Origin of the sequence: Aerococcus agrisoli (assembly GCF_003797145.1) — a bacterium.
Classification (GTDB): domain Bacteria; phylum Bacillota; class Bacilli; order Lactobacillales; family Aerococcaceae; genus Aerococcus; species Aerococcus agrisoli.
The window spans coordinates 1-50,079 of sequence record NZ_RKMG01000014.1 but is presented as its reverse complement, the minus strand read 5'-3'; the positions used below and the strand labels follow the sequence as shown (position 1 = coordinate 50,079).

General features: G+C 39.9%; 43 protein-coding genes. 36 read left to right on the top strand and 7 right to left on the bottom strand.

Features of this window, described 5'->3' with window-relative positions:
• Positions 1-25: 25 nt before the first annotated feature.
• The 12 genes from EF384_RS05495 (at position 26) to EF384_RS05440 (ending at position 18,490) form a co-directional block, all read left to right on the top strand.
• Positions 26-1,333, top strand: coding sequence for a DUF4153 domain-containing protein (locus tag EF384_RS05495; protein WP_123780057.1), 1,308 nt, complete (start codon positions 26-28; stop codon positions 1,331-1,333).
• Between the two features lie 903 nt (positions 1,334-2,236).
• Positions 2,237-4,339, top strand: coding sequence for a transglycosylase domain-containing protein (locus EF384_RS05490; RefSeq protein WP_123780055.1), 2,103 nt, complete (start codon positions 2,237-2,239; stop codon positions 4,337-4,339).
• A 106-nt stretch (positions 4,340-4,445) separates the two neighbouring features.
• The gene (locus EF384_RS05485; RefSeq protein WP_233570047.1) at positions 4,446-4,817 is read left to right on the top strand and encodes a YlbF family regulator; all 372 of its coding nucleotides are present in this window, start codon (positions 4,446-4,448) and stop codon (positions 4,815-4,817) included.
• Positions 4,818-5,438: 621 nt separating this feature from the next.
• The gene (locus EF384_RS05480) at positions 5,439-6,716 is read left to right on the top strand and encodes a metallophosphoesterase family protein (protein WP_123780051.1); all 1,278 of its coding nucleotides are present in this window, start codon (positions 5,439-5,441) and stop codon (positions 6,714-6,716) included.
• 2 nt (positions 6,717-6,718) lie between these two features.
• Positions 6,719-9,460 carry an ATP-binding protein gene (locus EF384_RS05475; RefSeq protein WP_123780049.1) on the top strand — a complete coding sequence of 914 codons (2,742 nt, stop codon included), beginning with the start codon at positions 6,719-6,721 and terminating at the stop codon, positions 9,458-9,460.
• A gap of 12 nt (positions 9,461-9,472) precedes the next feature.
• Positions 9,473-10,462: a 3'-5' exoribonuclease YhaM family protein gene (locus EF384_RS05470; protein WP_123780047.1), complete on the top strand. Its 990-nt coding sequence runs from the start codon at positions 9,473-9,475 to the stop codon at positions 10,460-10,462.
• A 672-nt stretch (positions 10,463-11,134) separates the two neighbouring features.
• Complete coding sequence (locus EF384_RS05465) at positions 11,135-12,169, top strand: ABC transporter ATP-binding protein (RefSeq protein WP_439647010.1); 1,035 nt, start codon at positions 11,135-11,137, stop codon at positions 12,167-12,169.
• Entirely contained in the window at positions 12,166-13,056 is an 891-nt protein-coding gene (locus EF384_RS05460) for a carbohydrate ABC transporter permease (RefSeq protein ID WP_123780043.1), read from the top strand. The genes EF384_RS05465 and EF384_RS05460 overlap by 4 nt, the downstream gene beginning before the upstream one ends.
• Before the next feature lie 9 nt (positions 13,057-13,065).
• A complete protein-coding gene (locus tag EF384_RS05455; protein WP_233570046.1) occupies positions 13,066-13,914 on the top strand; it encodes a carbohydrate ABC transporter permease in 849 nt (282 codons plus the stop codon).
• Positions 13,915-14,125: 211 nt separating this feature from the next.
• Positions 14,126-15,481 (top strand): ABC transporter substrate-binding protein, encoded by a 1,356-nt coding sequence (locus EF384_RS05450; RefSeq protein WP_123780041.1) that lies wholly within the window; start codon positions 14,126-14,128, stop codon positions 15,479-15,481.
• A 116-nt stretch (positions 15,482-15,597) separates the two neighbouring features.
• On the top strand, positions 15,598-16,896 hold the full coding sequence (locus tag EF384_RS05445; RefSeq protein WP_158607414.1) for an MBL fold metallo-hydrolase: 1,299 nt from the start codon (positions 15,598-15,600) through the stop codon (positions 16,894-16,896).
• Positions 16,874-18,490: a bifunctional metallophosphatase/5'-nucleotidase gene (locus EF384_RS05440; RefSeq protein ID WP_123780037.1), complete on the top strand. Its 1,617-nt coding sequence runs from the start codon at positions 16,874-16,876 to the stop codon at positions 18,488-18,490. Before EF384_RS05445 ends, EF384_RS05440 begins: the two co-directional genes overlap by 23 nt.
• 856 nt (positions 18,491-19,346) lie before the next feature.
• Here the strand turns inward: EF384_RS05440 and EF384_RS05435 are convergent.
• The 3 genes from EF384_RS05435 to EF384_RS05425 form a co-directional block, all read right to left on the bottom strand.
• On the bottom strand, positions 19,347-20,477 hold the full coding sequence (locus EF384_RS05435) for a peptidylprolyl isomerase (protein ID WP_123780035.1): 1,131 nt from the start codon (positions 20,475-20,477) through the stop codon (positions 19,347-19,349).
• Between the two features lie 117 nt (positions 20,478-20,594).
• Positions 20,595-20,957 carry a YtxH domain-containing protein gene (locus EF384_RS05430; RefSeq protein ID WP_123780033.1) on the bottom strand — a complete coding sequence of 121 codons (363 nt, stop codon included), beginning with the start codon at positions 20,955-20,957 and terminating at the stop codon, positions 20,595-20,597.
• Between the two features lie 2 nt (positions 20,958-20,959).
• Positions 20,960-21,394 (bottom strand): HIT family protein, encoded by a 435-nt coding sequence (locus EF384_RS05425; protein ID WP_123780031.1) that lies wholly within the window; start codon positions 21,392-21,394, stop codon positions 20,960-20,962.
• A 208-nt stretch (positions 21,395-21,602) separates the two neighbouring features.
• Here EF384_RS05425 and EF384_RS05420 point away from each other — a divergent pair, with 208 nt between their 5' ends.
• From EF384_RS05420 to trmB, 4 genes are all read left to right on the top strand, one after another.
• Positions 21,603-22,346: an ABC transporter ATP-binding protein gene (locus EF384_RS05420; protein WP_123780029.1), complete on the top strand. Its 744-nt coding sequence runs from the start codon at positions 21,603-21,605 to the stop codon at positions 22,344-22,346.
• Positions 22,333-23,580 (top strand): ABC transporter permease, encoded by a 1,248-nt coding sequence (locus EF384_RS05415; RefSeq protein ID WP_123780027.1) that lies wholly within the window; start codon positions 22,333-22,335, stop codon positions 23,578-23,580. The genes EF384_RS05420 and EF384_RS05415 overlap by 14 nt, the downstream gene beginning before the upstream one ends.
• Positions 23,581-23,716: 136 nt before the next feature.
• Complete coding sequence (locus EF384_RS05410) at positions 23,717-24,529, top strand: phosphotransferase family protein (RefSeq protein WP_123780025.1); 813 nt, start codon at positions 23,717-23,719, stop codon at positions 24,527-24,529.
• Between the two features lie 65 nt (positions 24,530-24,594).
• Positions 24,595-25,236 (top strand): tRNA (guanosine(46)-N7)-methyltransferase TrmB, encoded by a 642-nt coding sequence (gene trmB / locus EF384_RS05405; protein ID WP_123780023.1) that lies wholly within the window; start codon positions 24,595-24,597, stop codon positions 25,234-25,236.
• A 49-nt stretch (positions 25,237-25,285) separates the two neighbouring features.
• Here trmB and EF384_RS05400 read toward each other — a convergent pair whose 3' ends face one another.
• Positions 25,286-25,630 carry a hypothetical protein gene (locus tag EF384_RS05400; protein ID WP_123780021.1) on the bottom strand — a complete coding sequence of 115 codons (345 nt, stop codon included), beginning with the start codon at positions 25,628-25,630 and terminating at the stop codon, positions 25,286-25,288.
• Positions 25,631-26,734: 1,104 nt separating this feature from the next.
• Here EF384_RS05400 and ytpR point away from each other — a divergent pair.
• The 5 genes from ytpR to EF384_RS05375 all read left to right on the top strand — a co-directional run bounded on the left by ytpR (position 26,735) and on the right by EF384_RS05375 (position 31,676).
• On the top strand, positions 26,735-27,370 hold the full coding sequence (gene ytpR, locus EF384_RS05395) for a YtpR family tRNA-binding protein (RefSeq protein WP_123780019.1): 636 nt from the start codon (positions 26,735-26,737) through the stop codon (positions 27,368-27,370).
• A gap of 61 nt (positions 27,371-27,431) precedes the next feature.
• Complete coding sequence (locus EF384_RS05390; RefSeq protein WP_233570044.1) at positions 27,432-28,262, top strand: hypothetical protein; 831 nt, start codon at positions 27,432-27,434, stop codon at positions 28,260-28,262.
• A gap of 1 nt (position 28,263) precedes the next feature.
• Positions 28,264-29,607: a UDP-N-acetylmuramate--L-alanine ligase gene (murC, locus tag EF384_RS05385; RefSeq protein WP_123780017.1), complete on the top strand. Its 1,344-nt coding sequence runs from the start codon at positions 28,264-28,266 to the stop codon at positions 29,605-29,607.
• Between the two features lie 103 nt (positions 29,608-29,710).
• On the top strand, positions 29,711-30,679 hold the full coding sequence (locus tag EF384_RS05380; protein WP_123780015.1) for a magnesium transporter CorA family protein: 969 nt from the start codon (positions 29,711-29,713) through the stop codon (positions 30,677-30,679).
• A 91-nt stretch (positions 30,680-30,770) separates the two neighbouring features.
• Positions 30,771-31,676 carry a UTP--glucose-1-phosphate uridylyltransferase gene (locus EF384_RS05375; protein ID WP_123780013.1) on the top strand — a complete coding sequence of 302 codons (906 nt, stop codon included), beginning with the start codon at positions 30,771-30,773 and terminating at the stop codon, positions 31,674-31,676.
• A gap of 214 nt (positions 31,677-31,890) precedes the next feature.
• Here the strand turns inward: EF384_RS05375 and EF384_RS05370 are convergent, their stop codons facing one another.
• On the bottom strand, positions 31,891-33,207 hold the full coding sequence (locus EF384_RS05370; RefSeq protein ID WP_123780011.1) for an alkaline phosphatase: 1,317 nt from the start codon (positions 33,205-33,207) through the stop codon (positions 31,891-31,893).
• Positions 33,208-33,322: 115 nt separating this feature from the next.
• Here EF384_RS05370 and EF384_RS05365 point away from each other — a divergent pair, with 115 nt between their 5' ends.
• Positions 33,323-34,330: a nucleoid-associated protein gene (locus EF384_RS05365; RefSeq protein WP_123780009.1), complete on the top strand. Its 1,008-nt coding sequence runs from the start codon at positions 33,323-33,325 to the stop codon at positions 34,328-34,330.
• A 24-nt stretch (positions 34,331-34,354) separates the two neighbouring features.
• Positions 34,355-34,537: a hypothetical protein gene (locus tag EF384_RS05360; protein ID WP_123780007.1), complete on the top strand. Its 183-nt coding sequence runs from the start codon at positions 34,355-34,357 to the stop codon at positions 34,535-34,537.
• Positions 34,538-35,196: 659 nt separating this feature from the next.
• Here the strand turns inward: EF384_RS05360 and EF384_RS05355 are convergent.
• On the bottom strand, positions 35,197-36,249 hold the full coding sequence (locus EF384_RS05355) for an LLM class flavin-dependent oxidoreductase (protein WP_123780005.1): 1,053 nt from the start codon (positions 36,247-36,249) through the stop codon (positions 35,197-35,199).
• 167 nt (positions 36,250-36,416) lie between these two features.
• Here EF384_RS05355 and EF384_RS05350 point away from each other — a divergent pair, with 167 nt between their 5' ends.
• The 6 genes from EF384_RS05350 to EF384_RS05325 all read left to right on the top strand — a co-directional run bounded on the left by EF384_RS05350 (position 36,417) and on the right by EF384_RS05325 (position 43,188).
• The gene (locus EF384_RS05350; protein ID WP_123780003.1) at positions 36,417-38,219 is read left to right on the top strand and encodes a M3 family oligoendopeptidase; all 1,803 of its coding nucleotides are present in this window, start codon (positions 36,417-36,419) and stop codon (positions 38,217-38,219) included.
• A 245-nt stretch (positions 38,220-38,464) separates the two neighbouring features.
• Positions 38,465-39,085 carry a DUF4230 domain-containing protein gene (locus tag EF384_RS05345; protein WP_158607413.1) on the top strand — a complete coding sequence of 207 codons (621 nt, stop codon included), beginning with the start codon at positions 38,465-38,467 and terminating at the stop codon, positions 39,083-39,085.
• Positions 39,086-39,249: 164 nt separating this feature from the next.
• The gene (locus EF384_RS05340) at positions 39,250-41,067 is read left to right on the top strand and encodes a GmrSD restriction endonuclease domain-containing protein (protein ID WP_123779999.1); all 1,818 of its coding nucleotides are present in this window, start codon (positions 39,250-39,252) and stop codon (positions 41,065-41,067) included.
• A 159-nt stretch (positions 41,068-41,226) separates the two neighbouring features.
• Complete coding sequence (locus tag EF384_RS05335) at positions 41,227-41,571, top strand: iron chaperone (RefSeq protein ID WP_123779997.1); 345 nt, start codon at positions 41,227-41,229, stop codon at positions 41,569-41,571.
• Between the two features lie 27 nt (positions 41,572-41,598).
• On the top strand, positions 41,599-42,879 hold the full coding sequence (locus EF384_RS05330; RefSeq protein WP_123779995.1) for an MFS transporter: 1,281 nt from the start codon (positions 41,599-41,601) through the stop codon (positions 42,877-42,879).
• Positions 42,880-42,966: 87 nt separating this feature from the next.
• A complete protein-coding gene (locus EF384_RS05325) occupies positions 42,967-43,188 on the top strand; it encodes a YdbC family protein (protein ID WP_123779993.1) in 222 nt (73 codons plus the stop codon).
• A gap of 400 nt (positions 43,189-43,588) precedes the next feature.
• Here EF384_RS05325 and EF384_RS05320 read toward each other — a convergent pair whose 3' ends face one another.
• The gene (locus EF384_RS05320) at positions 43,589-44,545 is read right to left on the bottom strand and encodes a glutathione S-transferase family protein (protein WP_123779991.1); all 957 of its coding nucleotides are present in this window, start codon (positions 44,543-44,545) and stop codon (positions 43,589-43,591) included.
• 198 nt (positions 44,546-44,743) lie between these two features.
• Between EF384_RS05320 and EF384_RS05315 the strand changes: the two genes are divergently transcribed.
• The 7 genes from EF384_RS05315 to EF384_RS05285 all read left to right on the top strand — a co-directional run.
• Positions 44,744-46,018: a bifunctional folylpolyglutamate synthase/dihydrofolate synthase gene (locus EF384_RS05315; protein WP_123779989.1), complete on the top strand. Its 1,275-nt coding sequence runs from the start codon at positions 44,744-44,746 to the stop codon at positions 46,016-46,018.
• Positions 46,019-46,083: 65 nt separating this feature from the next.
• Positions 46,084-46,638 (top strand): GTP cyclohydrolase I FolE, encoded by a 555-nt coding sequence (folE, locus tag EF384_RS05310; protein WP_123779987.1) that lies wholly within the window; start codon positions 46,084-46,086, stop codon positions 46,636-46,638.
• Between the two features lie 43 nt (positions 46,639-46,681).
• Positions 46,682-47,515, top strand: a complete 834-nt coding sequence (folP, locus tag EF384_RS05305) for a dihydropteroate synthase (RefSeq protein ID WP_123779985.1) — start codon at positions 46,682-46,684, stop codon at positions 47,513-47,515.
• Between the two features lie 27 nt (positions 47,516-47,542).
• Positions 47,543-47,953, top strand: coding sequence for a dihydroneopterin aldolase (folB, locus tag EF384_RS05300; RefSeq protein WP_123779983.1), 411 nt, complete (start codon positions 47,543-47,545; stop codon positions 47,951-47,953).
• Positions 47,953-48,459 (top strand): 2-amino-4-hydroxy-6-hydroxymethyldihydropteridine diphosphokinase, encoded by a 507-nt coding sequence (folK, locus tag EF384_RS05295; protein ID WP_123779981.1) that lies wholly within the window; start codon positions 47,953-47,955, stop codon positions 48,457-48,459. Before folB ends, folK begins: the two co-directional genes overlap by 1 nt.
• A gap of 39 nt (positions 48,460-48,498) precedes the next feature.
• Positions 48,499-49,038 (top strand): dihydrofolate reductase family protein, encoded by a 540-nt coding sequence (locus EF384_RS05290; RefSeq protein ID WP_123780059.1) that lies wholly within the window; start codon positions 48,499-48,501, stop codon positions 49,036-49,038.
• A gap of 170 nt (positions 49,039-49,208) precedes the next feature.
• The coding region (locus tag EF384_RS05285) for a hypothetical protein (RefSeq protein ID WP_148076700.1) at positions 49,209-50,079 on the top strand (871 nt) is incomplete at its 3' end.

Sequence of the window (50,079 nt, the reverse complement as noted above, 5' to 3'; positions counted from 1 at the left end):
ATAGAGGTATGAATTATTCAGGTTATTGTTTGTAGGGATCCTGGCAATTGGTTTGATGATTGTGTTGACTGCCTGGTCAACTTTAATTAGTGAAGTGCCAAGTGGTTACTACATTGATGTGTTGGCTGTGTGTGGATTCGTCATTTTACCAGTACATTTGTTGTCGCAACAATCTTATTTCACAACCCCATTTTTATTGGGTGAGGGCAAAATGACGCCGGATACCAATAAAATATTGGATATCATTTTAACCAAAATTTTTATGCCTATCATTTTGATTTACACTGCTGTTATTCTCATTTATCTAGGCATGCAGATTCATGATTGGACGGACATACGAATTGAGTATGTCATGCTTTCCTACTTAGCCATTGGATGGATCGTCTTGTTCTTATTACAAGACATCGATCGACCTATCGTTAAACATTTTACTTGGGGTTACACGGTTGCAGTTTTAATCGCATCCTTGTTCCAGCTCTATCGCTCCATCACCTATAGTGCAATCTATGGTGTGACGATAGGACGTTACCTCATCATTGTATTTTGTTTGATTTCAGTGTTAGCTGCCGTCTTATATCGTAGAAATATCAAATGGGTTCCAGCTTTACTTGCATTGGGCTTATTCGTTTCTGCAATGCCACCAGTCGATGCGATTACAACATCTGAAGCAAGTCAAAAATTTATCTTTAGTAAAATCATCCGTGAAAATCCAACCTTACTCTATAATGATGAATTACATTTAACCGAGGCAAATGTGGCAGATTTGTCACAAACCGAGGTGAGACAATTACGTTCATCACTAGAGTTTATGTTGCAACAAAACATGGTTGATGAAATCGATGCAATTCCATCTGATTTCAACGAGTATGAAGATTTAGCCTTATTGTACGATGCGCAAAATAATGGTAATGGTAGTTCATACTACTTAACTGCAAGTTTATCTGAAGGCATGAATCCGTCTGTTGAACTGAATATCGATGGTGGGGCCGAAATGGTCTTCCTTTATGCAGATGCGACAGGTGCAACCAATACCTTTGAAGCATTGGGTGAAAATTTCACCACGCAGATCATCGACGGTACGAAATTACGTATCCAAGAAATCACTACTGGTGAAGATATGGTCTTCGATTTACAACCAATCACAGAAATTGGTACCATGCAAAACATCAACCTGACCGATGAAGAAGCAGTCTTCCTACAAGATTCGAGCGAAGATTCTTATCGCGGTATGTTGGTTGTCCAAAACTTAACCATTTGGCAAAATGAAAATTCTAGTGTTTTAGAGGGTTCTGGTAACTTTATCTTACTCATCAAAGAACAAGAAACCGACTAATCGATAACTACTAATCATCCCCAGTAGAAGCGCACGATTGCGTGAAAGCTGGGGATTTTTTTTGTGGATTTTCAGAGGTGGGCTAGGCTAAATACGATTTACGTGTATGTTACTGCGCCTGGGTATGCACCTACACTAGGTTCCTTTGTAATTTCAGTCGAATCATCAGCTACATATTTATTATAAGGTGGGCAAAAATACAACATTTCATTTATAAAAATGGATATAAGCGGATATTGATTACTTCAAGGGGCTGTGTGAACATTTATGAGAAAAAATGGTTCACAAAACTGTCTGTGTGATTCGACTTCAAAAAAGGAAATCACACAGCCCTCTGTGTGACGCGAATTTTCTCATTTTGAACACTTCAGGGCCCTGAAATGTTCAAATAGCGGTTATTTTAATTTTGATAAATACAATCTCCCGCAAGCCGGATAAAATCCTAAACAATCAGTGTGAAAACCGCAAAATCACTTCTGAAAATCAAAATGAAAAGAGGGCCATGCAGCCCTCTTTTGCCCGCATGAAGTCCTAACAGCCTATGAAGTTGAGTTCGCGTGGGCAGACAGGTCTCCACTTCGGAAATATTTGCAGCAAGTTGCACTTGCTACTGCATATTTCCTCCAGTGTTACCAGTCAGAACCCCCGCGCTCACATCCTATTTTTTTAATTATTGGTTAATTTGTGGGGTGTTTGCTTGTGTTTTATTTTTGTCCGTGCAAGAATGAAGGTCGAGGATTCGGCGGTGATGGCATTTTTTGCTGTCACCATTTTCAATACAGCAATATATGGATGGATAAGTTTGAAAGATACTACTTAAGGCCGAATGAACTCTCCTTGTTTCTGTTAAAATAAAAGTAAAATTAGGGAAATACTGAAAACAAAAAGAATAGGAAGAATACTATGCGAAATAATTTTGAATCGAATGATCATGATATCTATTCGACGGATTCAAAGGATAGCTTGTGGCAAAAATTTCGCAAGCTGTGGAAGAAACTTAGGTTAACAAGATGGATTATTTTCTTTGTCTTGGCCTTTGGGTTTGTCTTTGAATCATATTTATTAATTGGTGCGAAAACAACAGATATTAGTGACTTGCCTGCGAAACTACAAGTGACGACTGAGTTTTACGACCAAGACGGCACTTATGCCGGGGAAATTTCCAATGACTCGGGAACGTATGTTAGTCTTGATGAAATTTCGACCAATATCCAAGATGCAGTAATATCAACGGAAGATAAACGTTTTTACAGCCATAATGGTTTTGATATTATTGGGATTGGGCGTGCAGCTGTGGGCTATATCACGAGTGGTGGTATTGTCGGTGGTGGTTCTACCATTACCCAACAGTTGGTGAAGAATGCCTTTCTAGATAATGATCAATCCATTATTCGGAAGTTGAAAGAACTTTTCTTGGCTTTTGAAATTGAGAAAAATTATACCAAACAAGAAATTCTTGAAATGTATTTAAATAATGCGTATTTCGGTAATGGTGCATACGGGGTAGAAGACGCAAGTCAAAAATACTTTGGTATGTCAGCATCTGAAGTACCAGTTGAAGATGCGGCAGTGATTGCCGGTGCCTTAAAAGGACCTACAATCTATAATCCAGTTGATGATTATGATGCCACGCTTGAACGTCGTGACACCATTTTACAATTGATGGCGGATAACGAATTCTTAACGCAAGAAGAAGCAGATGCTGCAATTGCCACAGAGATGGTACAAATGAATAATGAAATTGCCAATGATGCGTATGCGTATCCATACTACTTCGATGCGGTCATCAATGAGGCCATCAACAAGTTTGGTTTAACTGAAGAAGATATTATGAATGGGAATTACAAAATTTATACGAATCTAAACCAAACCTATCAGACTGAAATGCAAACAGCCTATGCGGATACAACAGTCTTCCCAACTTCGCCGTCTGGTGAGCCTGCACAATCAGCTTCAGTCATGATGGATCCCACAACGGGTGGTGTATATGCAACAGTTGGTGGAACGGGTGAATATACCTTCAGGGGCTATAACCGAGGAACACAAATCTCTCGTAACCCAGCTTCAACCATCAAGCCGTTATTGGTGTACGCTTTAGCGTTGGAAAATGGCTATACTGCCCAATCCGTCATTCCGGATGAAGTGATGACCTACGGAGATGGCTATGCACCTGAAAACTGGAACTTTGAATCCGTTGGGGAAATTCTATTATGGGATGCCGTAGCCAAATCGAAAAACACCTCTGCCGTGTGGATGATGAATGAAATGGGTGTGGACGCTTCGCTTGAGCAATTGGCGAAATTTGGTATTCCGTATGTTGAAGCGGACAAGAACTTAACTACTGCATTGGGGTCAATAGAAAATGGAGTATCTCCGCTTCAAATGGCTTCAGCCTATACAGCCTTTGCCAATGAAGGGGTTCGTTCAGAAGGGTACTTCATTACCCGCATTGAAGACCAACAAGGCAACGTGGTTGTAGAAGAACAAGAACCAACCCAAAACCAAGCCGTTAGTGCGGAAGTGGCCGAAGAAATGACCTCTATCCTCCTATCTGTTTATGATGAAGGTGGTACGGGTGCAACAATCGAGCCAGAAGGTTACGAAGTTGCTGGTAAAACTGGTTCTAATGAAAGTCAAGACTCGACCCTTGGTAATAGCGACGAGTGGGATATTGCTTACACACCAGACTTTGTACTTGCTACTTGGTATGGATTTGATGAGACTACTGAAGATAGTTACTTGTGGTATGGCTCTACATCAACGTCTAAAACAGCCTTCTCTGCTATTTTGACACCACTACTACAAGCAAGCCCTGGTACAGCCTTTACCATTGAATCTGCCTATGCAGAATACAATCAATTACAAGCAGAAGAAGATGCAGCTTCAGAATCATCATCGAGCGATGAATCAACTGGTGAAAATAACGATAGCACTGGTAATGTACTAGATTCTGTTATCCAAGGCGCGCAAGATTTCTTCCAAGGACTATTTGGTTCTGGTGAATAAGAGGTTGGACTTGTTAAAGAGGTCATGACTTTCAATCAAATTGAAAAAATGATATATTGAATCATATAAGAAGCTATAACCACATTGGTTATACAAAATTTGAGGAGTGAACATTTTGGCAAATATTTACGATACTATCAATCAATTGGAACGCGACATCCGTGACCAAGATACATACAAAGATCTAGTTGCAGCAATCGAAGCATTGAAAAACGATGAAGAAGCTTACGGTATTTACAATGAATTCCGTGCTTTACAAACAAGTTTCCAATTAAAAGCACAAATGGGTCAAGAAATTACTGAAGAAGATGAAAAAAATGCCAACGAATTACAAGAAAAATTGGCAGGCAACGCAGTAATCTCTGATTTAATGAATAAAGAACGTTTATTGAACACTGTTGTGGAAGATATCAACCAAGCAGTAACACGTCCAATCAACGAAATTTATCAATCATTGATGAACAAAGAACAAAACTAAAATAGCTATATATTAGCAAGGAAGATGTTGGGACAAAATCCCGAAAATAAAGACGTCAACAATTCGTTATAAGATTTGTTGGCGTCTTTTGCTTTGAAAATGTATGTTTAATCTTTGTTGGAATTTATGACTAGGATTAGTTAAAGGACTGAAAGTGCAGTTCCTATGCCGTGAAAAAGGATGAAATCAAGACCTTGGCTCGATTTCAAATTGAAAGACCTTGGCTTTCAATGGTCTCACGGCTATAAGGAACGCACACTGAAGGACGAAAATCGAAGATTTTATATTTTTGTCTCATCCTTTCTCCACCGGTTGAGGGCTGAACGCTTTTTCTCACATCCTATGAAGTCGAGTTCGCTCGGGCAGACAGGTCTCCACTTCAGAGATATTTGCCGCAAGCTAAGCTTGCTACTGCATATCTCTTCCAGTGTGCCTGTCTAAACGCCCGCGTTCACATCCTATTTTTCATTTGTGTGTCAAATGATTAATTATGCTTTAAAATCCTATTAAATAGCGTCAATTTTCACAACTTTCTAATGTGTATGTTAAAATAATAATAAGGCAATTTAACAAATTTACATCAATAAAATGCCAAAATTACACGAGAACGGAGTAATCAATATGGTGAGATTTATTCATACTGCAGACTTGCACTTAGACCAAACCTTCAAAAATTTACCAATCAAAGACGATTACTTACAACATGCTTTAGCAGAAGCAACATTAAATTCTTTTGACAATTTAATTCAAACAGCTATTAATGAACAGGTCGATTTTTTCCTTATCGTAGGGGATATCTACCATGGGGCACGCGCCACTTTGCGCGCTCAATTTGCCTTTGCGAACGGTATGCAACGCCTAGCAGACGCGGAAATTCCTGTTTATATGTTATACGGGAACCATGATTTCGACGCCGATGCCAATCACCGTTTGAAATTACCAAATAATGTTCATATTTTTGGCCACGAAGTAGAGACCAAATATCTTTCAACTCATCGTGGTGAAAAAGTAGCCATTTCAGGTTTTTCATACGACCAACAATGGATTGCGGATGACCGCTCAGCAGAATATCCTACCAGAGATCCACTTGTGGACATCCATATCGGTATGATTCATGGTGACAACTCTTCTAGTAATGGGCAAAAGCACTATGCACCATTCAACCCAAGTGACCTTGTAAGTCACGGCTTTGACTACTGGGCACTAGGCCATATCCATAAAGGACAAGTATTATACGAAAATCCGACAATGGTTTATCCAGGGAACATCCAAGGTGCTAGCTTTAAAGAAGACGGAGCCAAAGGTGCCTTAATTGTGAATCTTGAAAAAGGTGGCTATACCAATCTAGAATTCATCGAAACAGCGGAATGGCAATTCCAACAATCTACGCGTGAACTAGGGCTTGTAGATAGTTTAGAAAGCTTACGCAATACCATTGAAGTCGCACTACATGACCATATTATGTATGCCAAAGATGAGGCTGTGAACGTGATTTCTCGAATGACCTTCACCACGAATGGCGATGAAGAATCCCTATACTGGTGGCACACTTATGCAGACGAATTGTTAGAACAATTACAATGGTCGTTGCGTAATCAAAATGCTTCACGCGCGCAAAAAGTGTATCTAGTTGCCCTAGATATTCAAGTGAATAATCAAGCCGTTTGGTCGCCGTCACCTGTTTTTAACGACAGCATGAAACGTGCTTTTGAAGACATTACGAGTGACGATGAACAGTTCCAAACTTTAGTGGCTGATTTGGAGAAAAATGGTCAATGGCAACGTTTAGTTGGTGCCAATATTGATGTGGACCAATTTAAAGCGGATATTCTTGCCAAGGCTAAAGAACAAATCATCCTCGAACAAGCAAGCTATAGCCAGGAACAAAGGAGATTTTAAATATGCAGATTCAACGATTTGAAATATTTGGCTATGGGAAATGGGTGGATCAATCTTTTCAATTAACGCCAAATTTAAATGTATTTAACGGTCTTAACGGGTCTGGGAAAACAACCCTCATGTCATTTTTATTAAGTATTATGTTTGGTTTTCCCAATGTACGCCGTAAAAACACACGTAACTACGATACCAACGAAAATGCCCGTTATGGTGGGCGTTTGTATCTAACCAACACACGCTATGGCGATGTGATGATTGAACGTACCAAAACCAATGGTAAACAAAATCTGTCTTACACCATCAATGGTGAAGAAAAACAAACAACCAATGATGTTTCATTTTTATGGAACGATTTGACGAAAACAGATTACCTAGCTTACTTTGGTTTTTCTGAAGATGATTTAATGGACTTCATCTGGGATGATGAAGAAGATTTCTCAAAAAGCTTAATGAGTATTGGGATGTCTGGTCGTCAAGTCTTGACGGAAATCACACCGGCCATTGCCAAACAAGCAGATGATCTGTACAAACCAAATGGGAAGAACCCAGCTTTGAATCGCAAACTGCAAGATATTGAGGATGCGGAAGCAAAATTAATTAAAGCCCAAGATAAAGAAGCAGCTTATTTCGAATTACGTCAGGCTTATGAAAAAGAATCAAGCCGTCTGGACCGCTTACGTAGCAACTTAAAAGATGCGACCAATGGTGAAATCCAACTAGAATTGGCCAACCAACAATCGACATCGATGAACGAATACCTACGTTTGCACGATGAATTAGCAGCCTTTGATTTTGTGGACTTTGAACCTGATTTGGCCAACAAATGGTTACAAGCTGACCACCAAATCGACCACTTGAGCCAACAATTGGCTGAGTTATCTGAAGGTTTGCCAGAAAATCCGGAAGAGTCTGTGAATTCTTCAAACTTAGGAATGGAATGGATTCAAAATCATCCGAATGTAAGTGAGCAAATGGTTGTAGAGGCACGTGCCTTTAGAGACCGCTTGCGTCAAAATGAAGATTTGAGCCAAGACCTGATTGAACGTCGCTATGAAAAACAACGTTTGATGGAATTATTGGGGGCTTCAGCGGTTGACGAGTTACCAGAAGAACTAACCGATGACGAGCGTAACCATTGGCAACAACGCTACAAAGCCTTAGAAAATAAACGTATTTTTTACAATCACGGCCAAAGCGATATGTCGCAATTGGACCAACGTGAAGCGGATTTAACAAAGGAATTTGACGAGCTAGCGGCGGAACGGGAAAAATTAGTCGCAACGGGTAAACAGGGTGAAAACCTGGTCCGTAACTTCGGGATTGTCTTGACGGTTCTGGGCTTATTGATGCTGATTGCTTACTTTATTACGTCAACGACCTTCCTATTTGGCGCCGGCGTGGTGGCCACCATCATTGGTATCGTGATCCTGCTAATTGGTTTGATGATGCAGGGCGCAGCGACCAAACGCTATGAAAACCGTCTAGAGGCCTACGACTTAGACCTTGATGATATCGAGTCAGAGCTAAATGAAGTCCAACGCGATAAAGTCGTGCATGAAGAGCAATTGGAAAAATTAAACCTAGAGTTTAATGAAATGGCTGATGAGTTAGACACTTTACTGGTTGAAAAGGGCGGAGCTCCAAACATTTCAACAGAAGTTTGGCTTGAAGATGCTTATGTCGATGAAATTTTCAATTTGGATAATAAAATCCAACAATTGGAAATGGCGCTTGGCGTTTCGAGCTTTGGGAAGGCTCATGAAGATCAATGGGCTGACTATGTAGCGCAATTAAATGAAGGTGACTTGAGTGAGGAAGATTACTTCCAACAATTTGAAGATGATTATTTAACCATTCGTCGTCAACAAGCCAACCAAGATTACGCGACATACGAAGAACAAAGCCGTGCTAACCGTCGTGACCAAGTGAAGTCTGAATTGTCAGTGATTAAAGCTGATCAAGAACGTATTTTAGACCAATACAACTTCAAATCTGGTGATGAATTATTAGCGGCCATCGATCGTCAAAATCAAATGCAACAAAAACAAAACCGTCATGATATTTTAGCGAATCACTTGGACTTAAACTTAGCGATTTACTTACAACAAGATCAACCTGTTGAAGCACAATTAACTGAATTGAAAACCAATATCCAAGATATGGAAGAAGAAATCAGTCAATTGACGCGTTCTACAGCTGATAAACGCAGTCAAATCCAAGAGATTGCTAACGACGGCATTGCGCCACAGTTGTTACAAGCATACCAAGCCAAAGTGGATGAAGCCTATGAGTTAGCCGTTGCTTGGGCAGCCAATAAATTAGCGATTGCGACCTTTGAAAAGGCAACTGTTGGTGAATCAACAGATGTGAAAGAACGCGTGTTAACTAACGCTTCTCGTTTCCTTTTAGATTTATCAAATGGGAAATATACTAAATTAACGTACGCGGATGAAGGGATGGATGTCATCACAGCAGAGGATGAGGTTATTTCAGTTAACCAATTGTCTCGTGGTGAAAAAGTGATTCTATTCGTGGCCATGCGTTTTGCCTTTATCGATGCCCAATTAGGTAACATTGAATTGCCAATTATTATCGACGAAGCCTTCTCACATCTTGACCATCAATACCGCAGCAACATTTACCGCTTCCTACAAAAATTCGCACAATCGCATCAAATCATTTACTTCACAGTAGATGAAGGGCTTTTAGATGAAATTGATGTCTCAGCACGTCATGTGCTCTAGAAGGGAAATATAATGGATAATTTAAAAATTTTTGATGTAGCCTTGGACCACAACTTCGACCTATATCTTTTGATTAAGGTCGCAGAAATCCGAGAAGACAGAAATGGCAAGAAATACATCTCCTTCACTTTCCAAGATAAATCCGGTTCAATCGACGGTAAATATTGGGGCGCAACAGAAGAAGATATCGCGAAATACACGAGTGGTAATGTGGTTCGCTTAGCTGGGAAACGTGAATTATACAACGGGACCCCGCAAGTCCGCATTACAGGCATTCGTTTAGCGACAGATGAAGAACCAAATAATCCGAGCGATTATGTCGAACAAGGTCCGATGACCGATGCAGAGATGAAAGAGGAAATTAAAGAAGTCGTAGCGGGTTTCCAAAATCCAGTCATTAGTGCTATCGTACGCAAAATCTTGAATAATGTGCACAAAGACTTCTTCCTTTACCCAGCTGCGAAGAAAAACCACCATGCCTTTGTTGGTGGCTTAGGTTTCCATACCATTTCCATGTTGCGCCTAGCCCAAGCCATTGCCAACCAATATACCAATATCAATAAAGACCTCTTATATGCCGGTGTGCTCTTGCATGATGTTGGAAAAACAGTCGAATTTACCGATCCCATGTCGACTGAATATTCTACAGAAGGCAACTTGATAGGTCATATCTCAATCATCGACGAAATGATTACCTTAGCAGTAAACGAGCTTGAAATTGATCAACATCAAGAAGAAGTGGTCTTGTTGAAACATATGGTGCTTGCCCACCATGGTAAACAAGAATGGGGCAGCCCGGTGAATCCACATATCTTAGAAGCAGAAGTGTTACATCACATTGATAACTTAGACGCGTCCATCCAAATGATGATGACTGCTTTAGATCATACCGAACCAGGTGAATTCTCAGCCCGCATCTTTGGACTAGACAACCGTAATTTCTATAAACCAAAATTTAATGCAGTAACCGAAAATGAAGACGCATTAGCTGAATTCGAATAAATATATTCTTTAAAAAGGCTGGAGCAGTAAATGTTCCAGCCTTTTTTGTGTGGGCATGATATGGATTTTGAAGTGGATTTTTGTATAGATTTCCGAGATTGTGTATATCTCGATTAAAATAACCAAAAAATGACAACCAGAAGGTTCTGTGCTTATATTTATGAGAAAAATTGAGTAGCAAAACGCTCTGAACTTTTCACTTTTTTTGAAGTGAAAAGTTCAGCCCTCTGTGAAACGCAATAACTCTCATTTTTGAAAGCACAGCCCGCTCAAGTAACCATATATCGTTTATATGGCGTTTCATATATACAATCCCCAACAAGCCGGACAAAATACTTTCGACCAGTGTAATCCTCATACGAACAAGTACTCAAAAACACCAAAATGAAAACATTCACCAAGGTTAGCAGGAGATTCCTAAGCCAGCATGAAAATTTTTAAATTTCCCCTCACCTTGAAAGCCTATGACTATCAACTTAGCAGACTTTATTTTATTTATGTAAATGAACATTTACAAAAATAAAATTGAAGATTTACGGCTTATTAATATTGGGGTGTTATTCTGAACTACTGCGAAGGGGTTGGTTGACCAATCATTTTCGCAGCCTACAAAATGAAGCGGATTAAATTTAAGAGGTGACGAGGGTGCAAGTAAAGTTTGAAAATGTGCAAATGCGCTATGATGACACGCAAAAGAATGTATTAGACAATATCGATTTTGAGATACCAGAAGGACAACTTGTGTCAATCCTGGGCCCAAGTGGTTGCGGTAAATCCACTACACTGATGCTGATTTCAGGGCTTATTTTCCCAAGTGATGGCAAAATTTACTTTAATGACGAAGACGTTACTAGTAAAGATGCAGTCGAACGTAAGGTGGGAATGGTATTCCAAAACTATGCTTTATATCCACATTTATCAGTCTTAGACAATATCATGTTTCCTTTAAAAATGGCGAAAATGCCCAAAGCAGAACGCAAAGCACGTGCTTTGGAATTAGCCAAATTAGTAAAAATTGAAGATCATATCAAGAAGAAGCCAGGTGAACTATCTGGGGGCCAACAGCAACGAGTGGCGATTGCCCGTGCCCTAGCTAAGAAGCCGTCTATTTTATTAATGGATGAACCATTGTCCAACTTAGATGCTCGTCTTCGAATTGAAATGCGCCAAGAAATTCGACGCATACAATTAGAAACAGGGATTACCACTGTCTTTGTTACCCATGACCAAGCCGAGGCTTTGAGCATTTCAGATAAGGTAATGGTCTTAAATGGCGGTCAAATTCAGCAGTATACCGATCCAGTGTCCTTATACGCTGAACCTAGTAATCGATTCGTAGCGGAGTTTATTGGTACACCAGTCATTAACATGCTTGAGGCAGACCAATATTCGGACTTGTTCGCACTTTTTGCCCAAGAAAGAAATAGGCAAAAACCAGCCAGCGTGGGCTTACGGGCAGAAGATTTATTTATTTTACCGGCGGAAGTTGATCAAACAGCGGGCGTTTTCCAAGGACAGGTGACCATGGTGGAGCATGTCGGCAAAGACGTGACGGTTCATGTGTCAGATGGGCGCAAGGAAGTGGTTGTGACAGACCAAGCCTTGGCACCGAAAATTGGGGATCAAATTGCCTTAGGTATCCATCATGACGACATTTTATTCTTTGATAACAAGGGGCAACGTCTTGAGGTAGGTGAAGGGCAATGATTGAGAAGCCAACATGGAAATCGAGCTTGAAGGCTTATCTATATTTGTTACCCATGTTAGTGATTATCGGGATTTTTAATTTGTATCCTATTTTCCGGTCTTTTGAAATGAGTATGTGGCAGGACTACAATTTCTACACGCAAGAGGTGAAGGAATATGGAGTTGGTCCATTTATGGAAATTTTCCAAGACCCGGATTTTTGGTTAGCTATCAAAAATACCTTTATTTTCGTCCTAGGGGTGGTACCTATTTCAATAGCCATCTCACTAGCGATTGCGGTCTTACTCAATAATATTAAATTATTATCGAGTTTCTTCCGTTCGATTTATTTCTTACCTTTTGTGACGTCAACGGTTGCGGTATCAATCGTTTGGCGCTGGTTATACCATTCTGAGTACGGATTGATCAATTATTTCCTATCGATGTTTGGGATAGAAGCCATTGCTTTTATCGAAGATCCGAAATATGCCATGTTGGCTTTAGTGATTATGTCGATTTGGAAAGGTTTAGGTTTTAACATAGTTATTTTCTTGGTAGGCCTAAATAATATTTCAGATACATATTATGCGGCAGCTAAGGTAGATGGTGCAGGTCCGTGGCAACGATTTACCAATATCACCTTGCCTTTATTAAGCCCAACCATGTTTCTTGTATCCATTATGGGTGTGATCAATTCCTTTAAGGCATTTGATGAAGTCTATGCCTTATTCAATGGACGACCTGGTCCAACGAATTCAGCCCTCACAATGGTTTACTACATTTTCCAAAAATTCTATGAAGAGAGTCAATATGCTGTGGCTTCGGCTGCAGGTATCGTACTCTTCCTGATTATATTAATTTTCACCTTGCTGCAAATGGCTGTGAATCGCTATATGGCAAGTAGATAGGAGGATATCATGGGGAAAAATACACATTCAAGCAAAGCAAAATTTACCAGTGGTCAATTGATTTCCTTCATCTTGCTGGCCATCGGCGCCTTATCCATGTTGCTGCCATTCTTTTGGATGGTATCGACATCTTTGAAAACGACAGGGGAAACCTTGGCTATCCCACCGGTTTGGTTGCCGGAAGATTTCAAATGGGAAAACTACCAAACCGCCTTATCCATGGCCCCCTTTGGTCGATACTTTATCAACTCTTTGATTATTACCTTATCATCGACCTTTGGTGAAGTGGTGACGAGTATCCTAGCAGCTTTCGCCTTTGCTAAGTTACAATTTTTCGGCAAAAATATTTTGTTCACGGTGTTGATTGCAACCATGATGGTGCCATTTGAATTACTGATGATTCCCAACTATTTAACCTTGTCCAAGTTGGGTATGATTGATACCTATTGGGCGATGATTGTGCCATTCTTGGCCAGTGTCTTTTCAGTATTCATGCTAAAACAAAACTTTGAAGCTGTGCCTAAGCAACTTTATTATGCGGCTAAAGTTGATGGAGCTAGTGACTGGCGCTTTTTATGGCAAATATTAGTGCCTATGTCAAAGTCTTCTATTGTCACAGTGATTATTCTAAAAATGATTGGTTCATGGAATTCCTTCATGTGGCCGTTGATGGTCACAAATGAAACAAGCTTGCGTCCTTTGCCGGTTGGACTACAAGCGTTCACGACGGAGGCGGGCACCTATTTTGCCTTACTCATGGCCGCGGCGACGATTGTCATTTTACCAATGATCATTGTCTACTTGTTCTTACAAAAATATATCATCAAGGGAATTTCAAATACTGGTATTAAGGGTTAGGCATCGCAACGTCATTGAAAGGGGGTGGTTGTGTCAGAGAGCATAACGTTGGTCTTGTCGGTTACGGTTTGGAGTTGGGGGACGGATGCAAGGTTTAGACTGCAAGCAGTCTGTGTGAGCCGCGTCTTTTTCACCCCAGCACGAATATTTATTTAAGTTTGGCGTCTCAATTGATGTTTAAAGGGTTAAATAATAAGGAGAGAAGAAAGTAATGAAATTAGAAGCAAAATGGTTAAAAGCTGGATTAGGTCTTGTATCTGCAAGTTTATTGTTAGCAGCATGTGGTAGCGGCGCATCAAGTGAATCTTCAGCTAGTTCAGATACTAGTTCTGATGCAACATCATCAACATCAGAAGAAGCATCTTCAACAAGCGGCGAAAAAGTTGAATTAACTTTCTGGCATGCAATGTCTGGTCCACAAGGGGAAGCGTTAACCACTTTAGTAGAAAAATTTAATGAATCTCAAGATCAATACACCGTAGTTGAGCAAAACCAAGGTGACTATACGACTTTGGCACAATCAGTGACAGCAGCAGCTGTTTCTGGCGACCTACCTACTTTGTCACAATTAACAGCAACAGATGTAGTGGAATATGCATCAAATGACTTATTAACACCAATTACTGACGATATGTTAGCAGAAGCAGGCTTTGAACAAGATGCGATTGATGATGTATACGAAGGTTTCTGGGGTTCAACTGAATTCAACGGCGAACGTTTCGCAATGCCATTCTCTAAATCAACACGTGTGATGTACTACAACCAAGATTTATTGGATGAATATGGTGTAGAAGTTCCAACTACTTGGGAAGAAGTGACTGCTTTAGGTGAAAAAATGGTTACTGCCGGCGACGAAGCTTATGCAATGGGCTTCGAAAACGGCTTTGAAATGGAATGGGAAACTATGGCTCGCCAAAACGGGTCTGATTTCATCGATCCAGAGGCAGGCACAGTTTCAGTAAACGATGAAGCTGCGGTTGAAGCCTTAACCATTATCCAAGAATCATTAGAAAAAGGCTATGCACGTACAGCTGGTGAAGATGGTTACATGTCTACACCATTTGCCAACGGTGCAACTGCTTTATACATCGGTTCATCAGCAGGTATGGGATTCGTTGAAGAAGGTGCCGCAGAATCAGGTATCAACTGGTCAACAGCTGAAATCCCAACATTGAACGATACACAATTAACATTATTCGCTGGTAACGACTTAGGTTTATTCCAAGGCGCTTCTGAAGAAGAAACAGCTGGTTACTTAGCCTTCACCACTTTCTTACTAGAGCCAGAAAACACAGCTTTCTGGGCACAAGAAACTGGTTACTTACCAGTACGTGAATCAGCATTAGAAGATGAAAACTATGCAGCATACTTAGAAGAAAACCCACAATATGTAGCAGCAACGAAAGAGTTACCATACGGTACTTCTTCTGAAACATTCGTTGGCTACGGTGAATTCCGTAACAACATGGTAGCAGCTATGGAAGAAATCGCGGTAAATGGTGCAGATCCACAAACCGTATTAGATAACTTACAAAGTCAAACAGAAGAATTAGTAGCAGGTAACTAGTAGCAATTAAAGGGAATAACTGTTGAGAAAAGGGCGATCATTGTTATTGTTTGCGCAGCCAGCATGGTCGGCAAATAAACAAGGTCGTCTTTTTTGATGTTAGAAGGGATATGTCCATGACAAATTTTCAAGTATGGAGCGGATTAGAAACAATCGGCGGCAACATCGTCGAAATAACAACGGAAACAGCACGTGTCTTGTGTGATTTTGGTTTGACAGGTGGTTCCAATAAGGATGTGCCACAAGCCAATCTGAGTCTTTTGGAAACTACTTTGCTAGAAGGAAAATTACCGCAAATTCCCGGTGTATTTGATACGGAAGGCTTCCAAACTGTGACCCTAGACGGCATCGAAGGCAAATATCCACATCAGGCCATTTTTATCTCACACTTACACATTGATCATATGGGTGGCTTAAAATTCCTACCTGCCAATACCGATGTCTACATGACCAACGATTCATTGCGCTTATACCAAGCCTTGATTCAAGTTGGGGATGAAGTGGCACCACAAGCTAAGCTCATTGGCCTTGATTACGGTCAAACCGTAGCCATTGGCGATATCAAGGTAACGATGCAAGCTTCAGACCATGACATCGTGGGCATTGCGGGTATTTTTATCGAAACGCCGGATGCCAAATTTGTCCATTCGGGTGATTTTCGCATTACGGGTTACCACGAGGACCAAGTCCAAAACCTTATCAATGCCATCAACGCCTTTGCCCCTAACTATGTGTTTATTGAAGGGACTGCCTTCTCCTTCGACGTGGAAGAAGACCGAATCAACTCGGAAGCGGACCTCTTAGACATCTTTGAAAAGTGCCTACATGAGTATGCTGACGAGCTCATTGCCGTCAACCCCTACCTACGTAATATCGAACGCATGCACCATTTAGTCCAGGTTGCTGAAGCTGCAGGTAGACACTTTGTTTTTGAGCCGGCATACGCACATGTGTACGGACAATTTTATAAAAATGAAAAATTATATATCTTAGTAGATCAAAATAAGGACGAGGATTTGGAACAATATTGTACAGATACAATGCAAACGCTTGCCATTTCAGAAATTATTGAAAATCCTGAAAACTATATAATCCAGAACTCCTTTGATTACTTAGAACAATTACGAACGTTAAAACCGGCAGTATATTTGCATTCAAATGGGGAACCAATCGGCGCTTACATGCCAACTTACGCCACGTTAATTGCATTCCTTGAAGAATTAGACATTCCCTATATTCCATTTGGGGTGAGTGGTCATGCGTCGAAAGACGATTTGTTGCGGGTAGCAGTACAAATTAAAAGTGATAAAATCGTCCCTTGGCATACGTTCCACCCAGACAATTATGGTAAAATATTAACAAATTTAGGATTAAAAGTTTTCCATCCTGAATATGGGAAAAGTTATAAAGTTTAAGGGGTGGCTTTCTATTAAGACGATAACGATATTCGAAACGAGTGATATGCATGGCTATATTTTTCCAACTAGCTATATGTCTAGAAACGAAAATAAGCCATTCGGTTGGTTAAAAGTAGCAAATAATTACATCAATGAAAAAGCAGCATTACCAGAAGATTCAACCATTTTGCTTTCCAACGGTGATGCAATTCAAGGCTCGCCTCTAGCACATTATTTACATACCAAAATGCAATCAGCCAGTGCAATCGCAGGCTTATTTAACCGTCTTGGTTACTCTGCGGCTATCCCGGGCAATCATGAGTTTAATTATGGTCAAGAATATGTGAAAGAAGGCTATAAACAGATTAATGGCCCAGTCCTTTGTGCCAATATTTTGAACGAAAATGGCGAACCAGCTTTTGGTCCGGCCTACAAAATTTTCGAACGTTCTGGTGTGAAAATTGCAGTATTAGGTTTAACAACACAATACATTCCACATTGGGAGCATCCAGAAAATATCAAAGGCCTGACTTTCAAATCTGCGGTGGAGACCGCCAAAGAATACGTCCCTATGTTAAGCGAACAAGCCGATGCCGTGGTTGTCGCTTATCATGGTGGTTTTGAGCGTGACCTGGATACCTTAGAAATGACCGATATTAATGAAGGTGAGAACGAAGGTTACGCCTTAATTAAAGAGGTTGAAGGCATCGATGTGTTATTAACTGGTCACCAGCATAATGTCATTTCCCGTATGATTGATGGCGTTGCCGTTTTAATGCCAGGGGATAAAGGGCGTTATTTAGGTAAAGTTAGCTTGCAATTCAATAAATATGACGGCGATGATTCTTGGACTTTGGTGGATGCACAGCCAGAGTTGATTGAAACAACAGAAGAAACGGGTATACTAGATGATATTGACGATCTAGAAGCCCTAAATGATGCAATTGAAGATTGGCTAGATGAACCTGTTGGTAAAGTACACGGGGATATGACTATTGATGACGTTGAACAAGCGCGTATCAATGAACATCCTTATGTGGAATTTATTAACCGTGTCCAAAACTATTTTGGTCAAACGGAAATTGCGGGAACGTCATTATTCAACAATGATGCAAAAGGTTTCCCCGAAGATGTGACCATCCGTAACATTTTGAATAACTATCCTTTCCCCAATTCCTTGGCTGTAGTCAAGTTGACAGGGGCGGAGATCAAAGCAGCCTTAGAGCAATCAGCTGAGTTTTTCATGTTGGATGAGGCAGGTAATATCATCATGTCACCGAGTTGGATGTATCCTAAGCCAAAACTATATAACTATGACATGTATGAGGGTATTGAATATGTTGTAGACGTTTCTAGACCAAAAGGCGAACGGATTGTGAAGTTGCACTTCCATCATGCCCCAATGGACTTGGAAGCTGAATTTGAAGTGACCTTGAACCAATACCGTGCAATCGGTGGTGGTGATTATCATATGTTTGATAAATCAAAAATCATACGTGAAGTGAATTTCGAAATGAATCACTTAATCGCACGTTATATGCAAATCTTTAAAGGTGTCGAAGCAACCTGTAACAATAACTTCCGTGTTGTAAATGGATCTGAATATTATTAATTAGAAAGCAAAAGTGGCTGGTAATCCGTCGATTACCAGCCACTTTTTTTCTGTTGTATCGATATAAATAAGGAAATTATGGAATGGCGCGCCATTCCATACAAAAAGCGGGAAATTGTATTGAATGGAAACTCATTCGATACAAAATTGGCAATTCGTATGGAATAGACTCTGGTTCAATAAAGGTTCGGAAAAGTGTATGGAATGGAAGTTCATTCCATACAAAAAGTAGCAAATCGTATGGAATGGAAACTCATTCAATACAAAAACACGAAATATTATTGAATGGACATCCATTCAATAATTACATCATCGTCATACGGTAGATTTTAGTAATTGAATGATGGAAGCTACACTGTAAGGAAGAAGTCTATCTCGGAGAACTAGTATAGAAGAAGTGTAGTTCCGCGACCAGGAATAGGCATCTAAACTTGGTGGATGTTTTCTCATAATGGAAAAAAGAGGGCCCAAGCCCTCTTTTCATTTTGATTTTTAAGCCGTATTTGTCTGAGCAGCACGCTGAAGTACCACATTTTTTCGCCTATTTTTGGATTGTATATATGAAATACAAAATAACCAAAAAATGAAAAGTTCAAGGGTCTCTGGTTTCAAGAATGACAAAAAATGAGTCAGACAGATAGCTAAACTTTCACTTCTTTTGGAAGTGAAAAGTTCAGGGTGTTTTGCTTTTCAATTTTCCTAATAAATATAAGCACAACCCGTCCTGGTTTTCGTTTTTCGTCTATTTTATGTTGGATAAACACAAAGAAACAAAAACAAGCAACTCACTATTCAAAGACCTTATCATTCTAATAAAAAAGCCACTCGATGAAATCGAGTGGCTGTAAATGTTTGATTATTCTTCTTCTGAAGATGATGAACTTGCTTCTTCAGATGCAGCAGATGAACTTTCTTCAGTTGTAGAAGATGATTCTTCTGAAGCACTAGATTCTTCTTCGCTTGAGCTAGAAGATGCTTCACTTGAAGATGCAGCAGATTCGCTAGCAGCAGACTCAGAAGCAGCAGCTTCACTTGCAGCGGCAGCAGATTCAGATTCTGAATCAAGTGATGCTTGTTCTTCATCAGTAATGATTACATCATCTAATGCAGTCTTAAGATCTTCATCAGAAATTTCAACGTTATGTTTTACCATAATGTCTGAAACTAAACCAGCTACTAAAGTAGAGTCAGTTAATTTTTCAGAGATGATAGATTCTTTCAATTGATCAGTTTCTTCTTCTAAGCTACCTTTTTCAGGTTTTTCGTCCATTTTGATGATATGGAAGCCGTAGTCAGTTTCAACGGGTGTCGTTGTGTATTCACCTTCGGCTAAGTCAGAAGCTGCAGCAAAGAATGTTTCATCTAAGCCAGAATCAGCATTCACTTCACCTAATGAACCACCGTTTGTAGCTGATGCAGTATCAGTTGAATTTTCTTCAGCTAATGTTGCGAAGTCAGCACCGTCGTCTAATTGTGCAATTAGGTCATTGGCAGTTTCTTCATCAGCAACTAAGATATGAGATACAGTGAATGATGGTACATATTCATCGTAAGCTGTTTGAATTTCTTCATCTGTAACTTCGATGTATTTAGAAACAGCTTCACTCATTAATTTGTAGTAGTAAACTTGGTGTTCATAGTCGTCACGAGAAGTGAAACCAGATGATGTAAGTACTGAAGTAAATGTTTCTTCATCACCGTATTGAGCGATTAATGTTTCTACTTCAGTCGTTGCTTCTTCTTCCAATTCTTTCGCGCGGTCAGAACCAACCTCGTCTACAAAAACTTCTTCCATAATTAATTTTTGTAAAGTTGCGTTACCATAAGTTGCTTTTAATTCAGCTTGTAATTCTTCATTTGTAATTTCTACGCCGTCACCTGTTGCAACAGTCGCATCACCTTCAGCGCTACCTGTTGAGCAAGCTGCTAGTGCGAATGTAGATAGTAAAGCGATTGAAGTAAGTTTTAGTTTCTTACTAATAGTCATTTTTTGATTCACTCCTGTCAAAGTCTAAATAATACAATTCTAAATATAGCACACTAAAAAACCTTTAGACAATGATTCCAAGAGAAGTCAAGAAATCTTCACAATTCCATAATAAAATCATTCATTATTACCTTTGTCGTTTGTGCGAATATCAATAGCATTCAAATCATCTTGTAGTTTAGCCACTTTCTTTTGAATTTCAGAAAGGCGTGGCGCAGCTGATTTGTTAAAATCATTTACAGCTAAAGTGATTTCATCGCGCGCCACTTTGGCAGATGAAAGTCCTTGTTGGGCTAAATCTGTCACGGCGGTTTGCGCTTGTGCAATTGATCCTGTTAAGTCGTTAGCAGCGTATGTCACGTCGTCAAAATAGTTTTTCAGACGTTCGCGATTTTCACTACCAGTGCGTGGTGTTTTTAATAAGGTATAACCGGCACCAGCAATGGCACCGAATAAAATACCAGTAATAAAATTTTTCATGATTATCCCTCGATTTGTTGGTTGATTTTAGCTGCGATATCTTTTAAATCTTGGTCAGAATAAGTGCCTTCAGCTGCTGGTTCCCATTTTAATCCGAAGCCGTCATTTTCTTTAGAGTAGCGTGGGATTAAATGGATGTGGGAATGCATCACTGTTTGGAAAGCTGTTTCTCCGTTGTTGTTTAAGATATTCAAACCTTGCATATCTGGGAAAGCCTCTTTCAATGCGTTGGCGATTAATGGAATACGTTTAAAGACAGCACCAGCATCGTTAGAAGAGTAACCAAAAATATCTTGTACGTGTTTTTTCGGTACGAGAAGGGTGTGACCTTTCGTAATTTGACTCATGTCAAGGAAGGCAATGACTACTTCGTCTTCATACACCTTATTTGTAGGGATTTCGCCATTGGCAATTTTGCAAAAAATACAGTTATCCATGATATTTCCTCACTTTCAAAATTTCATACGCGTCTAATGACTTAGATGAATTCGTCGCTTTTCTTAGAGATTAATGTTAAATTAAACGCTATAATTAAGTTAATATTACCATAAATCATAAGTATGGAACAATTGACTGCTATAGGTAGGCAATAAATCGCAATACAATCAAATATGATAGCTAAATTCAATATAAAGGATGAACGTAATGACTTTAAAAGTAAGCAATTTAACCGGTGGCTATTCAAGCCAACCCGTTTTACACGATTTAAACTTTGAAATTCAATCAGGCGAAATTGTCGGCTTGATTGGTTTGAATGGGGCGGGTAAATCAACCACCATCAAACACATCATCGGCTTGATGAAAGCCATGAAGGGTGAAATCACCATTGACGACTATAAACTAGATACTGACATGAATGACTACCGTCAGTCTTTCACTTATATTCCAGAAATGCCTGTGCTCTATGATGCCCTAACCTTGAAGGAACATATCGAACTAACGGGTATGGCATATGGCTTATCCAAAGAAATTGCCTTGCAAAATGCGCAACCCTTACTAGAAATGTTCCGCTTGGATAACCGCCTTGACTGGCTGCCCATTCATTTTTCTAAAGGGATGAAACAGAAAGTCATGCTGGTCTGTGCCTTTCTTATTGAAACGTCATTGTACGTTATCGATGAACCCTTCCTAGGACTAGATCCCTTGGCCATCCATGATTTAATCGAGACCTTAAAGGTGAAAAAAGAGGCGGGCTCTTCGATTCTAATGTCGACACATGTCTTAGCGACTGCACAACAATATTGCGACCGCTTTATCTTCCTACAGGAGGGCCGTGTAATCGCGATAGGTACCATCGACGATATTCGTGCACAATTCGACATGCCGGATGCTTCATTGGATGACTTGTACATCCGATTAGCAAAGGGGGCAGACGATGAACTTGTCTGATATTTTTACCCGACGTAGTCGTCAAAGTATGGACCTATTTCTAAAGAACGCCAAGTACATTTTCAATGACCATGCAATTTTGGTCATGTTCTTTCTATTAGGGGCTTTGAGTTTTCAATATTCACAATGGGTTGCCGGCTTAACAAGCGGCCAAGTAGACTTGGCTATCCATTTGATATGGTCTGTTATTATGACTGTCGGCGTATTTGTGACGGGGATTGCTAGTCAAATCTTGCCGGCTGACTTGGTATTTTTGTTACCCATGGAATCTAAATTTAATGAGTGGTTTAAACCAGCCTTAAATCGTAGTCTATTCTTGCCGAGTGCCATTATTCTATTAATGGTTGCAGCTTCGTATCCCTTGTTGTCTGTGATGGCAGGTTACTCAGTCGTTGAAGTGATTGTGCTTGCGCTCATCCTCATTTGTTACAAGGTAGCACATGTCTATATTTTGATGGAGTCATGGCATTTTCACAAAAGTAGCTTTATTCGTAACCATAAATTTGCGCTGTATGCGATTGTCTTGCTGACGGTTTTCTTGGCGTCATTTGTGACACCGTATTTGTGTCTGGGGATTGCCTTGATTTACCTAGTGGCGATTCATTTTCTTGGGATTCGTCCTTTTGACCCGGCAAAAACGAGATGGCATTGGGAGAAGATTGTGACGGTTGAACAAACGCGTCAACAACAGATTCGCCGGATGCTAGCGCTGTTTATCAATATGCCGCAAGAGGCTGCTGTGAGCAAACGTCGTAAGTATTTTGATGGCTTGATTCACCTGTCGAATAAGGATGCTAATCCATATACGTATTTGTTTACGCGTGCTTTCTGGCGTTCAAATGATTTCTATCCGCTTTGGATGCGAATGACTTTGGTTGGGGTCTTGTATTTGGCATTTGTACCCAATAATCATTGGTTAAATCTAGGTGTGGTCTTGTTGATCCAATATTTTAGTCATTTACAGGTCTTACCTTTGGCGCAAAAAATGAATCAACATACTTTGTTACAGGTCTATCCAATTGACCATAGTCAAAAGATTGCAGGTTTTACAAAGATGTTGTGGCAACCATTATGTACGCAAATTGTATTATTTGCATTGACAAGTCTGATTTTCCACGCATGGACTTTTACAGGCTTATTGGTGGTTTCTTCTATTGTATTCAGTCTTTTCTTGATCTTTGTTTATGTGCCAAGCTTTATGCGCAAGAAAGAAAAAAAGAAGAGAATAGCATAAGATTGTTGACTAAATTTCTAATTCCAACTAAAATAACTAGTACTCATAAAAGGGGTTGACTGTGCTTTTTGCAGTCGGTCACCTTTTTTCATTTACACGTTTTGCAATCATTTGGGACAAGAGAGGGGGAAAGAAGATGGAATACAAATATGACCGTGATTGGATCTTAGAACCTGTTGGCGGGGATACTGGCCAAGCTTATATCGGGTACAATGATGCCAGTAATGAACGGGTATTTTTAAAACGTAATTCATCTCCTTTCTTAACCATCCTATCGATGGAAGGATTTGCGCCTAAATTAAAATGGACAAAACGTGAGAGTAATGGTGACACGATGACGGCTCAGGATTGGGTCTCAGGTGATGTCTTAAGCCATTATGAAGTGGGTCAACTGCCTGTTGTGAAGTTGATGCACCGTTACCATCATTCAGACAACTTGTACAATATGCTTGTCCGTATCGATGGTGATGTATACGAACCGGAACGCTTTTTACAAGACTACCAAACAGATTTACCAGAAGATTTAGCCAATCATAGCTTACTAGCGAATGTGGAAGCTTGTCTGTGGGATACTTTGTCATTAGTGCAAGGTGTGCGTAAAACGGTATGTCATGGGGATATTAATCGCCGTAATTTTATCCGAGCTGAAGACAATCAATTGTATTTGGTTGATTGGGAAATGGTGAAAATTGCAGATCCTATCTTGGATATCAGCCAGTTGTTAGTCCAATATGTGGACTTCAAGAATTGGGAAGCCTGGTTCGAGTTGTATGGTTTGCGCATTACCGATGATATTTATTTACGTATTGAATGGTATTCGATGTTAAATCTGTTAAATATGATTAAGAAAGATTTCAGAGAAAATCGCTTGATTACCATGAACCACAAAATTTTGAAATTAAAACATATCTATCAAAATCGCTACATTCAAGGTATGCGAGAAATGTAAAAGCTTAGGAAAAGATCGGCTTGTCCGGTCTTTTTTCATGAAAGAGACAATAAAAGGAGGCAATTATGCGCGTAAGAAATAAACCATGGGCAAAAGATGAGATGGCAGAACATAGAGAATATGTGGTACTAGAACCAACAGAATTAAAGGGTAAATGGCAAGCTGAATTCAACAATGATGCACCTATTCGCTTAGAGGTGGGTACAGGTAAAGGTCAATTTATTATTGAAATGGCTCGTCAACATCCTGAAGCGAACTTTATCGGTTTGGAATTACAAGATTCTGTATTGGTAATGGCTTTGGAAAAAGTTTTAGAATACGAAAACATTCCGAACTTGCGATTCGTATTAGGTAACGCCAAAGAGTTAGACCAATATTTTGAACAAGGTGAAATTAACCAATTGTATTTGAACTTCTCAGATCCATGGCCAAAATCTCGTCATGAAAAACGTCGTTTAACCTTCAAAACCTTCTTGGACCAATATAAACATGTCTTAAAAGAAGACGGTTTATTACAATTCAAGACAGACAACCAAGGATTATTCGAGTATTCATTAACGAGCATGTCTCAATACGGCATGGACTTCTTGGAAATCTCTTTGGACTTGCACAATTCTAAGATTGAAGGCAATGTACAAACTGAGTATGAAGAAAAATTCTCACAACGTGGATCACGCATTAACTACATGTTAGCGAAATTCAAATAATTGATGATACGAAAAAAAGCATGCCGCGGCATGCTTTTTTGATTTGAAATTATAATTTGTAGAAGTCTAGGAAGTTACCTGTTGTTGGGTCTGCCATGAATTCATATTGTACAAGTTCGCCGTCTTCTGTGCGAGAGATACCACCGTAGAACACTTCTTGGATTTGACCAAAACGTTCTGCTTCGATTGGTTGTAATTCAATCCATGAGCCTTCGATTGTACCCGGTTCGGTAAATAAGTTTTTAGCGTTTTGTAAAACTTGGTTACCATCAATTTTTTTAGTACGGTCTGCGACAAGGGCACCAACTACGCCACCAATGACTAAGCCGCAACCAAATAAGAATCCTGCTAATAAAACATCGTCGCGTCTATTGATATATTTTTCGTATGACATGAAATCGCTCCTTTGTGTGTTGAGTTTGCATTAGGCAAACCCGTCGAGATGTATTGCTACTACTTTTATTATAACAATCATTTTCTGGAAATAATAGTGATTACACATGAGGCACTATTGCCTGTTTTCAAATACGGGATTTCATACTTGAAATAAAAAAATACGGCAATATAGATGACTATTCATGAATCAAAGCTGCTTACGTTCAAAAATGATCGTTGAAAAGCGGGTGAGTTGCCTCCGCAACTATACCTTTCAGCTAGTTCAGGCATTATCGAATTTGGAGGTGATGTTGTGATTCCAGAATATAAGCCTATTGTGGACGATTTTTCGTTTTCTTACAGAATAAATGCCCATTGTGTAAAGGAATTTTGGGTTGTCCAGAATCCAATTTTATTCTGGTCAACATAGCCTTTTTTTACAGAATGAAAGGTTATTCTGTAAGGATTCAAATTTTTATACACAACCACCAATTATTCGGGACAACTTCACCCATTTTATACAGAATAGCTTACGATTCTGTAATCGTAAGCGCCATTCTTTCTTCCACTGGTTGAGGGCTGAACGCTTTTTTCTCTCATCCTTATAGTCGAGTTCGCTCGGGCAGACAGGTCTCCACTTCAGAGATATTTGCAGCAAGTTTCACTTGCTACTACACATCTCTTCCAGTGTACCTGTCTAAACGCCCTCGTTCTCATCCTGTGAAGTCGAGTTCGAAAAAGCAACCCTCTGCCCACTTCAGAATAGTTTGCGGCACATTGCATGTGCCACGGCACTATTCTAGTTGAGTTCCAAAAGGCAAATCCAATGCCACTTCAGATTAGTTCGTTCCACTCTCTGAGTGTCTCATCACTAATCTTCCAGTGTCTTGGATTAAAACGCCTTTTGTCACATCCTTGCTCCACTGGTTGAGGGCTGAACGCTTTTTCTCTCATCCTTATTTTATTTGCACTTTGTTATGTAAGAGTATATAATTTAGAGGAATATTATCATTTTTATACTAACTGACAGGTCTAGTTGTATCTAGGCTTTTTTATTGGTTATGTTAGTAATTTTTTATTAAATATATTTTAAAATGTGTAAAAAAAGGAGTTTTTTACTGCTATGTGGATTAGTATTTATAATCGAGACGGTGTTGGAGATGTGGTGATGTTCTCGAAGGGGACTTTGTCTAAGGATCTAATCGCTACGTCTACTGTTGGTGACGTTACCCGTATTTATAATCGAGAAACGAAAGAAACGATGGGTTACAACATCCAAAATATTTCTAAGTTAATTCCAATTGAGGGCAAAGGCCGTGTGCAATTATCTCAAGTACAATTGGATTTAATTAATCAAGCTTTGTATGAACAAGGTTTTGAAACAATTCCGTTTGATGATGATCCACGTTTGGTGGTTGCTGAAGTGTTAGAGGTGAAAGACCTTGAGGGTTCAGACCACTTACATATTACGAAAACGCGTATTTCTGAAAACGAAGTTGTCCAAATTGTGTGTGGTGCGCCAAATGTCCGTGAAGGTATGTTTGTCGTTGCTGCGTTGCCAGGGGCTGTAATGCCGAATGGTCAAGTTATTTGGGAAGGTGAATTACGTGGTGTTTCTAGCTACGGTATGTTGACCTCAGCCTTTGAACTTGGTGTTGATCCTGAGCATGTACGAAAAGGTATTTTAGAAATCAAAAATGACGTGCCAGTTGGGACTTCTTTTGATAAAATCAATAGTGAACAATTTGTTGAGGCATAAAGTCCTTGGACAAGTGTCAATTTGATGTATGCCAAGGGTATATGTTCTAGGGGGTGAGTAATTGCGTCAATCAGACGACAACATGAGACATTCAAAGGATAAATGGCAACGTCTTGAAGCGAAAGCTGCCAGCCGAGTTGAACACTTTGTGCCTTTTTATCATAAGGAGAATGCATCATTGTTACGCGAAAAGAATGACAATCCAATTACTTTCCCAAACTATATGAACTGGTACAACCAGGAGGATGATAAGGCATCGAGTCCGCCAATCCCACCAAAACCTGCGTCAAGATCAGTTAATAAGTTGGAAAAACAAAAGGATTTATACCAACAACATAAAGCAGACTATTTTTACCGACCATCATATGGCACGGGCGGAAGAACTTACCAAGAATCAAATAGCGACGAGCAAAATTTGGCGCAACGTCAATCAGTCTTTGATAAGCCTGATGTTGATGATCAGCGTCAGATGAAGTTAAAAAGACTGCGCGAGGAATTGAAGGAATACCAAGAGTACCAACTACGGCGGCCTTTTCAACCTAGCGAAGTCCCGTCGACTTGGCAAAGTAATCGCGAAAGCCATAAACAAGCACGGTCGAAAAATAAGCATAGCTTGCATATTGAAGAGACCCAGTCAGAAGTTACTGCGCGTCCCGCAATTTCAACGAATCAGCCTAGCGATTCGGAGACAAGTGCTCCTAAACGTGGGCATTTGAATCGTGGATTGCAAAGTATCATGGCGGAGGAAAGCAAGATTGGTTTTGACAAGAATGCTTACCGTCGTCAATCAGGGCAATTTTCTTATTTTCCAGGACAGGAAAACAAGGACAGGGCGCCTTTTTTAACCCAAAGAGATAAACAATCTAATCAAGGAAATGGAGATTTTAAGTAGCATGAATAAAGAGTTAACGTACCATTTTACCGGTATCAAAGGATCAGGCATGAGTGCCTTGGCATTGATTTTACATAATATGGGTCTAAACGTTCAAGGTTCAGACCAAGAGACATATTTCTTTACCCAACGTGGTTTAGAAAAAGCAGGTATTGCTTTAATGCCATTTGATGCGGATAACATCAAAGAAGGTATGTTTGTGATTTGTGGGAATGCTTTTGGTGATGACCATCCTGAAATCGTTCGTGCGAAAGAATTAGGTCTTGAAGTAATGCGTTACCACTTCTTCCTTGGTGAGTTAATTAAAGATTATACGAGTGTTGCGATTACTGGTTCTCATGGTAAAACATCGACAACTGGTTTGATGGCACACGTGATGAAAGGTTTGACACCTACAAATTACCTAATCGGTGATGGTACTGGCCATGGTCAAGAAGATGCTGAGTACTTTGTGTTGGAAGCAGATGAATACCGTAAACATTTCCATGCTTACCACCCAGATTACGCTATTTTCACAAATATTGACTTCGACCACCCAGACTACTACGAAAACATTGAACAAGTATTTGAATCAAATACGGTCTTTGCACACCAAGTACAAAAGAAAATCATCGCTTTCGGTGGTGACAGCTACTTGCGTCAATTTGCAGATCAAGATGGTTTAGATGTTTGGTACTACGGTCTTGAAGGCGAAGATAACCAAATCGTTGCATCAAATATTGAATTGGGTACTGATGGTTCTCATTTCGATGTCCATGTAATGGGTGACTACTACGGTCATTTCGACATTCCTACATTCGGTAAACACAATGTATTGAATGCCTTAGCTGTGATTGGTTTCTGCTACTTGGAAAAATTCCCAGCTGAACGCGTTGCGGAAGAAATCCGTAGCTTTGGTGGGGTTAAACGTCGCTTCTCTGAAAAAATAATTGGCGACATGACTTTAATCGATGACTATGCACATCATCCATCAGAAATTCGTGCAACAATCGATGCTGCACGTCAAAAATACCCAGACAAGAAAATCATTTCTGTCTTCCAACCGCATACATTTAGCCGTACAATTGCCTTAATGGATGATTTTGCTGCTGCCTTAGATTTATCTGATGATGTATATCTATGTGAAATCTTTGCGTCTGCGCGTGAAAAAGACAACAAACAAGTGTCTGTTCAAGACTTAGCAAATAAAGTGACAAAACCAGTTAAAGTATTGCCACTTGAAAATGTATCACCATTATTAGACTACTCAGATGCTGTAATGGTATTTATGGGTGCTGGTGACATCATGAAATTTGCGTATGCATATGAAGAACTATTGGCAGATAGCCAAGCATCAACACACTAATTGAATATATAGGCTAGGCATCTTGAATGTCTAGTTCAAAAGGAAGGTCAGTTATATGCTGGCCTTTTTCTGAATCAAAAGACTGCTGAAGGGTGGGCATGATATGGTACATCAAGAAGAGATTATTTTGGAAAAAGACGACCAGTATCAAGATGATATTACGCAAAAGGCGGATAAGTTTGTTTGGTTACATTATGAAAATCCGGACAGGGATGAAGTGAATGAGGTGTTGAATCATTATCATTTACCTGCCCATTTTGGGGAGTACTTGTTTGATAAGTTTGAGACGTCATGGATTGAGTATTATCACAATGAAGAGGGTGAACTATTTACCTATATCATTCTGCAATATCCTTTTGAACGTGAATCGGAACCGGATGCGGTATTCCATACGGCGCCATTGGTGATTGTGATGAGTAAGGATTTGGTGCTGACTTTTGTGACCCATATCAACATGCCGTTCATGTTGGAAATCAAAAATAAACATGTGCCTAGTGGCTTTCCCATTAGCTCATCGTATGCGTTTGTCATGTATATGTTTTTTGAGGTTGCCCAAGCCTATATCGAGGCAAGTAGTGAATTACATGCGACCATCCGCAAAGCTGAGGAAGAAGGCCGTCATTCGACGAAGAATACTGCTTCTTATGCCTTGATTGATGTGAATCGTAGTTTGGTATACATGTCTACAGCGGTTGGCGACAACAGGGATACTTTGGCTGGCATTAACCGCTATTTTACCCATAATGAAAATAATACTTATTATCATGAGCGGGTTTTGAACCGTGTGCAGATTGAGATGCATCAGGCGGAGACGATGGTGAAAAATAATTTGGCGCTGGTTGAAAAGTTGAATGATGTGCTTTCCAATGTGATCTCCAATAACCTGAATGACGTGATGTCGCGTTTGACGATTATTACGATTGTGATGACGGTGCCGACGATTACGGCGGGTCTGTGGGGGATGAATGTGGCCTTGCCATTTGAGGATAATCTGCATGGTTTTTCGATTGTGGTGATTGGGACACTGATTTTATCGATGCTTGTCTACTATATGTTTAAAAAGTGGCAATAAGTATTTGTAAATTTTTTGAAAATGACACTTTCATTGTTTGGATTCTTTAGAAATATGCTAAGATATAACTAGAATATTCAAGGAGGCTACTATGGCTAAACAACGAATTACCAAAGCAGTAATACCAGCAGGCGGTTTGGGTACTAGATTTTTGCCAGCGACGAAAGCTATGGCAAAGGAAATTATTCCAATTTTAGATAAACCTTCTATTCAATTTATTGTGGAAGAAGCGTTAGCAAGTGGGATTGAAGAAATTTTAATCATCACTGGTCGTAATAAACGTTCAGTTGAGGACCATTTCGATGCAAACTTCGACTTAGAAGAAAATCTAATTTCAAAACACAAAGACAAATTGTTGAAATTGGTGCAAGATACTTCATTGTTAAACATCCAATTTAAACGTCAACATTATCCAAATGGTTTGGGTGATGGTGTGTATCAAGCGAAATCTTTCGTTGGCGATGAACCATTCTTATTGTTACTAGGTGATGATATTATGGTGAACGAGGAAGGTGAAGCGCCACTTTCTAAACAAATGATCGACTTCTACGAAACACAATTAACAGATGGTGATGTTTTAATCGCGGGTGCGAAAGTTTCTCCTGAAGAAGCGTCTGCCTACGGTATTATGACTACGTCTGAAAATGGTCATGATGGTATTTATACAATTGAAAAATTGGAAGAAAAACCACAACATGAAACGGAAGAAAAATTGGCTGCATGTGGTCGTTACATTTTAACACCTGAAATTTTCGACGCTATTGAAGCTACTAAAGAAAATGAATTCTCTGGTGAAATCGAGTTAACTGACGCGATTCATCATTTGAATAACGGTTCTAACTTGAAAGCTTTTGATTACAAGGGTGAATGGTACGAAGTAGGGGAACCATTGGGTATGTTGAAAGCCAGCATCCAATTTGCCTTACGTCATGAAGAAACTGCTGACGGTTTCCATGATTACCTTAAAAACACAATTATCCCAAGCTTGAAAGATTAATTTATATATATGTGAAAACGACTGAGCGTCTTCTTATAGACGGTCAGTTGTTTTGTTTTTGATAGGTGAAGGGTTGGTGGCACACCAACCCTTCTTTTTAGTCACTTTCATGATACGACAGTGTGTGTATTTGATTTAAAATATCTTCATCAAAAAAGTGATCAAACAAGTTTCTGTTTGATCACTTTTTTGTATTTATTCATTTCATTATCAACTATTCGTCTTCGTCGTCAATTTCAGGGGTCTGATTGGCTGCGAGGGCTTTGAGCATTTTGCCGGTGTCTGAGTTTTCGTGCCAGCCACTAAAGTATTGGGCTGCCGGTCCGTAGGCGTATACGTTGACGTCTTCGCCGGTGTGGTTGCCGGTGGTCCAACCGGTGTTGGAACGACGGTCTACGATTTCCTTGATGGCATCGGTTAAACGCGATACTTTTTCTTCGTATGTGTAGACGTAGGTGTTATGGATGGCGCGCAATTTATTTTGCTCAGTTGATGAGAGTTCGAATTGGATGTTGTCTTGGATGACTTGTATCCAATCGTTGCTTTCTTGTGTTAATTGGGCGATATGCTCTGGTGTTGATTGGATTTTTCGGATATAAGACGGTAACCAGGAGTCGATGTTGTTGACGCCCATCGTCATTCCGCCGGTCGCATGGTCGGAGGTTGAGATGACAAGGGTGTTGCCGTCCTTTTTCGCAAAATCAATGGCGGTTTCAAAGGCTTTGGCGTAGTCGTCGATTTCACTGATGATGCCGACAATATCCTGATGGTGTGCAGCCCAGTCGATTTGGCTGCCTTCAACCATGAGGAAGAAGCCTTGGTCGCCGGTATTTAGGCGGTCGATGGCGTTGCCAACCATTTCAGCTAGGCTCGGGGTCACGTTGCTCCAACGGTCGACGGCCATGGGTAGGCCAAATTCTGAGAAGAGGCCAAGGACTTGCGGGCTCGTCGAATTCAGTAGTTCTTGTTTGGTGTGGACGATGTCATAGCCGTCTGCTTGGAATTCTTTGGTGAGGTCGCGGTCGGCTCTGATAAAATGGTTACGGCCACCGCCAAGCATGACGTCAATTTTGTGGTTACCGTTGATGGTGTCGTCAAAGTATTGGTTGGCAATTTCCGCGTATTCGGTTCGATTTTGAACGTGTGCGGCGAAACCAGCGGGCGTGGCGTGAGAGATTTCTGCGGTCACGACGATGCCTGTCTTTTTCCCATTTGCCTTAGCTACTTCAAGGGCAGAATCGACGCGTTTCATGTCCGGATCTAGGCCAAGAACACCATTTAGGGTCTTGACGCCAGTGGCCATAGCGGTCGAAGAGGCTGCCGAATCGGTAATGGTTGCCCATGGATCAAGAGAATAGGTCGATTGTTGACCCACCAGATGACGGTTGAAGATATCGGTTTTGCGCAAGTGACCGGGTTCCTGGTTGAGATATTCCCGGTAGGCCGAAGCGAGCGACACGCTCATGCCGTCTGAAACCATGAAGATAATGTTTTTTGCTTGGTGACGATTTTGCCCATCATTGACGATCATATACACTGCATCCTTTCAGCTTTAAATGACATTTCAAGATAATTTACAAGTTTTCTATCGTACAAGGCTATTATATTGTAAAATAGATAAGAATGCGAAAGAAAGAGGGATACAAATGATACGGATCGATGCCGCTGTGTTACATATTTTTGACACCAATACCAACGAAGCTGTCTTATCACAGACATTCTTGGACTATAAAGCGCAATACATGATTGAATATATTGAAAAAATGATGGGGAAAATTATGTACACGTCCCAACAAAAGGTGGGCAAGTTACCTGACAGAAGTCCGGTCAAGGAAATCGTGCAGAACATGCAAACGCCTGAGGACTTTCTTTTTGGCACGCAAAAGCTAACCAATCGCTTCTATAATTTCGTCAAGGTGAATCCGGATATTAAGCCAGCAGACTTGTTGTGGGCAGGATTTTGGTTGGACGAGGAATACTTTGTGGGCATGTTTAAGTTGAACCACAACGAATCTTACACCCACTACGTCGAATACGAAGAAGATAGTTTGAAGAATGATTTGATTATCAACCGTGCGATTTTGCCAAGTCCTACGCAAGCTATTGATGAAGGTTTCTTATATTGCGTTGGTACGGAAGAATATTTCTTGATTGAGAAGAAACACTTGATTGAAGAATATGGCGAACGCATTAATTACTTCAGTGAGATTTTCTTGGATATCCAAACCAATCCAAGTATGAAGGAATCTGTGAATATTATTAAGAAGGCCATTGCGAAAACGGCCAAGAAATTCGGCGAGGATGATTATCAAGATTTAGCTGAAGTGAAACAGATTTTGCATGACACTATTCACGAAAACCAAGCGATTGATAATAAAATGATTGCGGATGCCATGTATGGGGATAATTTTTCACGAAAACAAGCCTACTTTGAGGAAACCAAGGAAAGTGGCTTGGCCGATGAAACACCCTATATGCCAGAATTATTAGGTAATAATATGCAACGTCAAAAATTCAAATTCGAAAATGGGATTGAGTTATCGATTCCACTAGACTTGTTTAATGATCCAGATGTTGTGGAAATCAAGAATAATCCGGATGGTACCTTATCTGTTGAAATTAAGAATATTGAAAAAATCAAAAATATGTTTTAGATCATCCAGGAGGATACGTAACTAATGTGGGAAAAATTTAAAAGCTTGGGTTGGCGTGCAGCCCTAATTGTCTTCTTTATCGTTTACTTATTGACGATACTGATTGTGCCGAATGCGGAGAATGTATTGATTTACTTCCGCTTTATCTTCGCAGCCATCATTATTGTTGGTTTTGTTTTGGAAATCGAGAAACGACGTAAGAAATAAGAGATGTAAAACATCCCCGAACCGGAAAAATGGTTCGGGGATGTTTTTTCATTATGGATGTTTTGAGCGGATTACGGAATGGACCGCCATTCCGTAATATATTGGAAAATCGTTCCAAATGGCGTTTTATTCTGTAAAGAAATGGGTAACTTGTACGGAATGAGATTTTATTCTGTATAGAAATCGGGCGCTGTACTGAATGGATTGCCATTCTGTAAAACATTGGCAGGCTGTACCGAATGGGATTTTATTGTGTAAAGATATCGGGAACTTGTCCCGAATGGCATCTCATTCTGTACAAGAATGCGAAATCGTCCAGAATAAAATCTCATTGTGGAATCGCAGTTTTTCCCCAACTTAGCGAACATAAAAGCCCTCCACCCAAGGACAAAGTTCACTTGGGTGGAGGGCTTTTTATCCTATGAAGTCGAGTTCGCTTGGGCAGACAGGTCTCCACTTCGGAAATATTTGCAGCAATCTGCGCTTGCTACTGCATATTCCAATTGAGTTTCAAAAGGCAAATCCAATGCCACTTCAGATTAGTTCGTTCCACTCTCCGAGTGTCTCATCACAAATCTTCCAGTGTCTTGGAATAAAACGCCTTTTGTCACATCTTAAACTCCAGTGTTACCTGTCTAAACGCCCGCGCTCACATCCTATTATTCTTTGGTATGTGTTTTTACATAAGGAATAACTTCGTCGGCAAATTTGGCGAGTTGTTGGTTCACTTTGTCTGGTTCGTTGCCGTTGTCGATTTCCAAGGTTAGGCGTTGGAAATTGAAGGTTTCGTATTGGTACATGATTTTGTCGATCAAGAGTTGTTTGTCTCCGATTAACATTGGGTGTTTGTATGAACGGGCGTTGACGAAGTCTTGTTTGTTCATATCGATGCCGTGAACGTATTTAAAAGTATGTTGCATTGATTTATAGGATTCACGCATGGCCGTGTTGATGTCGTCGGCGATATAGACTGAACCAGAAATTCCGATTGGCATGGTCGCTGGGTCGAAGCCATTTTGACGTAATGCATTGCGGTAAATATCAACCCGCTTATTAAATAGGTTAGACCCAGTCCATAGGTATGAAAAGTTGGCTGGCAAACCATTTTCCCCAGATTGTTTAGCGGAAGCGGTATGTTGGCCGACTACACGCCATAGTGGCAAGCTGTCATCATATGGTTTTGGATAAAATTGCGCGTTTTCCAAAGCTGGACGGTATTTACCTGACCAAGTGACAGGCTTATTGCTGTTGATTTGTTGTAAAAGGTCTAGTTTTTCGGCGAAAAGTTCGTCGTAGTCACGAATGTCGTAACCGAATAATTGATAGGCTGCATGGCGTGAACCACGGCCCAACAAGATTTCAGCACGCCCGTCAGAAATTTGGTCCAAGGTCGTGAAGTCTTCGTAGACTCTGGCTGGATCGTTTAATGATAAAACGGTTGTGGCACTGGTTAATTTGATTTTTTCCGTTTGCCCCGCGATGGCTGCTAAAATGACGGCAGGTGCACTGGCGATAAAGTCTTCTTGGTGACTTTCGCCGACACCGAACACGTCGTAGCCCATTTGTTCCGCGTCAACGCCTAGTTTCACCATGTTTTTAATGCGGTCGTGTTGGGAGAAAAGACGCTTATTCTCTTCGTTGGGAATATAGTCGCCTAGGGTGATGGCAGCAAATTCCATGCCTGTACTTGTATCAACATATTGGTTCTTCATGACACTATTCCTTTCCAATTCGTAATAATTCTATTTTAACAGGATTTACCAGCTAATCAAGTGGAAAGACCGCCCAAATGTCGGGGAAAAGTAGCATAGATTGACAAGAAAATGACAAGGGGTAAAATGGTATTATGACTGAATAAAGAGAAAAGCGAGGGTACACAATGAAATTTAACGATACATGGGACCTAGACGCCTTATTCCAAGGTGGCGTGACTGGTCAAGCTTTTAAAGATGAATTAGGTAAACTAGCGGACGAACGTGACGCTGTGATTGCGGAAATGGATGCATTCGATGTCAACGCTGAAAACGCAGCAACAACTTTTGCAGACCTACAAGCAAAACGCGATGACTTTGCCAATGGCTTTATGACTGCCATTACTTATGCCAACATGGTGGCGGATGCAGATATGCGCGATGAAGCAGCGACTGCTGCAGTGAATAAATTGCAAACCTTGTTCCAACCTTATGAAATTGCCAGCAAATCAATCAACAAAAAATTGGCCACTTTATCTGATGAGGCTTTCGAGCAATTCTTAGCTGAGCCGAGATTGGCGGAAATCGCGTTTCCATTATCAGAAGAACGCCGCGATGCCAAACGCTTACCAGATGATCAAGCGGAAGCACTTTTATCAGAATTACAAGTAGACGGACTTTCTGGATGGGCAAACACATACGCAACCATTTCGTCTGTGATGACGATTTCAGTTGATTTGGCGGATGGCCACCACGATTTCTCAGTGGGACAAGCTATGAACAAAATGTACGCAGATCCAAATCCTGAAAACCGCGCTAAGATTTTCGAGGCATGGGAAGCAGCATTTACCCAATATGGACCGGTTTTCGCGGACGTATTGAACCACTTAGCTGGTTACCGTTTGACCACTCAAAAAGCGCATGGTTACGCTGATTTCTTAGAAGAACCGCTTGAATATAACCGTATCAAACGCGAAACAGTGGCAGCAATGTGGCAAGCTGTTGCGGACAACAAAGAAACTTTCGTGAAGTTCTTGGATCGGAAAAAAGCTTTGCTAGGCCTAGATAACTTGAACTGGCAAGATGTGGAAACACCGTTGAACTTTGATGATGCCCAACCAACAACCTATACATATGATGAGGCAGCTGACTTTGTACTCGAAAATTTCAGAACCTTTGGGGACAAACTTGCTGATTTCGCACAATATGCCTTAGAAAATCGCTGGATTGAAGCAGAAGACCGTCCTGGTAAACGTCCAGGTGGCTACTCTACAGAACCAATCAACAACGGTGAATCACGTATCTTCATGACCTTCACAGGCTCTCGTAACGATACGCAAACCTTGGCACATGAATTGGGTCACTCATTCCATACAGACGTGTTAAAAGACGAACCTGCGTCTAACCAAGCCTATGCAATGAACGTTGCAGAAACTGCGTCTACTTTTGCGGAACAAATCGTATCTACAGCAACCTTGAAGACAGCAAAATCTAAATCTGAACGTCTACAATTGTTGAATGCAAAATTAGAAAATGCGACTGCTATGTTTATGAACATTCGCTCTCGTTTCCTATTCGAAACTGCATTCTACAAAGAACGCCAAGACGGATTCGTATCTGAATCTCGCTTGAATGAATTGATGTCAGAAGCACAAAAAGAAGCGTTTGGTTCTGCTTTGAACGAAACACACCCACACTTCTGGGCAAGTAAATTACACTTCTTCTTTGATGATGTACCGTTCTACAACTTCCCATACACATTTGGTTACTTATTCAGTTTAGGTATCTACGCTGAATACTTGAAACAACCAGAAAGATTCGAAGAACGTTACATTGCCTTATTGAAAGATACAGGCAAGATGACCACTGAAGATTTAGCGAAAAAACACTTGAATGTTGATTTAACAAAACCAGAATTCTGGCAAGCAGCCATCGACATTCCAGCAGCCGACGTCCAAGCATTCCTAGACGAATCAGCTGACTTGATTTAAGGATTTTGAAAAAGGTGTAGCGAAAGCTACGCCTTTTTTTAAGGAGTTGATGATTTTGATAGTCTTAAAGCTGCTTTTCATCAATAAATAGGGTGCACAATTTTTTTCAACTTATTGTGATGTAAACATTTTTTAGTTATAATGTTGCTGAACAATATATATTTAAATAAACGTATTCAACGTTCATATCGAATCTGGGAGGAGAGCTATGGTATTGGATACTGTGTAAAATGGGGGAGTATCTAATGAAGAAGTTTTTGGGGTCGATTGGACGTATATTATTGGGCATTATAGTTGTTCTAATTATTTTGGCAATATCAATTGTTTTATATCTTCGATATGGTTTCTTTAATAACGAGACGAATGCAAGTTCGACTTCAACAATGGTCGAGGATAGCTTAGTAGAGTTATCAGAATGGGCCACGCTTAAGTTTGAATATCAAAATGTCATTGTCAGTCGGACAGATAAAAGTTTTTCAGTGGCAAACCTACCTGAAATTACTTACGGTGAGGCAATCAAACTAATTGAATATTCGGGCTACTTGAAAGCTGGAACCGATTTATCTCAAGTGGAAGTTACGTATAACGAGGACACTGACCATTTAACTGTAAAAATACCTAAAGCAACTGTTTTGGACAATGTTGTAGAAACTGAAAATATCACCGTAGAAGATGTGAAAGGTAATATACTATCAGACTATGATGATCAGTTAATTTTTGACGAGATAAACGAAAATAAAGCACAAACAGAAAAAGAAAAAGTAGAAGAAGGCCTACTAGATGATGCGGATAAACGAGTAGTGGAATTACTAACATCCTTCCTAACATCTAATGGCTATGAAAGTGTTACAGTGGAATTTAAATAATATAATTTTTGATTTTGATTAAAGAGCTAGGATCATGCAAATCCTAGCTCTTTGTTATAGTATTTTTTAGAAAATAATAATGTAAGCCCTTTATTCGACAATTGATCTTATTAAATTTATATGATCTAATTAAGTATATAAATATTTAAGGGTGGAGGGTTAACATGGTTAATAAATATCGTGTAGAGACGATGATGTATTCAGAGCTTCAACAGAACGCAACTGTCCCTACATTTCAAAGAAAACTGGTATGGTCTCAAAAAGAAAAGAAGAGTTTTATTAAAACGTTAAGTCAAGGGTATCCGTTTGGTGCAATTTTAATTTATAAGTACAAAGATAAAACTGAGTTTTCAATCATTGATGGATTACAGAGATTTACGACAATTCAAGACTATGTTGAGAATCCGGAAAAGTATATTGATTTCAGTGAAATTGTAGAAAGCATGTTATCTGAATTTGGAGAACCATCTTGGCCAGAATCAACAAAAGAAAAAAATAAAAGAGATTATGCTACAGTTATTGAAAAATTTGTTAAGCAATCAAGTCATTCTGATAATTCGACGAGTACACTGTTTGAATTGCTAGAGGAGCAAATCACCGGATTTTCAGATAATATTCAATCAATCACGGATTATCAAAAGTTGGAAGTCTATACTCATCAAATAAAAGATAAGGTAAAAAACAATTTAAACGTGGAAAATCTTCCAATTCCAACTATTATATTTACTGGTGCTGTTGAGGAATTAGCAACTGTTTTTGAAAATCTTAATCGTGGTGGGAAAAAACTGTCTAAATATCAAGTTTTTGCGGCGCAATGGAGTAAACATGAGATTAAACTTTCAGATACACCTTTAAATAAGAGAATTCTAGAAATTACTATACAGCGGTATGAAACGTTGATTGAAGATCGAAAAGTTGAAATCAATAATTTTAGCAGGGAAGATATGGAGGAAGAAAAAACCATAAATGTATCAGAACTATGTTACGCTTTTGGCTATCTAATTCTTGAGAAAATGTCAGTATTTTGGGACAAAGATAATGAAGATCAGGCAAATCAAATTGGCTACTCAACGTTAACTATGCTGTTTGGTATTAAGAATAAAGATATGACTAAGTTAGTAACTTATTTTGATAGGTTTGAAAACTCTGAATTTATTGAAAAATTTGTTGAAAGTGCCTTAGAAATCTTCCGTGAAATTAATGATCGTTTTGCTAAAGTTTTTAAAGTACCAGGGCTTGAAAATGATAAATATTATGGCGGAAGTACGGCAACAAACTTTCAATTGTTATCATTTTTTGGTAGTTTATGGGGTTTAAAATATGAAAATCTACAGAGTGGGAAATTGATAACTAAGCAAAAATATAAAGTGAATTATAAAACTGTTCAACAAAATATGATCAAATATTTCATCTATGATACTGTGATTGGCCGTTGGTCTGGTACGGGAGATACCAGGATGGATGAGATAACAATCTCGGGTGAGAATTATTACCTAAGAGATTTAGAACGAAATCAATTTGAGCAGGCTTTACTAAATTGGCATGATGAAATTGTTGCTAAGAATAGTATTAATTTTGAACCAGTTTCAAAAATGTTGTACACCGTACTTTCTTCATATTATGACCAATATTACAAAGCAGACAAATATGATAGTGAACATGTAATTGCTAGAAAATATTTAAATTCAATTCGAAATGAGACTAATTATCCTATCCCGGGCGGATCTATCGGGAATCATATGTATCTTGATAAATGGAATAATCGTTCAAAGCAAGAATATTCGTTATATGATGCTACTAAACCAGGATATGAATTAAAAGAAGACTTTTTAACATATCAAATATATCCAACAAAAACAGAATTTGGTGAGATAAAATTGGAATTAGAAAGAAAAAATGGCGATTATAGTCAAATTAGAACGACTATTACAAATAGAGGACGAGATTTAATAAATGATCTAATCCAAAAACTTTATGACTAACTAGATTTCTAAAAGACTTTTGTAAACAAACCAAACAAATTGTAAAGCAGGTAGGGTGAATACTTTACCTGCTTTTTACAATGCCCCGAACACCTAAATGATATAATTGAACAAGACGGCTATTTAGCCATTCATTATGAAAAAAGGAGGTACATCCTCATGGAATTTATCCCGGAAATTGATGCTTATATCGAAGCACAAGACGAAGTAGCCCAAGCTGCTTTACACGAGTTGCGCCGCCGTTTGGCAGAAGCCTTACCAACATGCTATGAAAAGATTTCTTACGGCATGCCAACTATCGCTGATAAAAAGGTGGTTTTCCATTATAGTGCTGCCAAGAAACACTTAGGTATTTATCCATTCCCAGAAACCATCGACCACTTCATTAATCAAGTCGGTCAATACCGCACAGGTAAGGGTACTTTGGCCTTTCCTTACGGCACTGAAATCCCTTATGAATTATTGATTACACTGGCACAATACAACTATCAAAACCAAGCCTAAGTAGGTAAAATCGAACGGAGGTAGGGCATGGCAACAGAGGCAAAGAAATTCTTAGGTTACACCAAACAAGAGTGGTCCTGGGTGCTACAAGATACAGGAAACTCAGCATATTCCTTGATGATCACCACAACCATTTTCCCTTTATTTTATAAGGCAGTCGCAGAAGGTGCGGGTATCGCTGACGCGGATTCAACAGCCTACCTGTCCTATGCCAATTCGATTGGGACCTTCCTAGTCGGGTTGATGGCACCAATTCTTGGCTCAATCGCCGAGTACAAAGGCTTCCGTAAACCCATGTTCACCGTAGGTACCGTCCTAGGTATCGTGTCCGTACTATTGATGGCTTTCTCGCCCTCAGGAACCTGGACCTTCGCCTGGCTTGGCCTGCTAGTCCTGTATATCCTGTCGAACGTTGGTTTTTCGTCATCAAATATCTTCTACGATGCATCTTTACTTGATGTGACGGATAAAAAGAGAATGTCTCGCGTTTCCAGCATGGGCTACGGGATGGGCTACATCGGGTCTTGTATTCCTTTCCTAGTGTACATGGTTTTTATGCTAAACATTGACAGCATGCCATTTTCATTAGACTGGTTAACCCGCGCAGCCTTCGTCATGACGGCCGTGTGGTGGTTCGCGTTCACAATTCCTTATTGGCAAAATGTCAAACAAACATCTTGGATTCAACCAACAGCACATCCAATCAGTGATGCTTTCAAGCGTGTGGCCAATACCATTAAAGAAATGGCCCAATATAAGCAATTATTCGTATTCTTATTGGCTTACTTCCTTTATATTGATGGGGTCGGCACAATCATTTCAATGGCAACGGCGGTCGCAACCGACCTCGGCATTGATGCCACCGTGTTGATCGTCGTCTTGCTAATTGTACAAATTGTTGCCTTTCCTTTTACCGTCCTATACGGCTACTTGTCTAAACGTTTCGGCGATAAAATCATGATTTACGTCGGCATCACAACTTACGTGATTATTTGTATTTACGCTTTAAGCATGGAAACAGCGACTGATTTCTTCATCTTGGCATGTATGGTTGGGACGGCGCAAGGTGGGTTACAAGCCTTGTCACGTTCAATGTTTGGGAAATTGGTGCCGGAGGGTAAACACAACGAATTCTTCGGAATCTACAATGTTTTCGGTAAATTCTCCTCTATCATCGGGACAACTTTACTGGGTGTCATTACGCAATGGACCGGCAACTCACTAAATGGTGTTTTCGCCTTAATCGTCCTATTCCTAATTGGTGGTGCCTTACTATTTGGCGTCAAGGAAGATGGTACCAAAGGGTAATTCAGCAATTTTGATAGCTGTGAAAAAGACAGGTATAATGTTTGTACACAAGCAGACACATGCTGAACACCAGAAGGAGGAAAAAAGATGGCAGACTTCAAATTTGAAATCACTGAACACATCGCGCAACTATCCGAAAATAAATCAGGCTGGACCAAGGAACTCACCAAAGTATCTTGGAACGATCGCCCAGCAAGCTACGACCTCCGTACTTGGAGCGAAGACTACGATAAAATGGGCAAGGGTATCACCCTAACCGATGACGAAGTACGCCAACTTCGTGACGCCCTAAACAATTTAGATCTATAAAGAAAAGACTTAAAGCTGCGAGGCTTTAAGTCTTTTTTCATTTATTCAGTGATTTATAAGGAAGAGGGCTTAAGCCCTCTTACATTTTGATGTTTTAGACCGTATTCGGAAGGGGAGTACATCCGTTTATTAAGGATTGTATTTATAGACCATTAAATAACCGGCATTTGATCACTTCAGAGGGCTCTGCTTTCAAAAATGAGAAATTTTACGTCACACAGAGGGCTGTGTGACGCATTTTTTCTCATAAAAGTTCACACAGCCCCTTCAAGTTGCCGGATTTTGGTTATATTGAAATAGAAATACACAATACCGCAAAACCAAGCCGTAGGCTAATATAACATAACAAAAAACGCACCGATCATAAATATCGATGCGTTTCATTATTAAGGACTAAAACTTAGATTGAAAAATCAATTGCTGGGCCAGCTGGTACGATACCATTTGGATTGATGGTAGGGTGGCTACCATAGTAGTGGTGTTGGATATGGTAGAAGTCCACTGTTTCCGCGATACCTGGCAAGTTGTAGATTTCACGTGTGTAACGCCATACATTTTCGAAGTCAGTTAAGTGTTTGATATTGCACTTGAAGTGACCGTAGTATACGTGTTCAAAACGAATTAAGGTCGTGAATAAACGAATATCTGATGTTGTTAATTGGTCGCCCAATAAGTATTTCTTGTCGGCCAAGATTTGGTCCATTTTTTCTAGACCAGCAAATACGTTGGCAACTTCTTCTTCATAAACTTTTTGATCAGTGGCGAAACCAGCTTTGTAGACACCATTATTGATGTTAGGGTAGATGTAATCATCTAGTTCCTTGATTTGGTCACGCAATGCTTCCGGATAAAAGTCACCAGGCGTTGCACCGACTTCGTCGAATGCTTCGTTGAACATAAGCATAATCTCAGAAGATTCGTTATTTACGATAGTGTCAGTCTTTTTATCATACAAAACAGGCACAGTAACACGACCTGAGTAGTTAGGGTCAGCATGTGTATAGACTTGGTATAGGTAATCTGCGTTCAAGATTGGGTCTGCGATAACACCTTGATCCGGCGCAAAAGTCCAACCATTTTCAAGCATATAAGGGTTCACGATAGATAATGAAATGATATCTTCAAGCCCTTTTAATTTACGCATGATTAGGGTACGACTTGCCCATGGACACGCTAGTGAAATGTATAGGTGGTAACGACCAGCTTCAGCCTTGAAACCAGCATCCCCAGTAGGACCAGCTTCACCATCTTTGGTAACCCAACTTCTGAATTGTGAATCTTTACGGACAAAACGGCCACCTGTTGCTTTGGTGTCATACCATTTATCTTGCCAAACGCCATCGACTAATAATCCCATAACACATCTCCTTTTAAAAATTTCGATTTCAAATTATATGGTCATTATAATGGAACAAATCAATATTCTCAAGAATGAGCCATTCCAAGTGAAAATTTTCAGTAATGCTTTAATGACGAAACGGCCAAAGTTAGCTATACTAAACTAGGTATGGTGGTTCACTTAACACCAAAGACTAGTAGAAAAGAGGCTTTACACGTGCAATATGAGGATCTTTCAGCAAAATTACCCCTCCAAGAAGCCGGGAAAATGGTACTGGGCTTAGAGTCAGTCCGCCAGCTCATGGGGCATTTTGACCATCCAGAAAATAGCTTACCGACAATTCATATTGCCGGAACCAACGGCAAAGGGTCAACAGCCAAAATGACCGCCACGATCCTGCAAGCAGCAGGCTACAAAGTGGGGCTTTACACATCGCCTTCATTAGTAGACTTCAACGAACGCATTCAAATCAATGGCGTGAACGTGTCTGACGACCAACTGATGGCCCAAGTAGACCGGATGAATCAAGCCCTTGGACCTGACGAATTATATACAGAATTCGAAATCTTTACCGGACTGGCTTGGCTCGTTTTTCAAGCCGAAAAAGTAGATTTTGTGGTCCTTGAAGTCGGTTTAGGTGGTCGCTTAGATGCTACCAATATCGTCGAAAAACCGCTGGTCACAGCCATCACCAAAGTCGCCTTGGACCATCAACACATTCTTGGTGATACCTTAGCTGAAATCGCTGGTGAAAAAGCCGGCATCATTAAAGCACACGTGCCACTTATTTTATATCCACAAGCACCTGAAGCGGAAGCAGCCATTTTGGCTCAAGCAACCACTATGGCCGCCCCAGTGACCAAAGTGGACTCAGCCGATATCAGCAATTTAGGCGAGACGGCTGATGGTTATCAAGCCTTTGCCTATAAAGTTGAAAATTATCAACTCAGCTTAATGGCACCTTATCAAATCAACAATGCCGCTTTGGCCTTAGAAATTATCACCAAACTCGAAGACCAAGGGATTGTCATTGGCGAACAAGCCAAAAAAGACGGATTGGCCAAGACAACATGGCCGGCACGTTTTGAACGGGTAGCTCAAAGTCCAGATATCATCATTGATGGGTCCCATAATATGGACGGAATCACGAGTTTGACAGAAGCCATCGAAAAATACTATCCAAGCCGTGTTGGTCAAAAAAGGATTGCGATTTTAGGTATGTTGGCGGATAAAGATGTGGCCCATGCGGTTGAAACCGTGGTCCCTCTTTTTGACAAAATTATTACCTTAACGCCACATTCACATCGGGCTTTGCCGGCGAGTGAGTTGGCAGCCATGCTTCAAGCGAATGGGGGTCATGCAAGCGTGGCAAATAGCGATACAGAGGCTTTAGAGATGGCACAAGCCTGTTTGAATGACCAAGATATGTTATGTATTTTCGGTAGTTTTTATTTTGTGGGTTATTTAAGAAAACAAATTTTGCAAGGCTGATTGGGCATTCAATGCTATAATCAAATCAATATTTTACGAAAAGGTAAGAGAAAAAGGTGACAGGAATGGATAAAGAGAGAATTGCACGTGCAGTGAGAGAAATTTTATTGGCAGTTGGGGAAGATCCCGACCGCGAAGGTTTACAAGAAACACCTGAACGCGTTGCGAAAATGTATGCGGAAGTATTCGATGGGTTAAATCGTGACCCGAAAGTACATACGGAAAAAACATTTGCGGAATCAGCGTCTGAATTTGTCTTGGTGAAGGATATTCCTTTCAACTCAACATGTGAACATCATTTGCTTCCAGTAATTGGACAAGCGCATGTGGCCTATATTCCAAATGGCGGTCAAGTGATTGGTTTATCTAAATTGGCGCGTATTGTGGAAGATTATGCTTTACGTCCACAATTACAAGAACGTTTGACCAACCAAGTGGCGGATATTTTAACCAACGAACTTGGGGCACTAGGGGTATTTGTTGTAATTGAAGCGGAACATATGTGTATGACCATTCGCGGGATTAAAAAACCAGGTTCAAAAACAGTTACATATGCGTCACGCGGGATTTATGAAGATCCAACTAAACGCCAAGAAGTATTAAATATGATTCGATTATAATTGTAAAAATAGCAATAAATGATTAAAAGAAAGATGGGTAACAATGTATATTAAACGCTTAAATCAAAACTTCGAATTTCCAGCTGACCATACGTGGATGATGGGGATTTTAAACGTCACACCAGATTCATTTTCTGATGGTGGTTCATACATGACACGCGAAGAAATTATCGCTCAAGCAGAAAAATTAATTGCTGATGGGGCAGATATCATCGATGTTGGTGGAGAATCAACACGTCCTGGCCACGTACCAGTAACCTTAGAAGAAGAGTTAAACCGTGTGGTACCAGCCGTTGAAGCCATTCGTTCATTCTCAGATGTTTTGATTTCAGTTGATACGTGGAAAGAAGAAGTTGCACGCCAAGTCTTGATTGCCGGTGCGGATATCATCAACGACCAATGGGCTGCAACGCGTGAACCAGAAATTGCGCGTGTATGTGCAGTATTTGATGCACCACTGATTTTGATGCACAACCGCGAAGCATACACACCATACACAGACGTGATGGCAGAAATGAAAGTTGATTTACAAAAATCAATTGATATCGCCTTAGACAAAGGGATGAAATACGACCAATTAATCTTAGATCCTGGTGTTGGTTTTGCCAAAACAGAGGACGACAACTTGATGACTATTCAAGGATTACAAGAGTTAACAAGCTTTAATTTGCCAATCCTTTTAGCGACATCAAGAAAAGGTTTCTTGGGTAAATTGGTAGATGTACCAGCCAAAGACCGCGATGTTGCAACATCTGCGACAACTGTATCAGGTATCTTCTCAGGTGCGGATATGGTTCGTGTCCATAATGTGAAAGTAAACAAGGAAGCCGCTGTTGTAGCGGACGCGATTAAACGTGGTTCACTAACAGTCGACTAATCCAGCAAACGCGAAAGGGTGACGGATATGGGGCAAGACAAAATTTATTTAAACAACTTGCAATTTTATGCCAACCATGGCTTATTAGCCGAGGAAACCGTGCTTGGCCAACGTTTTAATATCGATGCTATTCTCTATCTCGATTTGGCGCCGGCTGGAAAATCTGACAATATGCATGATTCAGTGTCCTATGCTGACGTCTATACCGTCATTCAGCAAATCGTCGAACATGAGGCACCCGTGAAATTGTTAGAACGTCTAGCCCATAAATTGGCAGCAACAATCTTGGACGATTTTCCCTTGGTAGAGGCAGTCCTGATTCGCGTGACCAAACCGGATCCGCCAATTCGTGGGATTTATGACAATGTGGCCGTGGAAATCACCCGTGACCGCAACTGGTTAGCCGAACTTAAGTCAGCTGAAGAGGAGGGGAAATAATGTTGCATCAAGCCTTAATCGCCTTGGGGTCTAATATCGAGCCCAAAGTTGATCATCTCCGCAACGCCATTCAAGCCTTCAAAGCGGCTGAGGGCATTCAAGTGACCGCTGTTTCTAGTGTATATGAAACAGTGCCGCGCGGTTATGCCGACCAAGATAATTTTTACAATATGGTCTTGCAGATTGAAACGGACTTGGACCCAGAGACTTTGCTCGCTTTTTGTCAGTCGATTGAGACGATGGAAAAAAGGGTACGTCTCTTCAAAAATGGCCCAAGAACGATTGATGTCGATATTTTGTTGGTCGATGATTTGACTTTAACCGATCCAGATTTATTGGTGCCACATCCGCGCATGCATGAACGCGGCTTCGTATTGATTCCAACGGCTGAAATCGCCGGCGACTGGGAGGTACCTGGTTTTGAGGGGGCAACGATTGCCGATTTAACGGCAGCGCTACCTCAAGTAGAACGCGATGATGTGCGAATCAGCGACAGACAATTGTAGACTTTTGACCAGTGGATTTTGATGGAAAGGAATGGCAGCATGGGTAAAATTGCCTTGAGTATTGTCCAAAGTGTGGACGGATTTATTGCTAATCAAGATGATAGTTTTGACTTTATTGAAGGGTATCCTAGCCCAGAATTGAAAGATTTATCTACGTCTGATGATCCTTATAATCTGGAGGCTTTCTTCGATGCCTATGATATTGTCGTCATGGGTAATGCTTCTTACAAAATGGGTTTTGCCAGCGATTTCCCGAATAAAACGATTTATGTGGTCACCAATCAAGATCGTCCCAATGAAGGGAATCTGCATTTTGTGAAACCAGGCCAAATTGTGAAATTGATGTTGGCTAAGAAGAAGCAAGACCACAATATTTATCTTTATGGTGGTGGTGTGATGCTACAACCATTTATGGCTGCCGATGCCATTGATGAGTATATTATTGGGACTGTGCCGATTATTCTGGGTAAAGGGAAGGCTTTATTCTATGAATTGCCGGATGCTGTGCCCTTACAACTATCACAAGTGGATGTGATTGGTGGTATGACCATTCATATCTATCACCGACGTCCACAGTAAATGAAAAGTATTTCAAAATATTAAATAACATTATTTAAATTGATGACTTAAAAATAACATAGTTAAATGAAATATTTGGTAAACTTAAACGCATGCTTATTCTAAACTATTAAATAGATTTTGGTGTTATAGTTACTTTAAATCTAAGATAAAAGGAAAGGGGCAACATGATGGGAGTAGAACGCATTAAATACTATGGCCCAGAAGATTTGACCTACTCTTCTTATCTCAAGGATTCAGAAGAATTTGCGAAGAATTTTAATATGAAGTTAGAAGAGTTAAATTTGGATGATTTAATTGAAATTTATAATGTTTTAAAATATTTATCAAAGACTAGTTTTAGAATCAACGAATGTATTGATTTTAAGAATACTGCAAATAAATTAATTCGGACATATATATTCAAGAAAGATTTCAAACAATTAGGTATGGAATATAAAACTCTATACGTTTCCTACAAAGAAGATTTTTGGGAAATTATTGTTAATTACCGATTAACTGATAAAATATCAGAAACTGAACTAGTTAGTTTTATCAATGATAATGAAGTTTTTATACTAGATTTATTGAAGCAAAAGGTAATTGTAGATAAATTTAGTGGGATAATAAAACCTATTTTGTTAAATGAACCTAAATACTTTGAGTTTTTTATTACTAAGTATACTTCGATTAATGATGTTGATTATGTCTTTCCAAAAAACATTTCTGATGTTGAAATTAATGGCTGGGCAGACAAGTATTGCGATAGTACAGATGCAAATCCTAATTATTTGCAGCAGATAGTCGAGTGGAGCACAAAACAAAATAAAAAGATTAATGATCAAGTTCGATTGAAGGCTAAAAAAGTTAGAGACAATCAAATGGAAGAAAATTTTGACTTATCTACAGGTTTCAACACATATTACGACATACGGTTTGTTCCAAATCTTGCTGAACATATTAAAATGGAGACTATTGATAGTACTCACCTAAAAATTTATTTTGATAAAACATGGTTAGATGACGAAACAGATACTGCTGTCAAGGACAGTATAAAATTGT

Excerpts from the sequence above, each read along its gene's own strand:
- EF384_RS05490 (WP_123780055.1), top strand. The coding sequence starts at position 2,237 with ATGCGAAATAATTTTGAATCGAATGATCATGATATCTATTCGACGGAT.
- EF384_RS05480 (WP_123780051.1), top strand. The coding sequence starts at position 5,439 with ATGGTGAGATTTATTCATACTGCAGACTTGCACTTAGACCAAACCTTC.
- EF384_RS05475 (WP_123780049.1), top strand. The coding sequence starts at position 6,719 with ATGCAGATTCAACGATTTGAAATATTTGGCTATGGGAAATGGGTGGAT.
- EF384_RS05470 (WP_123780047.1), top strand. The coding sequence starts at position 9,473 with ATGGATAATTTAAAAATTTTTGATGTAGCCTTGGACCACAACTTCGAC.
- EF384_RS05465 (WP_439647010.1), top strand. The coding sequence starts at position 11,135 with ATGCGCTATGATGACACGCAAAAGAATGTATTAGACAATATCGATTTT.
- EF384_RS05460 (WP_123780043.1), top strand. The coding sequence starts at position 12,166 with ATGATTGAGAAGCCAACATGGAAATCGAGCTTGAAGGCTTATCTATAT.
- EF384_RS05455 (WP_233570046.1), top strand. The coding sequence starts at position 13,066 with ATGGGGAAAAATACACATTCAAGCAAAGCAAAATTTACCAGTGGTCAA.
- EF384_RS05450 (WP_123780041.1), top strand. The coding sequence starts at position 14,126 with ATGAAATTAGAAGCAAAATGGTTAAAAGCTGGATTAGGTCTTGTATCT.
- EF384_RS05445 (WP_158607414.1), top strand. The coding sequence starts at position 15,598 with ATGACAAATTTTCAAGTATGGAGCGGATTAGAAACAATCGGCGGCAAC.
- EF384_RS05440 (WP_123780037.1), top strand. The coding sequence starts at position 16,874 with ATGGGAAAAGTTATAAAGTTTAAGGGGTGGCTTTCTATTAAGACGATA.
- EF384_RS05435 (WP_123780035.1), bottom strand. The coding sequence starts at position 20,477 with ATGACTATTAGTAAGAAACTAAAACTTACTTCAATCGCTTTACTATCT.
- EF384_RS05430 (WP_123780033.1), bottom strand. The coding sequence starts at position 20,957 with ATGAAAAATTTTATTACTGGTATTTTATTCGGTGCCATTGCTGGTGCC.
- EF384_RS05425 (WP_123780031.1), bottom strand. The coding sequence starts at position 21,394 with ATGGATAACTGTATTTTTTGCAAAATTGCCAATGGCGAAATCCCTACA.
- EF384_RS05420 (WP_123780029.1), top strand. The coding sequence starts at position 21,603 with ATGACTTTAAAAGTAAGCAATTTAACCGGTGGCTATTCAAGCCAACCC.
- EF384_RS05415 (WP_123780027.1), top strand. The coding sequence starts at position 22,333 with ATGAACTTGTCTGATATTTTTACCCGACGTAGTCGTCAAAGTATGGAC.
- EF384_RS05410 (WP_123780025.1), top strand. The coding sequence starts at position 23,717 with ATGGAATACAAATATGACCGTGATTGGATCTTAGAACCTGTTGGCGGG.
- trmB (WP_123780023.1), top strand. The coding sequence starts at position 24,595 with ATGCGCGTAAGAAATAAACCATGGGCAAAAGATGAGATGGCAGAACAT.
- EF384_RS05400 (WP_123780021.1), bottom strand. The coding sequence starts at position 25,630 with ATGTCATACGAAAAATATATCAATAGACGCGACGATGTTTTATTAGCA.
- ytpR (WP_123780019.1), top strand. The coding sequence starts at position 26,735 with ATGTGGATTAGTATTTATAATCGAGACGGTGTTGGAGATGTGGTGATG.
- murC (WP_123780017.1), top strand. The coding sequence starts at position 28,264 with ATGAATAAAGAGTTAACGTACCATTTTACCGGTATCAAAGGATCAGGC.
- EF384_RS05380 (WP_123780015.1), top strand. The coding sequence starts at position 29,711 with ATGGTACATCAAGAAGAGATTATTTTGGAAAAAGACGACCAGTATCAA.
- EF384_RS05375 (WP_123780013.1), top strand. The coding sequence starts at position 30,771 with ATGGCTAAACAACGAATTACCAAAGCAGTAATACCAGCAGGCGGTTTG.
- EF384_RS05370 (WP_123780011.1), bottom strand. The coding sequence starts at position 33,207 with ATGATCGTCAATGATGGGCAAAATCGTCACCAAGCAAAAAACATTATC.
- EF384_RS05365 (WP_123780009.1), top strand. The coding sequence starts at position 33,323 with ATGATACGGATCGATGCCGCTGTGTTACATATTTTTGACACCAATACC.
- EF384_RS05360 (WP_123780007.1), top strand. The coding sequence starts at position 34,355 with ATGTGGGAAAAATTTAAAAGCTTGGGTTGGCGTGCAGCCCTAATTGTC.
- EF384_RS05355 (WP_123780005.1), bottom strand. The coding sequence starts at position 36,249 with ATGAAGAACCAATATGTTGATACAAGTACAGGCATGGAATTTGCTGCC.
- EF384_RS05350 (WP_123780003.1), top strand. The coding sequence starts at position 36,417 with ATGAAATTTAACGATACATGGGACCTAGACGCCTTATTCCAAGGTGGC.
- EF384_RS05345 (WP_158607413.1), top strand. The coding sequence starts at position 38,465 with ATGAAGAAGTTTTTGGGGTCGATTGGACGTATATTATTGGGCATTATA.
- EF384_RS05340 (WP_123779999.1), top strand. The coding sequence starts at position 39,250 with ATGGTTAATAAATATCGTGTAGAGACGATGATGTATTCAGAGCTTCAA.
- EF384_RS05335 (WP_123779997.1), top strand. The coding sequence starts at position 41,227 with ATGGAATTTATCCCGGAAATTGATGCTTATATCGAAGCACAAGACGAA.
- EF384_RS05330 (WP_123779995.1), top strand. The coding sequence starts at position 41,599 with ATGGCAACAGAGGCAAAGAAATTCTTAGGTTACACCAAACAAGAGTGG.
- EF384_RS05325 (WP_123779993.1), top strand. The coding sequence starts at position 42,967 with ATGGCAGACTTCAAATTTGAAATCACTGAACACATCGCGCAACTATCC.
- EF384_RS05320 (WP_123779991.1), bottom strand. The coding sequence starts at position 44,545 with ATGGGATTATTAGTCGATGGCGTTTGGCAAGATAAATGGTATGACACC.
- folE (WP_123779987.1), top strand. The coding sequence starts at position 46,084 with ATGGATAAAGAGAGAATTGCACGTGCAGTGAGAGAAATTTTATTGGCA.
- folP (WP_123779985.1), top strand. The coding sequence starts at position 46,682 with ATGTATATTAAACGCTTAAATCAAAACTTCGAATTTCCAGCTGACCAT.
- folB (WP_123779983.1), top strand. The coding sequence starts at position 47,543 with ATGGGGCAAGACAAAATTTATTTAAACAACTTGCAATTTTATGCCAAC.
- folK (WP_123779981.1), top strand. The coding sequence starts at position 47,953 with ATGTTGCATCAAGCCTTAATCGCCTTGGGGTCTAATATCGAGCCCAAA.
- EF384_RS05290 (WP_123780059.1), top strand. The coding sequence starts at position 48,499 with ATGGGTAAAATTGCCTTGAGTATTGTCCAAAGTGTGGACGGATTTATT.